At 56.5% G+C, this 56,959-nt stretch carries 53 protein-coding genes and 1 tRNA gene (2 of these 54 running past the window's edge); 31 read left to right on the top strand and 23 right to left on the bottom strand.

The genetic code is table 11. The features are described 5' to 3' along the window. The 3 genes from H6F75_RS08245 to H6F75_RS08235 all read left to right on the top strand — a co-directional run. Window positions 1-414 carry the 3' end of a DUF2207 domain-containing protein gene (locus tag H6F75_RS08245; protein WP_190751014.1) on the top strand. 615 nt of this gene lie to the left of the window's left edge, so only the last 414 of its 1,029 coding nucleotides appear in the window; its start codon lies off the left edge, out of view; it ends in the stop codon at window positions 412-414. A 491-nt stretch (window positions 415-905) separates the two neighbouring features. After that, window positions 906-1,433 (top strand): hypothetical protein, encoded by a 528-nt coding sequence (locus H6F75_RS08240; RefSeq protein WP_190751012.1) that lies wholly within the window; start codon window positions 906-908, stop codon window positions 1,431-1,433. Beyond that, the gene (locus H6F75_RS08235; RefSeq protein ID WP_190751011.1) at window positions 1,430-3,181 is read left to right on the top strand and encodes a vWA domain-containing protein; all 1,752 of its coding nucleotides are present in this window, start codon (window positions 1,430-1,432) and stop codon (window positions 3,179-3,181) included. Before H6F75_RS08240 ends, H6F75_RS08235 begins: the two co-directional genes overlap by 4 nt. 233 nt (window positions 3,182-3,414) lie before the next feature. On the opposite strand, the gene H6F75_RS08230 is transcribed toward H6F75_RS08235, so the two are convergent. Further along, window positions 3,415-4,290 carry an EamA family transporter gene (locus H6F75_RS08230; protein WP_190751009.1) on the bottom strand — a complete coding sequence of 292 codons (876 nt, stop codon included), beginning with the start codon at window positions 4,288-4,290 and terminating at the stop codon, window positions 3,415-3,417. Between the two features lie 95 nt (window positions 4,291-4,385). Between H6F75_RS08230 and H6F75_RS08225 the strand changes: the two genes are divergently transcribed. The 3 genes from H6F75_RS08225 to H6F75_RS08215 all read left to right on the top strand — a co-directional run bounded on the left by H6F75_RS08225 (window position 4,386) and on the right by H6F75_RS08215 (window position 6,961). Then, window positions 4,386-5,042: an ATP-binding cassette domain-containing protein gene (locus tag H6F75_RS08225; RefSeq protein WP_190751007.1), complete on the top strand. Its 657-nt coding sequence runs from the start codon at window positions 4,386-4,388 to the stop codon at window positions 5,040-5,042. A gap of 89 nt (window positions 5,043-5,131) precedes the next feature. After that, window positions 5,132-5,932, top strand: a complete 801-nt coding sequence (gene fetB, locus H6F75_RS08220; RefSeq protein ID WP_190751006.1) for an iron export ABC transporter permease subunit FetB — start codon at window positions 5,132-5,134, stop codon at window positions 5,930-5,932. Between the two features lie 252 nt (window positions 5,933-6,184). Further along, a complete protein-coding gene (locus H6F75_RS08215) occupies window positions 6,185-6,961 on the top strand; it encodes an SDR family oxidoreductase (protein WP_190751004.1) in 777 nt (258 codons plus the stop codon). Window positions 6,962-6,967: 6 nt separating this feature from the next. Here the strand turns inward: H6F75_RS08215 and H6F75_RS08210 are convergent, their stop codons facing one another. Together H6F75_RS08210 and H6F75_RS08205 are read right to left on the bottom strand one after the other, a co-directional pair. After that, window positions 6,968-7,351 carry a DUF2834 domain-containing protein gene (locus H6F75_RS08210; protein ID WP_190751002.1) on the bottom strand — a complete coding sequence of 128 codons (384 nt, stop codon included), beginning with the start codon at window positions 7,349-7,351 and terminating at the stop codon, window positions 6,968-6,970. Between the two features lie 127 nt (window positions 7,352-7,478). Beyond that, window positions 7,479-7,709, bottom strand: coding sequence for a hypothetical protein (locus H6F75_RS08205; RefSeq protein ID WP_073610626.1), 231 nt, complete (start codon window positions 7,707-7,709; stop codon window positions 7,479-7,481). Between the two features lie 173 nt (window positions 7,710-7,882). Between H6F75_RS08205 and recA the strand changes: the two genes are divergently transcribed. After that, window positions 7,883-8,965: a recombinase RecA gene (gene recA, locus H6F75_RS08200; protein ID WP_190751000.1), complete on the top strand. Its 1,083-nt coding sequence runs from the start codon at window positions 7,883-7,885 to the stop codon at window positions 8,963-8,965. Between the two features lie 231 nt (window positions 8,966-9,196). Here the strand turns inward: recA and H6F75_RS08195 are convergent, their stop codons facing one another. Both H6F75_RS08195 and H6F75_RS08190 read right to left on the bottom strand, forming a co-directional pair. Continuing rightward, window positions 9,197-9,832 (bottom strand): hypothetical protein, encoded by a 636-nt coding sequence (locus H6F75_RS08195; protein WP_190750998.1) that lies wholly within the window; start codon window positions 9,830-9,832, stop codon window positions 9,197-9,199. Next, window positions 9,829-10,104 carry a hypothetical protein gene (locus H6F75_RS08190; RefSeq protein WP_190750996.1) on the bottom strand — a complete coding sequence of 92 codons (276 nt, stop codon included), beginning with the start codon at window positions 10,102-10,104 and terminating at the stop codon, window positions 9,829-9,831. Before H6F75_RS08190 ends, H6F75_RS08195 begins: the two co-directional genes overlap by 4 nt. Window positions 10,105-10,394: 290 nt before the next feature. Here H6F75_RS08190 and H6F75_RS08185 point away from each other — a divergent pair, with 290 nt between their 5' ends. Then, window positions 10,395-11,321, top strand: a complete 927-nt coding sequence (locus H6F75_RS08185; protein ID WP_190751092.1) for an ATP-binding cassette domain-containing protein — start codon at window positions 10,395-10,397, stop codon at window positions 11,319-11,321. Next, window positions 11,318-12,091 (top strand): ABC transporter permease, encoded by a 774-nt coding sequence (locus H6F75_RS08180; RefSeq protein WP_190750994.1) that lies wholly within the window; start codon window positions 11,318-11,320, stop codon window positions 12,089-12,091. Before H6F75_RS08185 ends, H6F75_RS08180 begins: the two co-directional genes overlap by 4 nt. A 151-nt stretch (window positions 12,092-12,242) precedes the next feature. Here the strand turns inward: H6F75_RS08180 and H6F75_RS08175 are convergent, their stop codons facing one another. Then, window positions 12,243-12,647 carry a hypothetical protein gene (locus H6F75_RS08175; RefSeq protein ID WP_190750992.1) on the bottom strand — a complete coding sequence of 135 codons (405 nt, stop codon included), beginning with the start codon at window positions 12,645-12,647 and terminating at the stop codon, window positions 12,243-12,245. A gap of 207 nt (window positions 12,648-12,854) precedes the next feature. Further along, window positions 12,855-13,160 carry a hypothetical protein gene (locus H6F75_RS08170; protein ID WP_190750990.1) on the bottom strand — a complete coding sequence of 102 codons (306 nt, stop codon included), beginning with the start codon at window positions 13,158-13,160 and terminating at the stop codon, window positions 12,855-12,857. 111 nt (window positions 13,161-13,271) lie between these two features. Between H6F75_RS08170 and H6F75_RS08165 the strand changes: the two genes are divergently transcribed. Further along, on the top strand, window positions 13,272-13,499 hold the full coding sequence (locus tag H6F75_RS08165; protein WP_190514665.1) for a helix-turn-helix transcriptional regulator: 228 nt from the start codon (window positions 13,272-13,274) through the stop codon (window positions 13,497-13,499). Between the two features lie 122 nt (window positions 13,500-13,621). Then, entirely contained in the window at window positions 13,622-13,888 is a 267-nt protein-coding gene (locus tag H6F75_RS08160) for a hypothetical protein (protein WP_190750988.1), read from the top strand. A gap of 142 nt (window positions 13,889-14,030) precedes the next feature. Here H6F75_RS08160 and H6F75_RS08155 read toward each other — a convergent pair whose 3' ends face one another. Next, window positions 14,031-14,987, bottom strand: coding sequence for a DUF4034 domain-containing protein (locus H6F75_RS08155; protein WP_190750986.1), 957 nt, complete (start codon window positions 14,985-14,987; stop codon window positions 14,031-14,033). A gap of 13 nt (window positions 14,988-15,000) precedes the next feature. Here H6F75_RS08155 and H6F75_RS08150 point away from each other — a divergent pair, with 13 nt between their 5' ends. From H6F75_RS08150 to H6F75_RS08140, 3 genes are all read left to right on the top strand, one after another. Next, a complete protein-coding gene (locus tag H6F75_RS08150; RefSeq protein WP_190750984.1) occupies window positions 15,001-15,153 on the top strand; it encodes a hypothetical protein in 153 nt (50 codons plus the stop codon). A 919-nt stretch (window positions 15,154-16,072) separates the two neighbouring features. Beyond that, a complete protein-coding gene (locus tag H6F75_RS08145) occupies window positions 16,073-17,446 on the top strand; it encodes an ATP-binding protein (RefSeq protein WP_190750982.1) in 1,374 nt (457 codons plus the stop codon). 47 nt (window positions 17,447-17,493) lie between these two features. Further along, window positions 17,494-18,168 (top strand): response regulator transcription factor, encoded by a 675-nt coding sequence (locus H6F75_RS08140; RefSeq protein WP_190750980.1) that lies wholly within the window; start codon window positions 17,494-17,496, stop codon window positions 18,166-18,168. A 31-nt stretch (window positions 18,169-18,199) separates the two neighbouring features. Here H6F75_RS08140 and H6F75_RS08135 read toward each other — a convergent pair whose 3' ends face one another. The 3 genes from H6F75_RS08135 to H6F75_RS08125 all read right to left on the bottom strand — a co-directional run bounded on the left by H6F75_RS08135 (window position 18,200) and on the right by H6F75_RS08125 (window position 20,866). Beyond that, window positions 18,200-19,441 (bottom strand): GAF domain-containing sensor histidine kinase, encoded by a 1,242-nt coding sequence (locus H6F75_RS08135; RefSeq protein WP_242019804.1) that lies wholly within the window; start codon window positions 19,439-19,441, stop codon window positions 18,200-18,202. Window positions 19,442-19,924: 483 nt separating this feature from the next. Beyond that, window positions 19,925-20,488 (bottom strand): chlorite dismutase family protein, encoded by a 564-nt coding sequence (locus H6F75_RS08130; protein WP_190750976.1) that lies wholly within the window; start codon window positions 20,486-20,488, stop codon window positions 19,925-19,927. Between the two features lie 210 nt (window positions 20,489-20,698). Beyond that, window positions 20,699-20,866: a hypothetical protein gene (locus H6F75_RS08125; RefSeq protein WP_190750974.1), complete on the bottom strand. Its 168-nt coding sequence runs from the start codon at window positions 20,864-20,866 to the stop codon at window positions 20,699-20,701. Window positions 20,867-21,213: 347 nt separating this feature from the next. Here H6F75_RS08125 and H6F75_RS08120 point away from each other — a divergent pair, with 347 nt between their 5' ends. The 8 genes from H6F75_RS08120 to H6F75_RS08085 all read left to right on the top strand — a co-directional run bounded on the left by H6F75_RS08120 (window position 21,214) and on the right by H6F75_RS08085 (window position 31,411). After that, window positions 21,214-22,266 (top strand): cyclic nucleotide-binding domain-containing protein, encoded by a 1,053-nt coding sequence (locus H6F75_RS08120; protein WP_190750972.1) that lies wholly within the window; start codon window positions 21,214-21,216, stop codon window positions 22,264-22,266. After that, entirely contained in the window at window positions 22,259-22,813 is a 555-nt protein-coding gene (locus H6F75_RS08115) for a hypothetical protein (RefSeq protein ID WP_190750970.1), read from the top strand. The genes H6F75_RS08120 and H6F75_RS08115 overlap by 8 nt, the downstream gene beginning before the upstream one ends. A 174-nt stretch (window positions 22,814-22,987) precedes the next feature. After that, complete coding sequence (locus tag H6F75_RS08110) at window positions 22,988-25,300, top strand: NHLP family bacteriocin export ABC transporter peptidase/permease/ATPase subunit (protein ID WP_190750968.1); 2,313 nt, start codon at window positions 22,988-22,990, stop codon at window positions 25,298-25,300. Window positions 25,301-25,473: 173 nt separating this feature from the next. Next, a complete protein-coding gene (locus H6F75_RS08105) occupies window positions 25,474-26,010 on the top strand; it encodes a DM13 domain-containing protein (RefSeq protein WP_190750966.1) in 537 nt (178 codons plus the stop codon). Between the two features lie 35 nt (window positions 26,011-26,045). After that, window positions 26,046-28,958 (top strand): NHLP bacteriocin export ABC transporter permease/ATPase subunit, encoded by a 2,913-nt coding sequence (locus H6F75_RS08100; RefSeq protein ID WP_190750964.1) that lies wholly within the window; start codon window positions 26,046-26,048, stop codon window positions 28,956-28,958. A gap of 151 nt (window positions 28,959-29,109) precedes the next feature. After that, window positions 29,110-30,333: a GAF domain-containing sensor histidine kinase gene (locus H6F75_RS08095; RefSeq protein WP_190750962.1), complete on the top strand. Its 1,224-nt coding sequence runs from the start codon at window positions 29,110-29,112 to the stop codon at window positions 30,331-30,333. Between the two features lie 25 nt (window positions 30,334-30,358). Next, window positions 30,359-30,997 (top strand): response regulator transcription factor, encoded by a 639-nt coding sequence (locus H6F75_RS08090; protein WP_242019803.1) that lies wholly within the window; start codon window positions 30,359-30,361, stop codon window positions 30,995-30,997. Between the two features lie 138 nt (window positions 30,998-31,135). Further along, window positions 31,136-31,411 carry a UBP-type zinc finger domain-containing protein gene (locus H6F75_RS08085; RefSeq protein WP_190750958.1) on the top strand — a complete coding sequence of 92 codons (276 nt, stop codon included), beginning with the start codon at window positions 31,136-31,138 and terminating at the stop codon, window positions 31,409-31,411. A gap of 184 nt (window positions 31,412-31,595) precedes the next feature. Here H6F75_RS08085 and H6F75_RS08080 read toward each other — a convergent pair whose 3' ends face one another. Then, the gene (locus H6F75_RS08080; RefSeq protein ID WP_190750956.1) at window positions 31,596-32,792 is read right to left on the bottom strand and encodes a hypothetical protein; all 1,197 of its coding nucleotides are present in this window, start codon (window positions 32,790-32,792) and stop codon (window positions 31,596-31,598) included. Window positions 32,793-33,297: 505 nt separating this feature from the next. Between H6F75_RS08080 and H6F75_RS08075 the strand changes: the two genes are divergently transcribed. The 6 genes from H6F75_RS08075 to H6F75_RS08050 all read left to right on the top strand — a co-directional run bounded on the left by H6F75_RS08075 (window position 33,298) and on the right by H6F75_RS08050 (window position 38,183). Next, window positions 33,298-33,684, top strand: a complete 387-nt coding sequence (locus H6F75_RS08075; protein WP_199303825.1) for a hypothetical protein — start codon at window positions 33,298-33,300, stop codon at window positions 33,682-33,684. A gap of 127 nt (window positions 33,685-33,811) precedes the next feature. Next, window positions 33,812-34,330 (top strand): thioredoxin domain-containing protein, encoded by a 519-nt coding sequence (locus H6F75_RS08070; protein WP_347710623.1) that lies wholly within the window; start codon window positions 33,812-33,814, stop codon window positions 34,328-34,330. 74 nt (window positions 34,331-34,404) lie between these two features. Continuing rightward, complete coding sequence (locus H6F75_RS08065) at window positions 34,405-34,830, top strand: histidine kinase dimerization/phospho-acceptor domain-containing protein (protein WP_190750954.1); 426 nt, start codon at window positions 34,405-34,407, stop codon at window positions 34,828-34,830. 104 nt (window positions 34,831-34,934) lie between these two features. After that, window positions 34,935-35,267 carry a hypothetical protein gene (locus H6F75_RS08060; protein WP_190750952.1) on the top strand — a complete coding sequence of 111 codons (333 nt, stop codon included), beginning with the start codon at window positions 34,935-34,937 and terminating at the stop codon, window positions 35,265-35,267. Between the two features lie 98 nt (window positions 35,268-35,365). Beyond that, window positions 35,366-36,757 (top strand): AAA-like domain-containing protein, encoded by a 1,392-nt coding sequence (locus tag H6F75_RS08055; protein WP_242019801.1) that lies wholly within the window; start codon window positions 35,366-35,368, stop codon window positions 36,755-36,757. Continuing rightward, window positions 36,750-38,183 (top strand): AAA-like domain-containing protein, encoded by a 1,434-nt coding sequence (locus H6F75_RS08050; RefSeq protein WP_190750950.1) that lies wholly within the window; start codon window positions 36,750-36,752, stop codon window positions 38,181-38,183. Before H6F75_RS08055 ends, H6F75_RS08050 begins: the two co-directional genes overlap by 8 nt. Before the next feature lie 124 nt (window positions 38,184-38,307). Here H6F75_RS08050 and H6F75_RS08045 read toward each other — a convergent pair. After that, window positions 38,308-38,381, bottom strand: a tRNA-Arg gene (locus H6F75_RS08045). Between the two features lie 39 nt (window positions 38,382-38,420). Beyond that, entirely contained in the window at window positions 38,421-39,056 is a 636-nt protein-coding gene (trmB, locus tag H6F75_RS08040; RefSeq protein ID WP_190750948.1) for a tRNA (guanosine(46)-N7)-methyltransferase TrmB, read from the bottom strand. Window positions 39,057-39,244: 188 nt separating this feature from the next. Here trmB and H6F75_RS08035 point away from each other — a divergent pair, with 188 nt between their 5' ends. Continuing rightward, a complete protein-coding gene (locus H6F75_RS08035) occupies window positions 39,245-40,357 on the top strand; it encodes a metallophosphoesterase (RefSeq protein WP_190750945.1) in 1,113 nt (370 codons plus the stop codon). A 55-nt stretch (window positions 40,358-40,412) separates the two neighbouring features. Here the strand turns inward: H6F75_RS08035 and H6F75_RS08030 are convergent, their stop codons facing one another. Next, on the bottom strand, window positions 40,413-43,649 hold the full coding sequence (locus H6F75_RS08030; RefSeq protein WP_190750943.1) for a type I secretion C-terminal target domain-containing protein: 3,237 nt from the start codon (window positions 43,647-43,649) through the stop codon (window positions 40,413-40,415). A gap of 487 nt (window positions 43,650-44,136) precedes the next feature. On the opposite strand from H6F75_RS08030, the gene ttcA reads away from it, so the two are divergent. Beyond that, complete coding sequence (gene ttcA, locus H6F75_RS08025; protein ID WP_190750941.1) at window positions 44,137-45,066, top strand: tRNA 2-thiocytidine(32) synthetase TtcA; 930 nt, start codon at window positions 44,137-44,139, stop codon at window positions 45,064-45,066. A 10-nt stretch (window positions 45,067-45,076) separates the two neighbouring features. On the opposite strand, the gene H6F75_RS08020 is transcribed toward ttcA, so the two are convergent. The 3 genes from H6F75_RS08020 to H6F75_RS08010 all read right to left on the bottom strand — a co-directional run bounded on the left by H6F75_RS08020 (window position 45,077) and on the right by H6F75_RS08010 (window position 50,066). Next, window positions 45,077-45,541 carry a DUF29 domain-containing protein gene (locus H6F75_RS08020; protein WP_190750939.1) on the bottom strand — a complete coding sequence of 155 codons (465 nt, stop codon included), beginning with the start codon at window positions 45,539-45,541 and terminating at the stop codon, window positions 45,077-45,079. A 78-nt stretch (window positions 45,542-45,619) separates the two neighbouring features. Further along, window positions 45,620-49,309, bottom strand: coding sequence for a methionine synthase (gene metH, locus H6F75_RS08015; protein ID WP_190750937.1), 3,690 nt, complete (start codon window positions 49,307-49,309; stop codon window positions 45,620-45,622). A gap of 271 nt (window positions 49,310-49,580) precedes the next feature. Then, entirely contained in the window at window positions 49,581-50,066 is a 486-nt protein-coding gene (locus tag H6F75_RS08010) for a Rieske 2Fe-2S domain-containing protein (protein ID WP_199303824.1), read from the bottom strand. Window positions 50,067-50,383: 317 nt separating this feature from the next. On the opposite strand from H6F75_RS08010, the gene uraH reads away from it, so the two are divergent. Beyond that, on the top strand, window positions 50,384-50,743 hold the full coding sequence (gene uraH, locus H6F75_RS08005) for a hydroxyisourate hydrolase (protein ID WP_190750933.1): 360 nt from the start codon (window positions 50,384-50,386) through the stop codon (window positions 50,741-50,743). Here uraH and H6F75_RS08000 read toward each other — a convergent pair. From H6F75_RS08000 to H6F75_RS07980, 5 genes are all read right to left on the bottom strand, one after another. After that, entirely contained in the window at window positions 50,740-51,774 is a 1,035-nt protein-coding gene (locus H6F75_RS08000) for a diguanylate cyclase (protein WP_190750931.1), read from the bottom strand. The two genes, uraH and H6F75_RS08000, sit on opposite strands and share 4 nt — an antisense overlap. Continuing rightward, window positions 51,764-53,221, bottom strand: coding sequence for an ATPase domain-containing protein (locus H6F75_RS07995; RefSeq protein ID WP_190751084.1), 1,458 nt, complete (start codon window positions 53,219-53,221; stop codon window positions 51,764-51,766). Before H6F75_RS07995 ends, H6F75_RS08000 begins: the two co-directional genes overlap by 11 nt. Before the next feature lie 125 nt (window positions 53,222-53,346). Beyond that, a complete protein-coding gene (locus H6F75_RS07990) occupies window positions 53,347-54,720 on the bottom strand; it encodes a ribulose bisphosphate carboxylase small subunit (protein ID WP_190750930.1) in 1,374 nt (457 codons plus the stop codon). A 251-nt stretch (window positions 54,721-54,971) separates the two neighbouring features. After that, window positions 54,972-56,207: an S-layer homology domain-containing protein gene (locus H6F75_RS07985; RefSeq protein ID WP_190750928.1), complete on the bottom strand. Its 1,236-nt coding sequence runs from the start codon at window positions 56,205-56,207 to the stop codon at window positions 54,972-54,974. A gap of 691 nt (window positions 56,208-56,898) precedes the next feature. Then, window positions 56,899-56,959 carry the 3' end of a dienelactone hydrolase family protein gene (locus H6F75_RS07980; RefSeq protein ID WP_190750926.1) on the bottom strand. 698 nt of this gene lie beyond the right edge of the window, so 61 of the gene's 759 nt are visible here — the last part of the coding sequence; the start codon falls outside the window, past its right edge; its stop codon occupies window positions 56,899-56,901.

Below are 56,959 nucleotides of genomic sequence, written 5' to 3'. Positions count from 1 at the left end.
GTACAGGTTGTCTTCCCTTCATCAATTTTGCATCTGCCTCAACCGCAATGGCAGCAGATCGGGTTTGATGAACTTGACGAATTTCAATTTTATTTAGATGCCTTCCCCGTATTAATAGGCTTACTAATTCCAATCTTCCTTGTGAAGATGATTACCGATGGTCATTGTCCACGTTGTAGAAAGTTTACGCTCAAAACTCGATCTGAAGTCTTGTTTCATCCAACATCTCAATTCAATGGCACTAGGCGAGTCATTCAACACTGCAACAATCGTGAGTGTTCTTACCATCGCGAGTTTGAAGAAACTATTTTCTATAGTGATGGCGGCGGTGGTGGCGGTGGCGGCGGTGGCGGTGGCGGTGGCGGCGGTGGCGGTGGTGGTGGTGGTGGTGGCGGCGGTGGTGGTGGTGGTTGATTGAAAGCCGTCTAACAGTTGCGGTGCAGCAGATTGAAGAAAGCCGTTGATGCTGAGTCCAAAATTATCTGCAACCGCTGATCGCAACCGATGTCCGTTCTGCCTTCAACCTAATCACTAATCCAATAACCTGGGCATCAGTGTCCTGGCAAACTTAAGGATACTTTTGTGCCGCTAATTCTTGGCGGTTGTTGGGCATTAATACTCTGCTTTTCCATTGGTTTGGCGATCGCCTAAGAGCCGCCAATTCTTGATGCTCAGCAACTAATGCTTATCGTACCTACCCCAACGCTCTAGCTTCAAGCCGATCGTTTGCAGGCCTCAAAATTCGTTATTTGGGACTTCCCGCTATGGCTATCTATTCCCGACAGTATAGGTATCATCTTCCCCATACGCTGGTTTTATTGGTAGCTCTAGCCCTAGGCAGTTTTGGGATGGTGCTGTGGTTGGGATTGCGCTGGGTTGTGGTTGCTAGCGTTTTGATTACTAGTATGGCGGCGATCGCCACCATGCAGCGACAATTCAATCAGCATAGGCGAACGTTTTCGGCAACGTCTAATACGGCTAATCTCTTGCAAAAAGACGTTTTTATAAGCCACCTAAATCATGTAGAACACCAATATTCAGATATTCCTCACTCGTTCTGGATGTTGGCTCGACAACGAGCAGAAGCTATCCAAGCCGTTGCGGCCCAAATTGCCCAAAAAGAATTAACCTTTATCCCTGATTTGCTAGAAACCCTACACACCGTATTGGATTTAGTCAAACAATTAGCCCAGGCTCTAAGGGCCCTTCGGGAAGTAAAAACCTACCACTATCAACAGCTCGCTCAGCAGCAGTTATATAGCAGCCACAAGCGACTTGAGCAAACCCACACCCAACTGCAAGAACTGCGCGACCAGATAATTTTGGATACCTTGCAGCAGCCATCGTCGACGTCGTCGGCTGAAATTACAACCTGGCTAAAGACCCTGATCGCAGAGAACGAAAACGGCATTTTAGGAGAGAGAGGGCAATGAAACCACAACGCTTCAAATTATGGCTGGGAGTGGGGTTATGCCTGAGTGGGCTATGGGCCTGTAGCTCTCTGCCGCTCACCCCTGGCAAGTCAATCCAGTCCTTTGAATCTGCCGATCGCTACCTGCACCAGAAACTTTTGCCTAAAGTTCAGGTCGAGTCTCAGCTCGTCTCAGATACATCTGCCTACAACACGGTCATTCCGCCCTTGGCCGATGCGGTGCCCGACCCCAACACCTATCCTCTGCACGGGGCGCAGCCAACCGGCAATACCGAGGTAGTCTACATCGAGATCTACAGCTCCGCCGAGAAGGCCAACGGCAATCGCGCCGATGAGCGCTGGCTGGTGGATGTGGCTGAGGCGTTTAATCAGCGGCGGCAAACGCTTTCCTCCGGGCAGGTGATTCAGGTGGGGGTGCGCAACATTCCATCGGGGTTGGGGGTACAAATCATCGCCGCAAAGAAAGGTAAGCCCGCAGGCTATACCCCAGCCCACGAGCTGTGGCTAGAATTGCTCAAGGCCGACGGGGTAGCGGTGACCCCGATCGCACCAGCGTTAGTCGCAAATCAGGCGATTTTTGCCCTCCAACCCCAGGTATACGAAACCCTGTCTGAGAAGGGAGAGGTAACCTTCGACCGCGTAGTTGCGGCCATCTTAGCGGGGGAGTTTGAGGTGGGCTTTTGCAACCCTTACATTGCCTCCCCGGCGCTCAACTTTCTATATACGCTGCTGTGGCGAGCAGCGGGACATGACCAAACCGGTGCCCCGCTGCGGGTAGAGGATTTAAATAATCCAGCGGTGAACTCAGTGTTTGCCGCCTTTCAGCAGCAGATTGCCCTGACAACCCCCACCTACCTCGATTTAAAGCAAATTTGGCGGCAAGACCCCGACGCCTTTCAGGCAATTGTTATGTCGCGCCAGAGCTTTGTGAACTTAAAAAAGGAGCCGGAATTTGCTCACCTGGTGGAAATTCCCTTTGGGGTACCTGAAAGCTCGCCCCTGGTCGCCTTTGACTGGACAAGCCCTGCCGAACGCGAGGCCCTAAAAGCTTTTGCCGCCTTTGCCACCGCTGCCCCCATGCAAGACCAGGCGATTCAGCAGGGTCACATACAGACCAACTATCTCAAGCAGGGCAACTTTCCGCCGCTGCCCTCCGGGGAGGTGCTAAAGGCAGCGCAGGCGTTTTGGAAGCAGCGCAAAGACGGAGGTCGCACTGTTTATATGGAGCTGGTGGTGGATACCAGCGGCTCGATGGAGCAAAACAATCGACTTAAGGCCGTGCAGGAGGCGCTGCGGTTCGCTAGCCAGCAGATTAACCCCGGCAACCAAATTGGTCTAGTGACCTTCAGCGATCGCCCCATCCGCCGCATTCATTTGGCTCCCTTTAATGAGCTAGAGCAAAAGCGGCTGTTTACCGCCATTGATCAGCTCCAGCCCGAAGGCTCCACAGCCCTATACGACGGATTGGCAGTGGCCCTAGCCGAGCTGATGGCAATGCAAAAAACAGACCCCGACGGCCAGTTTTGTCTGCTGTTGTTGACAGACGGCGATCGCACCGATGGCCTCACCTTCAACCAAGTTAAGGAGGTGATTCGGCAGAGCGGCGTGCGCGTGTATCCCATCGCTTATGGCGAGGTCAATCACCGGGAACTGGCGGCGATCGCGGCCATCCGAGAAAGCGCCGTCTATGAAGGTACTCCAGAAAAGGTGCAGGTGCTACTGCAAGACTTGTTTCAGACAAATTTGTGAGGGGATGCAACAATTCACCAGGAGCAGCCCCTATGGCGATCAATACAACGCTCTTAAAATTAAAAAACCTGGGGTTCAGTGTTTGCTTTTTGGCTGCTCGGCCTCCCAATAAGCCGGGGTTTTCCCATCCCAGCATGGGCCATTTTAGGGGAGACAAAGTAGTAGGGTTAGTGGCCCATAGCAGTGTTCCATTCTACTAGCCCAGCTCTTTCTCTACCCTTGGCCTAAAGAAATCAAGCGTTGCCATCAAGCGTTGCCAACACGGCCCCGCCCACAATCAGCGCACAGGCCAACCCCACCACCGTTGTGGCCTCTGCCCGGCCAAAGACAATCAGCAGCAGCGTCGAGAGCAAGGGAGCTGCGTAGGACAGCGCCCCGAGTACGCGAATGTTGCCGCGCTTCACCCCGTAATCCCAGGTAAAAAACGCCAGCCCCACCGGCCCCAGCCCCAGGGCGAGGATCGCCGCCCACTCCCACCCAACCGGCACTACCGTTGTTTCAAACAGAGCGTGACAGATCCAGGCCAGAAGGGCCGTGGCCCCACAAAAGCCCCCCACGGCATTGGTCGGAATTGCCCCAAAGTATCGAGAGAGAATCGAGTAGCCCGACCAGGTGAGGGCGCAGACCAAGGCCGCCAGATACCCGGTGGTGTATTGGGCATCAAAGCTAAACCCCTGACCCTTGGTGACGAGCAGACCCGCGCCGAGAAAGCCTGCGATCGCCCCCGCCCCGTGAAACCACCGCAGCCGCTCACCGGGCAGCAGCGCCGAAAAAAACACAATCAGCAGCGGCCACAGGTAGGCGATCAGGCTCGCCTCCACCGCTGGGGCGTGGCGCAGCGCCATGAAATAAAAGAAGTGGTAGCCAAACAGCCCGACGATACCCAAGGCCCAAACCGGCCAGGGCAGCCGCAGGTGGCGCAGCACATTGCCCCCCGCTCGCAGCCAGGCGGCTAGGCCAATGAAGAATGCGATCGTAAAGGCCATCGCCGTCAGCTGAAAGGGCGGTACCGTGCCGCTCAGATCAGTCAGCAGGGCCAGGGTAGCCCACATGAGCACTGCCGAGAATCCGATGATGGTCGGCTGTCGTTGGTTTTGGGCTGGCTCCATCGTGCTCTCCTTTTCCTAAGCCTTAGCTGTGTATTGTAGAGAGGCCGCTGCCCTAAACAGCCTCAGTGCAGAAGTTGTCGATCACGAGGCCCAAGATGGAGCCAAACCAACCCCTGTTGGCGGTTGAAAATCTAAGTCGCCAACTGTCGGAGCGATGGCTGTGGCACGGAGTAAGTTTCGAGTTGACGGCTGGCAATTGCGTGGGTCTGGTGGCCCCTTCCGGCACGGGCAAAACATTGCTGATGCGCAACCTGGCGCTGCTCGACCCAATTCAACAAGGGGAAGTCAGGTTTGAGGGCAAAACTCCGTCTGAGTGGGGGCTCCCCACCTACCGCAGCCAGGTGATGATAGTGCCCCAGCGCGCGATCGCCCTCGATGGCACCGTACAAGACAACCTTACCCAGGTGTTTGACCTCGACATCTATCGCCAGCGCCGCTTTGACCCAACTATCCTTCAGACCTGGCTGCAAAAGCTTGGACGTAGCCCAGACTTTCTAAACTTGCAGGGCGCTCGGCTCTCCGGCGGCGAAGCGCAAATTATGGCCCTGCTGCGGGCCTTACAGCTCAGTCCTCGGGTGCTCTTGCTGGATGAACCGACAGCATCCCTCGATGCCGCGACCACAGCTCAGGTTGAATCCTTACTGCGCGACTGGCTTCAGTATCCCGGCCGCGCCTGCCTGCTCACCAGCCACGACATCGAGCAAATTCGCCGGGTTACCGATCGCCAGCTCAACCTGGGGGAATTTGTGTAAGCGGCTGTAGGGTGTAAGGTGCAAGGTATAGGGTGCAAGGTGCGGCCCTGAACCCTATACCTTGCACCCTATACCCCGCTCCCCGGCCTATGGAAACCGATTACATTGCCATTAGTTATGGGCAGCTGGCGCTAGCGGCTCTATTGATTGTGGTGAATGTAGGGCTGTCGGCGGTGTTGCGGCTCGGGCTGGGTCAATCACTGCTGATCGCTGCCCTGCGCATGGTGGTGCAGCTGTTGCTGATTGGCTTTGTGCTGGAGTGGCTGTTTACCCAAGATAATGCCCTGATCATTCTGGCGATCGCGCTAGTGATGACGGCGATCGCAGGCGTCTCGGCTGTCAACCGCACCCAGCGCCGCTTTGCGGGCATCTACTGGCACAGCCTGCTGTCGGTGCTGGCAGCTTCCGCGCTGGTGACGGGCTTTGCCATGGTCGGCATCATTCGGGTGCAGCCCTGGTACGACCCGCAGTACCTGATTCCGATGCTGGGCATGGTGCTGGGCAACACCCTCAACGGCATTTCCCTGGGGCTAGACCGCTTTATGGAAGGGCTCACCACCCAGCGCGATCAGGTCGAAACCCTACTGGCCCTGGGAGCTACCCGTTGGGAGGCTGCCCATCCTCAGGTGCGCAACGCCATTCGCGTCGGCATGATCCCCACCATCAACTCGATGATGGTGATGGGCTTGGTCAGCCTGCCGGGCATGATGACCGGCCAAATTTTGGCCGGGGCTAACCCCATCGACGCCGTGCGCTACCAAATTGTGATTATATTTATGATTGCCGCTGGGGCTGCCCTGGGGATCTTTGGCGTGGTGCTGCTGGCCTATCGCCGCCTGCTCAGCCCCGACCACCAGCTACGGCTCGACTATTTAGAAAAAGCTCAGTAGTCAGGCGATCGCCCATCCAGACGATCAACTCTAGAACAAAGCCTATCGCCCCATCAAAACCTGCCTACCAGCAGATTCGCCTTCAGGTTCCAAGCTGAATAGACTGTGGGAGTCTGTTTGGCTTAGATGGAATCATGGTGAACGTGTCTATATAGTTAGGTCAGCCGCAGTCTACTGGAGGCAACGGCAAGACAACCTGCACGGGGTTACAACACCTCTAGAACCATTACCCATCTGGAGAAGAACCGTTCTATGACGACTCCCCTCTCTGTTTTAGTCACTGGCGCTACCGGGCGCACCGGAGCGATCGCTGTGCAAAAACTTCAGCAGCGGCCAGAGCAGCTTGTGGTCAAGGGCTTTGCCCGCTCAGAGGCAAAGGTGCAAGAGCTGTTTGGCACGACGGAGGGGTTTTACCTGGGAGATGTGAGCGATCGCGATCGCCTTCAAACCGCGCTAGCAGGCTGCCATGCCCTGGTAATTCTCACCAGCGCCATTCCCCAAATGAAAGCGCCACCAGAACCGGGGCAGCGGCCAGAGTTCACCTATCCCGAAGGGGGCACCCCCGAGCAGGTCGACTACCACGGCCAGATCAACCAGATCGAAGCCGCAAAAGCCGCTGGAATCAAGCACATCGTTCTAGTCGGCTCCATGGGCGGCACCAATGAGCAACACCCCCTCAACCGCATGGCCAACGGCAACATTTTGATCTGGAAGCGCAAGGCAGAAGCCTACCTCATCGACTCCGGCCTCGACTACACCATTATTCGAGCGGGGGGTCTACAGGATCAACCGGGGGGCCAGCGCGAGCTGATCGTCGGCAAAGATGACCAACTGCTAGCCAATCCGCCTGAGGGCATTCCCACCTCCATTCCCCGCGCTGATGTAGCCGAAGTGGTGGTGCAAGCATTGCTAGCGCCCGCCGCCCGCAACAAAGCCTTTGACGTGATCTCTAAACCAGAGGGCACGCCTGGGGCCGTCGTGACAACGGATTTTGACGCGCTCTTTGCCCAAACCACCCCAGGCCTGTAGCAAGCCTCAAGCCGTGGGGTCAGAAACCGCTGTTGCAGCCAGCTTGCGCTCACGCACAAACATAAATAGCGCAAAGCCAAAGGCAAAGGAGATCGCAAACATCAAAGCGATATAAATGCCCCAGAGCCTGATTTTCAGCCGCCGCCCTTCCGACACAATAAACGTGATCACCAGCAGCAGCGCAATGGTGAGGTCTACGGCGATAAAGCTAGAGGCGGGGTTAGCCCAAACCTGCTCAATAAAGGTGGACAAGTCAAAATTGAGTAGGTTGGTGGCAGTGAACTCACCCTTGGTAGCGATGGTGAACTGCACCAGGTAGTAGTTCGTCCAGACGAAGCCGATTAGGGTCAGCGCGGCGTAGATAACTTGACGAATGAGAGTTCCGGGCATGGGTAAGACTCGTAAACTGGGCCTATCCATTGTCCCAAGCGATGGCTCTAACAGGGCTGCTGGGCGAATTCTACCAACTACTGGAATCAGGCCGTGGGGTCTTAGATATGGACTATGCCGGCGATCGCTATTCCGAAAGGCGGCAGCGGCTAAAGTCGATCTGCGGCCCGGTGGAATATTGCACTAGACTGCGCCCAGCGGCCAGAGCAGCACTGCTGCTGGCATAGGTTTCGCCATCGGTGAGGCTCGATAGCTCAGGCGTTATCACCCAGCAGCAGAAGCCCGTCGAACGCCGATAGGTCACAGCCACAAGCCAGTCTGCCAGGGCAATTAAGGTATTGAGTTGTTCAGGTGCCATAACTAACCTCCTCCATAGATTTGGGAGGTTTAACTACAGGAAGACCGAGTTCAGAAATAACTAGACGAACTAGATAACTACCGATTACGATTTAGGTCAATTGTACTATACTGATTTTCTGAAGACAACTGTTCTGGGGTTCAGGCGTCTTGTCCTAAAGCATTGAGGCGACTATGGCGGCGAAGAAAGGCGGAAGCAAAGAGCAAACCGAAAAGGAAAAAGCCCTCACCATGGTGCTGGGCCAGATTGAGCGCAACTTTGGCAAAGGCTCCATCATGCGCCTAGGCGATGCTGCCCGCATGAAGGTTGAAACGATTCCCACTGGCGCACTAACCCTCGACCTAGCCTTGGGTGGTGGCCTGCCCAAGGGACGCGTCATTGAAATTTATGGCCCTGAGAGCTCGGGTAAAACCACCGTGGCCCTGCACGTGCTGGCCGAAGTGCAAAAAATGGGTGGCGTCGCGGCCTTTGTGGACGCTGAGCATGCCCTTGACCCGATCTATGCCGCCGCCCTTGGGGTCAATGTCGAAGAGCTGCTAGTGTCTCAACCCGATACGGGTGAGATGGGGCTTGAGGTGGTAGATCAGCTGGTGCGATCGTCGGCTATTGATGTTGTAGTGGTTGACTCCGTAGCCGCTCTGGTACCCCGAGCCGAGATTGAAGGCGAAATGGGCGATGCCCACGTAGGCCTTCAGGCCCGACTGATGAGCCAGGCCCTGCGGAAGATTACCGGCAGCATTGGCAAGTCGCAATGCACAGTCATCTTCCTGAACCAGCTGCGGCAGAAGATCGGCATCTCCTACGGCAATCCCGAAGTCACGACCGGAGGCAACGCGCTTAAGTTCTACGCCTCGGTGCGCCTCGATATTCGCCGCATTCAAACCCTGAAGAAGGGCACCGAAGAATACGGCATTCGGGCTAAAGTCAAGGTCGCCAAAAACAAGGTGGCTCCACCCTTCCGGATTGGTGAATTCGATATTCTCTTTGGCCAGGGTATTTCGACCATGGGCTGCCTGGTTGACCTAGCGGAGCAGCACGGCGTGATCGTTCGCAAAGGAGCCTGGTACAGCTACGAAGGCGACAACATCGGCCAGGGGCGCGAGAACACGATTCAGCGCTTGCAAGAGGATGCTGAGTTTGCCGCCAAGGTCGAAGCTCAGGTGAGAGAAAAGCTCGAAATCGGCGGTGCGGTAGCCGATATGGAAGATGTGGAAATCGAGGTCGAAGACGAAACTTACCTGGACGAAGACGAGTAAACCCGGCGTCACCTTCAGGCAGTAACTTCAAAAAGCCCAGCTCCTCAACATTGAGGAGCTGAGCTTTTACCGCACGCTCTAGGCTAGAGCCTTCATTAGCCACCGCATAGGGGTAGTGTCGTGCTGCACGCTGAAACTAAACCGTTCACCGCTGGTATCTACCCACAGCCGATCGAGGGTTTGCAGCACATCGGGCAGAATGTTAGTGGCCAGCGGAGTGCCCCCAGCCTTTTATACCTGCTCCTTCAGGGGAGAATAAGACCCCACTAACCAAAGCCCTGTGATCAGGCCATAGGCGGCCAAGCCTGAGCCATGGACCAAACCCATCAACGTCTGCGGCAGGCTCTGACATAGGGCTGCACACACCGCTGCACTAACACCGCCACTCACCGCGCTACCGAGCAGGCTCACCCCCAGCCAGCCCCATATCTGGCGATTCTCTTGGGCTAAAACACTGCGCCCGGTGCGGCGGCTCAAGATCAGCATTTGGGCGATCGCCATACCCCAAATCATCAGTGGCCCAGTTACTACCAGCAGCCAAAACACCTCCCACAGGCCAAAGGTGCGCCAGAGGGCATCAGCAACTGGGTTATAAATACCCTGCATCAGCGATTGCAGCAAGGTGCTAACGATCCAGCCCAAGGTACTGGCCAGGGGCCACCAGCGAAAGCCGCCCATGGGCCTCAATACAAACCACTGCATCGTCCCCACAATGGCTCCAGTCAAAATTAAGGTGGCTATAAATTGCGGGCCGTTATTTTCTAAAAAGCCGACAAAAAAGCCGCCCACCAAGTTGGCCAGCACCCAGACCGGCAGAAATATAGCCGCCTGAGACCTGGAGGCGATCGCTCGATTAGACGCGTTCATAGCCGTAGCCCTTGAATAATGGTCTCTCGATGAGGCTCAAACGCCTCTACTGCCGCCTCGTCCGAGAAAGATCCGCTGATGACTCCAGTAACAAACACGTGCACCAGGTTGCCGTCGGTAGCCACATAGCCCATCCTCCGGTCAAACAAGGTCCCGCTGGGGTGGGTGATGGTGTAGCCGAGATATGACAGGATTTTTGTGCCCGTCTCTATGATCATCTGGTGCTTAACGTAGTCGGGGATGGTTACCAGAACTGAAACGCGAGGCCCCAAAATCGGCCTTTAGGGGCAAGAGGCGACCGCACTGGCTCAATGAGAAGCGCGATCCGACGGCAGAGATAGTCTCTTGCCTGGCAACGAAATTTGACCAGTCCGTATGGTGAGCACTGCAAGCGATTCATCCCAAGCCCATGCTGAGTCAAATGCACCCAAACCACGCCGACCAATCGGCAAAAAACTTTAAGATAAGTAAAGACTCTACCTGTCGCTGAGAGCTTAATCCTGTCGTGCAACTTGCTCATCGTCCAACCGATGGTTGGGCAGAAAATTCCTCACCGGGCTCCATTGTGCTGGATACCCGCGATCTCTCCAAAGTGTATGGGCGGGGCAAACAGCGGTTTGAAGCGGTGAAGCACGTCTCCTTAACCCTGCACCAGGGAGAGGTGCTGGCCTTTTTAGGACCCAACGGTGCCGGCAAGACCACCACCATCAAGATGATTGCGGGCCTGGTGCGTCCTACCCACGGGCTGGTTACCGTGGTGGGAGAAGACCCCCACCGCCAGCCCCGAGCCCTGCGCCACATTGGGGCAGTGCTGGAGGGCAACCGTAATTTGTATTGGCGTCTGACACCGGAAGAAAATTTGGAATATTTCGGCGTCCTGCGGCAGGTGCCTCGCAAGGTGGCCCATCGCCGAGGGTTGGAACTGCTGTCTCGGTTTGGGCTGGAGGAAAAGCGCCAGACCCCGGTGCAAAAGCTCTCGCGCGGGATGCAGCAAAAGGTGGCGATCGCCGTCGCCCTGATCCACAATCCCAAACTGCTGCTGCTGGATGAACCCACCCTGGGGCTGGACGTGGAGGCCAGCGAAATGGTCAAAGCCCTGGTGCGCCAGATCGCTCAGGAAGGTCGAGCCGTGCTGTTGACGACCCACCAGCTCGATGTGGCCGAAGAACTCTCCGACCGGGTAGCCATCATTCGTCGGGGACGCATCATTGCCGAGCAGTCTACCGAAGCATTACTAAAAGAATTTTCTAGTTCCACCTATCACCTGGAGGTGGAAGGCGAGCTGTCTCCCCAGCAGATCCACACGGTGACTCAGCTAGGGGCGACGGTGCAGGGGACGCAGATTACCTATGCTGGCACTTCAGAGAATCTCTATGCGCTGCTGAGGGCGCTGAGCCCTGTGCCGCTGGTGGCGGTGCAGCGCGATCGCGCCGACCTCACCCAGGTGTTTCTCAAACTGGTCAAAGACCAACCGGATGCTTCTCTATGATCGACCTGCTGTACGCCGAACTCAAGCGCACCTGGATTCAATTCATCCGCTACCCCACGGAGGTGATCTCTGGGATCGTCATCATCCTGGCTGTCTTCTATGGTCTGTTCAGCAGTGCCCAATATATTGCTGGGCCAGGGTTTGCCTTTGGCGATCGCCTTGATTCGGTGGTCCTCGGCTATGCCATGTGGACCCTGATTATTTCCGTCAACAATGACATTGCTATCAATCTGCAGATCGAAGCCGAAACCGGCACCCTGGAGCAGGTCTTTCTCTCCCCCTATGGGGCACCGCGAGTATTTTTGGCCAGAGCTTTTGCCAGTCTGGCCCTGCGGTTGCTCATTTTGGTTGTCGTGTTGCTGCTCCTGATGGGGCTCTCGGGCAGTCGCCTGGCCTTTCCCCCCATCCTGCTGCTGCCGCTGGCTTCGCTGCTAATGGCTGGGTACGGTCTGGCCTTTTTGCTGGGGGCGGTGGCGCTGGTGTTTAAGCGAGTGCAGCAAATCTTGGGAATTTTTCAGTTCCTGCTGCTGTTTTTGCTGGCGGCTCCCCTGGAGGAGTCTACCGGCCTGATGCAGTATCTGCGGTTCCTGTTGCCCATGCTGCCCAGTACTGGCCTATTGCGCGATCTGATGGCCCGAGGCGTGGGGTTGGACTGGGCTACCTACGGTCTGGCTTTGCTAAACGGGATGGTCTATTTTGTCATTGGGCTGTTCGTGTTTCGCTGGGCCGAAGCTACTGCCAAGCAGCGGGGGTCGCTGAGCGGGTATTAAGCCGACTTCTGAGAAATAGTTTCCCAAATGGTGGGCAGTGCCCACCCTACAGCTTCCCCTGAGTGGGTACTAGACCAAATCTGAATCGGACAACCCTAGTTCATTCCCCATGCGCCGTAGGGGCATCGCATGCAATGCCCCTACAAAGCGTTTAAGGGCTAACCGGGCGAATGGGACCGTTATAGAGGATTTGAAAGGTCCGGTCGGGGTTTATCAGCACTTCCGTTTCAAAGGAGAAGGTGGGGTTGCCGTTGATATCTCTGTCTTCGGGGCGAAAGCCTTTGAAGGTAAATCGTAGGGAACCATCCTCGTTGACTACCACGGGGGCATTTGCCGTGGGGCCATGCATGGCGGGCTCGGCCATGTAATTCCCCAACCCCCCATTGACGGTCTCGGCGGCAGCGCGGGCTATGTTTCTGCCTCGCGTTAGGAAGAGTCGGTCTATTTCGCTCTGGGGCTGGGGGCTGGCGGGGGCAGCGGGAGATTGGGCAGGGGTGCTAGTTGGGGAGAGGCTCACCACACTCAGGGTGAGGGCTAAAACTAACCAATATCGCATCGCAGAATCTACTCAAGGATAGGACGACAGCTCATACGGTTTCCCTAAATTACGACTACATCCCTGGAGCAGGGGCTAGGGTAGGCGACCTCTAGAGAATCCGGTAGAACAGCAGGCAAAACTGCCGCAGCACCCCAACTAACTATAGCGATTCTGGGCGGAGAGCAGGACAGGTAGCGCGAACAACCCCTGGCCCACGGAAATGAGTTATTCCCTTGGCATGTATTTCACCAAAGCTTTCATCACCTCGTGGGGTTGAAATTGCAGGGGGCGATCGCTGTTGGGAGCGCTAAGAAAGTCTGTCCACTCAAAGATTTCGGCAAAGCCGAGCTGGTGGAGGGCAACGACGATGGAACTCACAGAGCGCTTGCTGCCGATGACGAGAATTTTGACGGGTTCGCGATCGGGGTGGGGGTAGCTGTGGAGCTTGAGAGTGAGTTCGAGGTGGACTGGCTCAGAGGACTCAGGGGTGAGGATGCGGGCACTGTAGCGAGCGGTGGGGTTGGATGACATAGATGACTCCATTAGTAGCGTCAAATTGGATGCCAAGATTATAGCGTCAGTTCTGACTGCGTCAACCCTTTAGATGCTAGAGAGAACTGCATCCTCTGGAAAGATGGGGGCATGGGAAAAGCAGGAGCCGCTCTCAAGCAGGTGCTTGAGACTTACAACATCAGCCAGTACAGCCTTGCTGCCGTGCTGGATGTTGAACGCAACAATGTCTACCGATGGGCAAATGAGAAGCGCGATCCATCGGCTGAGACAGTAGTTGAGCTTGTTAGAGCACTAAAGTCTATGAACCCTGAAGCGGCTGAAGTTTTCGTCAAGCTTTATCTAGGCGACGAAATTTGACTGCTGAAAAAGACCTTTAGATCTGTAGGGTGGGCATTGCCCACCATTAACTACCGCAACTAGGGCACTGCCCACTATCCACCATGCGGAGACCCTAAACCCGTTCCTTTCTTTGCATCCCCATGCCCGAATATTGGGGGCGGTTGAAGATGTTGTTAACGCGATCGCTGCGAGAGAACAATGCACTGCCCCAAGATGTTTGCTTATCGCGGCAACGGCGACGAGAAAGCGATATGTGGCAGCGGCGTTTTTGGGAGCACCAAATCCGCGATGAGGCAGATTGGGTTGGGCATTTGAATTATTTACATTACAACCCAGTAAAGCGTGGGTTGGTGCGGTGCCCGCACGAGTGGGAGTTTTCGAGTTTTCGGCGGTTTGTGCGGGAGTGAATATATGGGGAGGATTGGGGATGTGGGGATGCGGATTTTGTGATGGAGGGGTTGGATGTGAGGAAGTAAGGGTTGCGTGGTGGGCAGTGCCCACCCTACTTGCTTCAACATAAAAAACTTGTTAAGTGATCTATACAGAAATTTATGGTTCAGAAACCCATTTTTGGCAATCAGAAAAAGTGGGTTGCTCTGGCCAAGCCTCTAATATAGGTTTATCGCCTATCCGGGCAAGCAATGTTCTTGTTGTTTCCTTGTCTTCGGCTAAGCAAGCAAATCTAGCGTAGTTATTTATGTTCCACGCATCTGGATAAAGAGCGATGATGTCCTCAAAACCCGCCTTCATTTTCTCCCAACTTATCTTTGAACCAAACGGGTTCTCTTCAAACTCGGGATGCAAGTTAATGGCTCTCCAATAAATACGAGCATACATCCCTCTTCCTTCGCACTTACTGGTTATAGTGGCTGCATCATCCGCAAAGTCAGCGGCCTCGCTAAAACTGCCACTCCACTTAGGCAACAAATACTCGAAGGCCGTTTGGTAAGTTTCCTGATAGTAGGGTTCTTTGGATACAGCGTCCTTTAGAAGCTTATTGACTTCTGGTTGATTCCAGCCTTGCAATCTAGCTACAGTTAGCATTCGGACATACCACTCGGGATCGCTACTAGCAAACTCCTTACTCTCTTCTAGGCTTACTCTAGCCAATTCAACATTTTCATAAAAAGGCTCCCATGCTTCTGGAGGAACCTCATTAGCATATCCTTCTCCTCTAAAATACCAAGCGCGGTTTATGAGAAATGAGCTATATGCAATATGTGCAGCAGGCGATTTGGGGTATTTTTTGATCCATTGCAACAACTTTGCTTCAAAGCTTGTCCAATCTTTCTCATGATTGTAATCAGCGGGAAAAAGTCCGTCATAGAAAAGCTGGAGTTTCCATCGACCGTTCGGTGTTCGACTTGTTCTTTGTCTGTATAGACTATAATAACTTTCTAATTTTTCAAAGTCACTAGACGATAAAGCAGTTTCTACTTGTGAGTAAATACTTTCCCTGGTCAATAATTCCGATTGTTCAGAACTCTGAGCCTGAACACAAGGCATAGTCGAGGCAGGTATGTCTGAGGAAATAGAAGTTTTGGTGGTAGATAGCGTGATGGTTAATGGGAGGATATGGCATCCCGAAAGAAGAAATAATAATGTCAAAGAAGTAGCTTTTCTTATTTTAAGCATAGCGCAAGAGACTATTTATCAAGGAAATCCTAGTTAGATAAATAGCGTAACATGATGCGAATTATCACGACATAGATAGCTGCCTTCAAAGTACAGAGAAAAAAATTAAATGAGGAAAGCATAAAGGTAGGGCTGGAGGGAGATTGACAAGGTCAGGGGTGGGGAGGTGAGCTAGAAATTGCGACACACCTAGCATCGGCCTCCTCATGAACGAGATTTTCGTTCAATCTGCTCAAGCGGGAAGCTAAACAAGCAAACGTAGGGTGGGCAGTGCCCACCATCCACCCTAGGCCATTGACGAAGCGGTCATCCCGGAACCAGAGAACGGTTGACTAGGTGCCCCATCCACCATATTCACCCCATTCCACCCCACCACCCGCACTTTGCAAAACGCGCAGCGCTGGTCATACAGCTTCACTACATTTCACCAAAACGCCGCATTTGCGAACAAAAATTCTATTCAAAAGTCGGAGTAAAAACAGGGCTGGTGGCATTCGAACCCACGACCTGCCGCTGAGAAGGCGGTTGTTCAACACAGTTATAGCAAGGATGTTAGCGATTTCGGGAACTCGTTACCCCAGCTTTACCCCAATTGTTTGAAAGGCTGCTGTGAGGACTGTGGCTGGCTCCAGCGATTAACGGCGACATGGGCTGGCCAGGACACATGACTCACCTTTTGAGAAATGAGTCTTAATATTCTCAGCGCGAGTATGCGTTTGCCCTCGCACCAAAGCTGGCTTGATTGACAATTTTTTAGCCTTTAATCAGCAATTTCTCAGCCGAGGTTGTTAAGTTCAGGGGGTGGCTCTCCAACGGTAGGGGCTTCCTTGATTAGATCGTTTTGGCTTTGTCTTTGAATGGCGCACACCCGGCCCCGTCTCATTAATTCTTTCCAGCGATGGCCTTTCAGGCCATGGGCAGATCTTAATTCTCTGCAAACCAGGCTGACCGCCGGGATGGTGTTGGCCTCGCTAGTCGCCATTGCCGCCATGACCACATGGATGAGCTGGCGCACAGAGCAGATTTTGCTCGCCAGCTACCGGCAGCAAGTGGTGATGGTGGCTGATCGCTTTGCCGAAGATGTGCGCTACTACAACGCCATAATGCCCGCTGATGAGGCGCTGCATCGGGTGATAGACCATCGCACCACGGGCGACCTGGGAATGTGGGTAACGACAGCCCAGGGCGACCTGCTGGCCCAGTCGGAAACCTTAAACATGGGGTCGTGGCAGACCTCTGGGGTTGCTGCCGATCTATTGCGCATTGAGCTGGACGAAGGAGTTGAAATCAGGCCCATTCAGGCCTGGCTGTTTGTGATCTGTGTCGAGCCCCTGCGCATCGCTGGGCTGCCTAATGCCATTCTGCACATTGCCAACGACATCACAGCTGAGTACCAGGGGTTGCAGCAGCTGATTCAAATGCTGTGGCTAACGGGTCTGGGGATGGTGACCCTGCTGGCAGCGGCTTGCGCTGTTTATATTCGCCGCACCCTGAGGCCGATTCGCAGACTCAACCACCTGGCCAGCCAGGTTACCGCTGAAACCCTCAACGATCACCAGCTCAACCTGCGAGCTGCCCCGACCGAGGTGCAAGAACTGGCCCGCAGCTACAATCTGATGCTGGCCCGGCTGGCACAGGCATGGGCGCAGCAAAAGCGCTTTGCCAACGACATCTCCCACGAGCTGCGTACGCCCCTGTCGCTCGTGCAGGGCTATTTGGAAAGCACCCTGCGCCGGGGCAGCAACCTGACACCGCCCCAGCGGCAAGGGCTAGAGGTTGCAGCGGTCGAAACCAATCGGACGGTGCATTTGCTCACCGAACTCCTGGATTTGGCCCGTATTGATAATGGCCAGCTGGCGCTCAAACTCGAACCGGTGGATCTAAAGGAGGTGGTGAAGGAGGCGATCGCCATGGCGGAGGGCGACCATCTCCCCACTGCGGATGCGGCCTCTCGGATTGTGCTCGATGCCCAATCGCCCGCGCCGATGGTAAAGGCCGATCGCCCCAAGCTGCGCAGCGTACTAGTTGAGCTGATTGACAACGCCCTGCGCTACTCGCCTCCCCCCCAGCCCGTTCAGGTAAAGCTGCTAACCCGCCAGGGTTGGGCCATGGTGCAGGTGCACGACCAGGGGCCGGGCATTCCGGTAGAGTGCCAGGATGCAGTGTTTGACCCCTTTTATCGGGTAGATGAGAGCCGCTCTCGCAGCACCGGCGGCAGCGGGCTGGGGCTGACCCTGGTGAGATCGATGGTGGAGGCGATGGCGGGGCAGGTGAGTCTGCGATCGCAGCCCGGTCAGGGCTGCGTATTCACCATCAGCCTGCCCATTTAACTCCCGATGTAGAGCCGATACACAGCACCGCTATTAGGAGAACCGCCATGGGCGCTCGGATTTTGATGGTTGAAGACGAAGTCAAGCTGGCCCAGTTTGTGCAGCTTGAGCTGACCTACGAAGGCTACGAGGTCAGCGTGGCCCACGACGGTCTCTCTGGGCTGATGGCCGCCCGCGACCAGAGGCCCGACCTGATCATTCTCGACTGGATGATGCCGGGGCTGAGTGGGGTAGAAGTGTGTCGCCGCCTGCGCCAGACCGGATCGACCACGCCGGTGATTTTGCTGACGGCCAAGGACGAGATCAGCGATCGGGTCGAAGGGCTAGACTCAGGAGCCAACGACTACGTGGTCAAGCCCTTCAGCATTGAAGAACTGATGGCTCGGGTGCGCGCTCACCTGCGCCACCTCCACCCCCAGGAGGCCGAGCAATTGGTCTATGCCGACCTGGTGCTAGACCGCAAAAGCCATCAGGTGAGCCGCAACCAGCGCGCCATTGAGCTAACGGCGAAGGAATTTGACCTGCTCGACTACCTAATGACCAATGCGCGCCAGGTGCTGACCCGCGATCGCATCCTAGAAGAAGTTTGGGGCTACGACTTCACGGGCGACTCGAACATCATCGAGGTGTACATCCGCTACCTGCGTCTGAAGCTCGAAGCCGAAGGAGAACAGCGCCTGATCCAAACGGTGCGCGGGGTGGGCTACGTGCTACGGGAGTAGGGCGCTAGCCTCATTTCAAGACCTGAGACGCCTAGGACACCACTGGTAGTTGTACGGTAGCTATCGTTCCGGCTGCGAGAGTTGACTCAAGGGTAAACGTGCCGCCATGGGCCGTAACAATGCGCCGAACTATGGCCAAACCCAACCCTGTACCACCCACTTTGGTAGAGCAGAAGGGCTGATTTAGCTGCCGCAAAAGGTCAGCAGAAATAGGCTCCCCACCGTTGTGAACCTGAATGCCAACCTGCTCAGGAGAAACCTTTAGAACGCGACAGGTGACGGTCTCTCCGGGGGCGATCGTTTCAAAAGCATTGCGCACCAGGTTAATCATCACCTGCTTAAGTTTGTCTTTATCGCCTAAAACCGTCAGCGGTTCTGGAGCCGGTTCTAACACCAGTTGCCGATTTACACCATCGGGAAGGTCTTGTAGCCGCTCTTGTAGCGCCTCGATAAAGCTGTTAATCTCCAGCCGAGCGGTGTTAAAAACCTGTGGCTTACTGTGCAGCAAAATCTCTTTTGCTAAATTGTGTAATCGGTCGGTTTCTTCCAGCGCTAGCTCGACTCGACGCTGATCGCGATCGCCCGTCAAACTCGACTTAATCGCTTGCAGCGCCATCAAAATGGTTGTCACCGGGTTGCGAATTTCGTGGACGATCATGGTCGCGAATTCACCAATTGCCGCCAATCGCTCTTTCTCAATTAAGCGGGACTGAGCTAAGTGCAATTCTTCCGTCCGCTGGGCAACTGCGGCCTCTAAGTTCTCATTTAGATGTTGCACTTGCTGAAAGAGTCGATAGTTTTCAATTGCCGATATAGCTCTCTCGGCAAATAGCTCTGCAGTACGCACTTCAGGGGCAGAAAAGCGCCGAGGAGCGGTCATAAATGAGCAAACGGTGCCCAATATTTCTCCAGTAGAGGTGATCATGGGCACCCCAAGGTATGAAATATAACCTTCGGGAGGCTCGCCTAGTTCTGGATGCTCATAGGCATTTTCTACAACTAGCGTAGAACCCGACTTAACCACAGTTTCAGTGAGGGTTCCGTGCAGCGAATAAATATTGTTACCGCCCAGGATGGGCAAACTGCTGGCGACCAAGCGCTCTTCGTCATTGTGGCAGATCGTCACCACAGACCAGTCTAGATCGAGCAAAGCGCTAACCCCCGCTGCGATTTGCTGAAGATAAGCTGACAACTCCCCTGAGCTATAGTTCAAATCCGATAAAACCCGCAGTACCTGCTGAGCCTTTTGCCAACCATCGGTAGAGTCTTTCAACTCGGAAGAATCTCCAATTATTCCCTTACTAGAAATATCTTGATCCGACATAACTAGCCCACATTAGGAATATGAATGGTTATCATCGCCAGGTAAAAATTGTCGAGAAATCTGAACGTAAACTAAATCAAAATCCAAAAGCGGAGTTTCGCTTCTGAGAACACTACAGATCTAGCGAACGAACCCAACACCATAGGCTGGTGGCAATTGTGATGATAGCTATTTTAGCGGCTCTGGCTAGGGCCGATGGCTTCCCGCCTTACATCGATACCAGCACCGCTACCACGAGGTCGCCAGTGATGCTCTTTAATCGTCTCGCTGAGCTTACCTTAGATCATCCAGAATGCTACGTCTTGCGTTGGATACAAGCTGACGGATGGTTGCCAGCCATTGCAATTCTCTACGGCAGAGGAGAGCCGCAATGGCTACCTCATTAAACGACATCACAAGTAACAGTCAAGACTTTATCTAATATAAACAACCTTACAAACCCTCTTCTGGCGCTCTATAGAGCCACACCTCGACCTCGCGTTCTACATAGTCCCACTCTTTGCTGGCCCGCATACGCCGTAGCAGATCTGCAAACGCCTGGGTATGCTCTGGGGCAAACTCAAACCAGGTGAGAAAGTCAAAGGGCTCGCCTAAATCACGGCAGTGGTGCAACTGTCGTGCCACCTCGGGCAAATACTCCATCCCTACGGCGGTATGGTGCGATTGCTCTTCAAAAATAGCACGCCGCTCATCCTGGGCCAGTTCCCACCACTGAGCATTTTTTTTGATCGGAATCAACACCGCCACCACCGCCTCTGAGCGATTTAAACCGGGCTGCAACGCTCGCAGCATGGTAATTTCATCGCGGTTAGCGTAGCGCACATTACTGACAAAGCTTTGCAGTACCCATGCACTGTCTGTTGGTATCTCTGTCAGGGCATTATTGACGATATCTAATCGTTCCACAGTATCTAGTCCAAGCCCAATCACAGGCCGCACCTCTGTCACTCGCCAGGCCCCTTGGATACCGCCAACAAATGAATATCTATTGTTCATACAAATAGCCCTGTGCTTGCCTTTCTGCCAATTGCAGCTTGGAACCTATAGTTTTCCTAGAGGCAAAAACTTTGTTTTTGAAACGCGAGTTTGGTTCATTTTACTTAAAATAGCAGTAAAAAGCCTTTGCTAGCCAAAGCAAAGGCTTTTTTGAGTCGAGTATCTACAGAAACTAACTCGTGGGAAGTGAGTTTCATGTAGATGTCTGCTCTAGTCTTTCTCTAGATTTTCGCGGCGAATTTCGTCTAGGCGGGATGCGTCTTTATCTAGATTTTCCTCACGGAGCCGATCGAAATCAACGCCGCCCGATACTTCTTTGAGTTGCTCATCAGACAAAGAATCATCTTCTGTAGCAGCTTTTACAGTATCTTCAATCATTTGGAAGCCCTCTTAATCGGGTTACATCTCTACCTTAAGAGCGGCCTCACTGTTTGTCTGCTTGAAAAAATCAGGCATTGACTGCAGCATTCCTTAGGCTCTGCTGAAAAGCTTTGTAGATCAGGTATTGCGCTGAAGTGCTTAACTCTCTGACCAGTCGGATCGTACATTTTTCTATTTTTCAATTCTGTTCGCAAAAAGCTTAGACGATTTCAGCCAAAATGTATCCTTGAGATCAAAAAGGCTAAAGTCTATGCGGGTCTGTTGGATAAAATCTTTTATTTTTGCAAATGAACGCTTTATTTATGAAGGGCTTTTAGGATAAGGATGCTGCGCTTATAGGCTTAATGACAGACACACTGCTGCGCGTCTTAAGTAATGCTGATTTAGATTGGATGATTGCCTGCGGCGATCGCCAAACTCTAGCGGCAGGCCAAAACCTACTGCATTCTTCTATCGCTGGCGATCGCATTGCTTTAATCATTGACGGCACCGTGGGCGAAAGTTTTGCCATCCCAGGTGCGACTGTAGACGAAGCCGTACTGATCGACGAACTGAGCCAGGGCAATATGGTGGGTGTTAACCCCCTGCTCGATGTCCCTAGCAGAACGGCGGTAAAGGCGCTCAAGCCTACGCTGATTCTGTCGCTGCCCATTGCCCAGGTCACGGCAAAGCTCGCGGAAGATATTGCCTTTGCCGCTCATTTTTACCATGCGATCGCCCTTTTGCTCTCCGATCGCCTGCGCCGTACTCTTGAACACCCCGATCGCATCCGGTTCTGGGGCAAGCAATCGGACAACGACGTATTGACCGTATTTAGTGAACTGCGCGACAGCGACATCGACTGGCTCACCGCCTTCGGTCAAGTTGAGACTGTGCCGGCGGGCCGGGTGCTTTTGCGGGCGGCCCGCCCGGTAGAGGCGCTATATATTTTGCTGGATGGGCAGATGGCGGTGTCGGCCCCTTCAACCAGCGTCAACCCATTGGCTCTGTGCTTTTTGGGCTTGACGAATAGTGCTGGCGATCAGCCTGCCTTTGCTACCTTTTCCCAAGGCAGCATGCCGGGGATGATGGCTTTTTTAGACTATCAACCCTTGCCGGTGACAGTGCGATCGCTCACAGAATGCCTGGTCTTTGCTGTGCCGCGCCAAACCCTGGCCACCAAGCTTCAGGTCGATGACAGTTTTGCCTCCCGCTTTTACCGGGTGATCGCTATACAGCTCATGGCGCAGCTGCAGACTGTGAGCATGTGCCTGGTCGAGCCCACTGTACCCGGTATGACACCCGGTCCGGCAATAGATGATGCCGAACTGGATATGGCCGACCTACAACAGGTGTCTGAAGGGGCTAAAAAGTTTGGCTGGATGCTGGCTCAACTGGGGGTAAACCATCGTGGCTGAGCGAGAGAACCTGTTTCGGCAAGAATCTCTAGAGCGGCTGTCGTCCCCTGAACGGCTGGATGAACTGATGAAGTTGGTGACGCTCAAGACCTGGCTCCCCCTCGGCACCCTCGGCGTACTGCTGGCTCTGGGTTTGCTCTGGAGCATCGTTGGGCGGGTGCCCGTCACCACCCACGGCAGAGGGCTGCTGGTGCAATCCGACGATTCACCGCAGCTGGTGGCCCTACTGATTTTCGACAACCAGTATCGAGGACAGCTACAGGCAGGCATGCCCGTAGTGCTCATGCCCGAAACCTTGGTGGTCTATAACGAGCCGGGCATCGCTGCCAAGGTAGCCGAAGTGGTTGAGCCCAGCGCTCTCACTGTGAGTCAGGCGCGCCGGGGTGAAGACCCTTACGCTGGCGGACTTGAGGTGTTGGCTCACCTAGCCCCTATGGTGCAGGCGATGCCGCCCAACACCATCGTGCCGGGGGTGGCGGTAGAAGGGCGTATTACCCTGGCTCAGAAGCCGCCGATTGTCTTTGTGCTGCCGTTTTTAGATCGGTAGGTAGGGGGTATTGAGGAAAACACTAATGTTTTTAGCCGATGCAACGCTGTCCAGATTCTGGTCCTGGTTGCTGGCTGAGACTCGATTCTCGGGTTTCTTCCCGTCAAAGACTCTCTTTATCCCCTCCCTTGAAAGGCAGAAGAGGGGAATTTGTCATAACCTATTAGCCTCGTCATGGTCTTTTTTATTCCTCCCATAAAACCCCGACCCAAACGGGTCAAAACTCCCACCGTGCTGCAAATGGAGGCGGTGGAATGCGGTGCGGCAGCCCTGGGCAAAGTGCTAGGCTACCACGGCAAAATTGTGCCCCTGGCCAAACTGCGCCAGGTCTGCGGCGTGTCGCGCGATGGGGTGACCGCTGCCAGCTTGCTCAAGGCCGCCCGCAGCTACGGCATGGAGGCTAAGGGCTTTAAGAAAAGCCTGGAGCGATCGCTGGAGCTGGATCCGCCCTTTATTGTGTTTTGGCACTTCAACCACTTTTTGGTGGTCGAAGGTCAAGACTCTCGCTGGATCTACCTCAACGACCCCGCCACTGGCCCCCGTCGGGTCACCGCCGCTGAGTTTGACGAGGGCTACACGGGAATTGCCCTGACCTTTGTCCCTGGGCCAGAATTTGAAAAAGGGGGGCGCAGACCAAGCATGGTGCGATCGCTCTGGCAGCGGCTCCACCGCTCCTGGGGCATTCTGCTGCTGGCATTGATTGCTGGACTGTTTCTTGTATTGCCCGCCCTGGTGCTGCCCGCCCTCAGCCGCATTTTTGTGGATTCTGTTTTGCTAGAAGGACGGTTTGAGTGGCTGCCCTATTTATTAATTGGGCTGCTGCTGACGGCGGTGGTGCAGGGTTGGTTGACGGCATTGCAGCTCCAATATCTGCGATCGCTGCAAATCAAGCTTGCCGTCGGTAGCACCAGCCGCTTTGTGTGGCACGTGCTGCGGCTGCCCGTGGGCTTCTACGCCCAGCGGTTTGCCGGCGAAATCGCCAGCCGCATTCGCCTCAACGATGAGGTGGCTACCGTGCTCTCGGGTCGCCTAATCAGTACCCTGATCAGCCTCGTCTTGGTGCTGTTTTACGCCCTGGCGATGGCTCAGTATGATTTGCTGCTGACGGCGATCGCCGTCGGCTTTGCCGCCATCAACGTCGCCACCTTGCAGTGGATTGCCAGGGAGCGGGTGAATGCTAACTTGCGGCTGTCTCAGGAAACAGGCAAGGCGGCGGGTGTAGCGATCGCCGGTCTGCAAACTATGGAAACCCTCAAAGCCTCTGGCCTAGAGTCTGACTTCTTCGCCCGCTGGGCCGGCTACTACGCCAAATCTATCAACGCTCAGCAAGACCTAGGCCTCACCAACCAAATCCTCGGCATTTTGCCCAGCCTGCTCTCCGCGCTGGCCAGCCTGGCCCTGCTGGTAGTCGGCGGCTGGCGCGTTATTAACGGCGACCTCACCATTGGCATGTTGGTTGCCTTTCAGCTTCTCATGGTCAGTTTCCAGCGCCCCGTCAACGCCCTCGTGCGCTTCGCCAGTACCCTGCAAACCCTTCAGGGAAATTTGACCAGGCTCGATGACGTGCTGGGAAACTCTGTGGATCAGCAGCTTCTAAGTGATGAGGAAATGAGGGGATGGGGAAATGAGGAAGACAGAAGGCAGAAAAACTCTGATTCTCTAACTCCCTCATCCTCCCCATCTCCCTCATCCTCCCCATCTCCCTCATCCTCCCCATCTCCCTCATCCTCCCCATCTCCCTCATCTCCCCTCCCCCACCGCCTCACCGGCTCCATTACCCTCCACGAACTCGCTTTCGGCTACCATCCCCTGGAGCCACCGCTGATTGAAGGACTCAGCCTGTCAATTCAGCCAGGGCAGCGAGTAGCGCTAGTGGGGGGCAGTGGCTCTGGAAAATCGACGGTGGCAAAAGTTATAGCAGGGCTATACGAGCCAAGATCAGGAAAAATCTGTTTTGACGGTGTCTGCCGCTCTCAAATTCCCCGCGCCGTGCTAACTAACTCGATCGCCGTGGTCGAGCAAGACATTCTGATTTTTGAGGGCACCATCCGCAACAACCTCACCCTGTGGGACACCACCATTCCCGAAGTCGATCTGCGTCGTGCGGCTGAGGATGCTGCGATCGCAGACGCCATTCTGGCTCTGCCCTACGGCTTCAGCGCGTCGCTGCTAGAAGGAGCCGCCAATCTCAGCGGCGGCCAGCGTCAACGCCTCGAAATCGCTCGGGCCCTGGTGAGCAACCCCTCAATTTTGATTTTGGATGAAGCTACCAGCGCCCTCGACACCGAAACCGAACAAATTATTGACCAAAACCTGCGGCGACGAGGCTGCACCTGCGTCATCGTCGCCCACCGCCTCAGCACCATCCGCGACTGCGACGAAATTTTGGTGTTTGACCAGGGCCGGGTGGTGCAGCGCGGCACCCACGAGTCGCTGTGGGAATCGGGGGGGCTGTACCGAAAGCTGATTCAGAGCGAGGCAGGGTGAATGTAGATCCACCCCTACTCCTTCTGGTCGGGGATCTGCTGGCCTAACTCGTGCGCTAAAAAATTCCCAGGGCTACGGTTACCCAATTCAGCATTATCTCCAACCGTTCTCAGGGTTGTCTCAGACAGGCTTTTTATAGTGCCTTCAAGCTCGCAACTTTATCTGAGGACATTATGCAATTAAAGCGATTTCTACTGCTAAGCCTTTCCATTTCCCTAATGGTGGCCTGTGCGCCCGGTCAATCTGAGGCAGTTAAGGATAACTCAACGACGATGACTGTATCCGAAGACGTTGCAGCTGAGGCAAGTGCTGCCAGTGACTCTGAAGAGTCTATCAACAATCCAGAATCAAAGGCAGATGTCATTAGGTCGGGTAATTTTGTTTCTGGGGAGCATGACACAGCTGGAGTGGCCAGAATTATTAACAGTGGTGGTCAGTTTGTTTTAGAGCTAGACGAAACATTTCAAACCTCCTCAATGGGGCCTGATTTAGTCGTAGTCCTTCATCGGTCAGAGGATGTAATTGGCTCAACGGAGCCACCGGCTTTTCCGCTGCAAGAGGGAGAATATGTTGTCTTGGCGGAGCTTGAATCCTTTAGCGGTGCCCAAAGTTATGCCATTTCAGCCGATGTCAACTTAGATGACTACCAATCGGTTGCTATTTGGTGTCGTCGTTTTAATGCCACCTTTGGGGCTGCGCCGCTTCAATAACTATTTCCAATTTCCTATGCTCCCTCCACTTTCCCATGCTCCTCCCCATCCTCGCCACCCCCCGCACCATCACTGCCAACCAGCCGCTGCTGCTGACTGACCCCACCCAGCTTTGGCAGGTGAAATCGGGCCACGTTGCTCTCTTCGCTGTGCCTTTCGCCAATGGCCAACCCAGCGGCAAGCGGCGCTTTCTTTTCAGCGTCCCTGCTGGGGAAGCCCTCTTTGCCGCTGACATATGCCCAATTACTCATTTGGGTTTGATGGCGATCGCCCTCGAACCCGCCGAAATTGCTCCCCTGCCCCTGAGCGAAATCGACGCCACTGACTGCCCTACGCCGCAACTCAAAGCCCTGCTCGATCTCTGGATTCACCACTGGGGCACAATCGATGGCTTTCCTAAACCCGCCCAAACTGGACAGGTGCCGGAAATTCACTACATCTCGCTGACGCGAGGCCAGGTCTGCCGCCCCGACGCTGAGGTGCTGTGGATTCGTATGCAGCAGGGCACCGCCACCTGGATGGGCAACCCCGCCTTTCCGCTGACGCCTGAACTGGGCTGCTTTCCCCTCGGCCGGGGCACCTATATGCAGGCGCAAGATCACATCGAGTTTTTCGCCCGCCCCACTGCCGAAGTCACCAGCCGCAAGGTGCTGATTCGGGGCGTAGCCCAGTTTCACCGCTACGGCTTTGGCACCATTGAGCAGATCGATGCCCGTCAGCAGCGCCTTGGCTTGAAGCGCTTTCAGCAGCGCCAGCAGCTCAATCAGAGCGTGACTGAAAATGTCGTCCACAGCCTGGCGGGCGTGTTCGAAAGCGATGAGATCGACTCTACAGAATCCCCTTTGCTAACGGTGGCCGGAGCTGTAGGCAAAGCTCTGGGTGTGACCATTCAACCCCCTGCGGCATCAGAGAATGGGGCGCGAATGAAGCAGCCGTTGGATGCGATCGCCCGCGCCTCTCAACTACGTCTGCGTCGGGTGCTGCTGCGCGGTGAATGGTGGCGACAGGACTGCGGCCCGCTGGTGGCCTATACAAAGGAGGGGCGATCGCCGGTTGCCCTACTTCCCATGGCTGGCCCCCGCTACGCAATTTATGCGCCGGTTGGACTCGCCCCTTCCCTCAACTCCCCCACCTCCCCATCTTCCCCATCACCCCATCACCTCCCCCTCACCCCCACCCTCGCTGCCTACCTCGACCCCGTTGCCTTCGTCTTCTACCGGCCCCTGCCCACCGACAATCTCAACGCCCTCTCCCTGCTGCGGTTTGCCTTTCGCGGTCAGGGGCGCGACTGGCTAATGATTGGCCTCACGGGCCTTGCCGCTACGCTGATCGGCATGGTGGTGCCCCAGGCCACGGCAGTGCTGGTAGATACGGTGGTGCCCTACGGCGATCGCGCGCTGCTTTGGCAAATTGGGCTAGGCCTGCTGGCAGCGGCCTTTGGGGCGGCGAGCTTTCAACTGGCGCAGGCGATCGCCACCCTGCGGGTCGAAACTGGGGCCGATGCCCACCTGCAAGCCGCCGTGTGGGATCGGCTGCTAAAGCTCAAAACCGGCTTCTTTCGCCAATACCCTACGGGTGACCTGGCTTCGCGGGTGTCGAGTATCTCAACGATTCGCCGCAAGCTTAGCGGCTCGGCCCTGCAAGGGCTGTTTGCCGGAACTTTCTCACTGCTGAACCTGGGTTTGCTGATCTACTACAGCCCATTGCTGGCTGGGGTAGCAATAGTTGTTGGCTTAGTGGTGATGGCGGTGACTGTAGCCTCTGGACTGGTGCTGGTGCGTCGGTACCGTCCCCTATTGGAAATTCAGGGCCAGCTCTACGGTCTGGTGGTGCAGCTGATCAACGGTATTGCTAAGCTGCGCATGGCTGGGGCCGAGGAGCGGGCCTTTGCCATCTGGGGCCAGCGCTATAGCCAGCAGTTTCGCCTCACCCTCAGCACCCAGCAGCTCGAAGATGCGGTGGCGGTGTTCAACACAGTGCTGCCGATTGTCACCACCATGGCGCTGTTTTGGCTGGCTAGCCAAATGCTGAGCAGTGCCGATGAGAAGCTTTCCACAGGAACGTTCCTGGCCTTTTCGGTGGCCTTTGGCACCTTCGTTGCTGGGGCCACCAGCCTCAGCGATACCCTAGTGGATCTGCTGGATGTGGTGCCCCTATGGCAACGGGCTAGCCCTATCTTGCAGGCTGAGCCAGAGGTAAATCTGACCAAGGCCGATCCGGGTCCGCTCTCGGGCCTGCTCTCGGTAGACCGGGTCACGTTTCGCTATGACGACGAAGGGCCAGTGATTCTCGACAACGTCAGTTTTGAGGCTAAACCGGGGGAATTTATTGCCCTGGTGGGACCATCGGGCTCAGGCAAATCAACCGCCATGCGGCTGCTGCTGGGGTTCGATACACCCCAGGCGGGCAGCGTCTACTATGACGGGCAGGCGATGTCTGGGCTGGATGTGGTGGCGGTGCGCCGCCAGTGTGGGGTGGTGCTGCAAACCAGCCGCCTCAGCGCCGGGTCGATCTTTGAGAATCTGTCTGGAGGTGCGCTGATTACGCTAGATGATGCCTGGGATGCTGCGGAGAAAGCGGGCCTGGCTGCCGACCTGCGCGCCATGCCCATGCAGATGCATACAGTGGTGAGCGAGGGGGGCAGCAACCTGTCGGGAGGCCAGCGCCAGCGGCTGCTGATTGCCCGCGCTTTGGCGGTAAAGCCCAAAATCATGCTGATGGATGAAGCTACCAGCGCTCTGGATAACCGCACTCAGGCGCTCGTCATCGAAAGCCTGAATCGCCTGAAGGTAACGCGGGTGGTGGTTGCTCACCGCCTGAGCACCGTTCGCCATGCCGATCGCATCTATGTGCTAGAGGCGGGTCGCCTACTGCAGCAGGGCAGCTTTGAGGAGCTGGCGGGGCAGCCGGGCCTGTTTAGCCAGTTGATTAAGCGGCAGATGACGTGAGCAGTTACCTGCCAATCCCTTCTAGGGAGGGGAGAGGTGGATCAGCCCAACCCAAAGACCGCTGAAAACATGCGATGCATCACTCACCACAGTCGGTAAAGCCGCTTAAACTCCTATGCTAAGCGCCAGCCTTTTGAGAGCCTTTAGAATCTTGCACAACCCCTTTGACTTTGGTGCCCCCGAGTCTCACCCCCCAGAGCCTACCCTGGACTTGGCCCAAGCCAACCAGGTGTTGCAGGCTTCGCTCAGCAAGCTAGCCGACGAGCCTGACTTAGAGAAGTTTTTGGGCCACCTGCTGACGGTGTGCAGCGATCGCTTTATGGCGGCAGAAGCGGGCATTTGGCGCTACGAAAACGGCCTGTTTCGTCTATTTGTCTCCTACGAAGACGGCGAGATCAAACATGAAGAAGCCATTAGCCACCCTGGTGCCAGCTTGGGAGTGGCGCGCAAAATTCAGAACCAGCACGTGCTGGCCCGGCTGCGCAAGCGCGAGATTATCAGCGACTACCCCGAAGACTTTGCCACCCAGCCCGTGTACGAACACTTTCGCGACTACTTTCGGCAGCGGGGCATCCAGGCGGCGCTGAAGATCCCGCTATTTTTGGAGGATGACCTGCGGGGCATTTTAGTTATGCGCTTCCGGCACCGCCGAGTGTTTAAGCCCGAAGAAGCCGAGCTAGCCTTCGCGTTGGCCAACCAGGCGGTGCTAGCCCTAGAACTTACTCGCCTGGCGGAGGTGGCTCGGACTGCCGCCATCATGGAAGAGCGCAACCGTCTGGCCCGCGACATCCACGATACCCTGGCCCAGACGTTTACCAGCATTCTCATGCGGCTTCAGGCGGCGGCGCTAACCCTCGATGAGGGCGGCAAGGGTGCCGGGGCTAGGGCCAATATCGATCGCGCCTGCGATCTGGCCCGCGAGGGGCTAGCCAACACCCGTCGCTCAGTGCAGGCGCTGCGCCCTCCCGCGCTGATGGGGCGATCGCTATCTATGGCCCTAGCCGACTGCCTGCAACAGATGACCGAGGGCACCTCGCTGACCAGCGAGTTTCGCCTGGAGGGGCAGCCTATGCCCCTGGCCGACGACACCGAGCTAGAGCTGTTTCGCATTGCTCAGGAGGCCATCACTAACAGCTGCAAACACGCCCAGGCCCGCACCATTTTGGTGCAGCTCACCTACCAGCCCGATCGCCTGCACCTGATGGTAGAGGATAACGGGGTAGGTTTCACCCTGACTGAATCTACCGCTTTGAAAGGATTTGGCCTGGTTAGCATGCAGCAGCGGGCCGAGCGCCTTGGCGGAAACTTGACCATTTGCAGTGACCACAACCAGGGCACCCAAATTGGTGTGGTGCTGCCCATTAGCCAGAGCTAAACCAATGGTGATGCAGCCTAAACCCATGTCCACAATTCAGCCACCGACGGTGATTCGCGTGATGATCGCCGACGACCACCCGGCCCTGCGTGAAGGGCTATCGGCCCTGCTGGAGCGCCAGGCCGACTTGCAGGTGGTGGCCATGGCCGCCGATGGTCAGCAGGCTGTGGCCTTAGTAGGCACTCACCAGCCCGACGTAATTTTGATGGATCTGCGCATGCCTCATTTAGAGGGTGCAGATGCCGTGGCCGCTATCTGCACCCAGTGGCCCGAGGCGCGCATCATCATTCTTACCACCTACGACGGCGATGAGGATATCTACCGCGCTCTGCGGGCTGGGGCTAAGGGCTACCTACTCAAGGATGCTCCCTGTGAAGAGCTATTTACTGCCATCCGTCAGGTGCACTGCGGGCAGAAGTACATCATGTCTCAAGTGGCTCAAAAACTCACCGATCGCTTCCAAAGCTCTGAACTCACCGATCGCGAGCTAGAGGTGCTGCAACTGCTGGTGCAGGGCAACACCAACCGCGATATTAGCGAAGCCCTCTGCGTGGCCGAGGGCACGGTGAAGTTCCACGTGCGCAATATTTTAGATAAGTTGGGGGCGGGCGATCGCACCCAGGCTGTCACCATTGCCCTCAAACGTGGCCTAGCTCGGCTGTAGGTCACCTCGGTCGTTGATAGGAGACAAAATAGGGTAGAACTCTAGGGATAGCGCTGGATCTGCTGAAAATTAGCTGTCCCAAAGGCGCTACCCCAGCACACCCAGGAGCGTTCCCAGCACCATCCCAGGAGGAGTCTGATGACCTGCCAACATCTCAGTGATCTGAGTGCCGAAACCATCATTTCTAAAGCCGCCTACCCAACATTCCGCTGCGAGGAATGCGTCAAGATCAATAGCCGCTGGGTGCATCTGCGCATTTGCCAAGGCTGTGGCAAGATGCTGTGCTGCGATTCGTCTCAACATCAACACGCCCGTCGCCACTACGAGGCAACCGGTCACACCGTAATTAGCTCCGCCGAACTGGGGGAACAGTGGCTATGGTGTTTTGAGCACGAGCAGGCCAAGGAATATTGATTTCGTTGATGTGCCGGGTGGGCTGGGGTTTGCTCCACTTGCACTTTGGCAAAGCCAAGGCGGTAGAAAAAACATCCCCTTGGACGCCTGTGCCCAACTCCCTCCAGTTTTAACTGGGGAGGATCGGGCACAGATGGTCAATCACAGGGCTAGATCAGCGGTCAGAACTGACCCGCACCATCGCCTAATTCGACAGCACTGGATGGGCAATCACCGGGCAGTTGATCGTCGCTTGAGTGGGGCGCAAGCCAAACAGCCAGGGGTTACCAGGTCCCTCAGGGTTGATCACCGCATCGGTGACCATGCCGCTGGCGATCAAACCTTGCAGGTCTTCAAGAGAGGTGATGCGGCGCACTTTATTTTCTGCGATCGCCTGCTCCGTCCACATGCTCACGTGGGCATCCCACAGGGGGCTGTAGTTGTTGTCTGCCGAGGGGTTGTCGTTTTCTGGGCCGTAGGGAAACACGTTGATCGGGTCAATGCCATTGTTGGCTAGCGACGCCACAAACCCTTGGTGCTGACCGGTGCTCGTATCGCTGATGCCGTTGAGCACGGGCGAAAAGCCCAGCAGCGCCGACTCATCGGCGGGCAGCGATTTGCCAAAGGCCGGAATATCCGCCAGCTTAGGAGCAAACACCCCTTTTTCGAGCACTGAAGGCACGTCCGCTGACACGTCGGTCACCAGGTGATAGAAGTACTGCCGCCCGCCCTGGAAGCCATCCAAAATCGACATTGTGACGGTTCTTTTTTCCAAATCAATGGCCTCCAGGCGATCGTGGCTACCCGAGGCATTGTGCACGATTTGAGCATTGAGCACTACGCCGCTGGGCATCACGGCCATTGAAGAATACTGGGCATCTGCGATCGCGCCAGGAGTTGCCACCGCTGGGGGAAACGGATTGGGAGAACCGGGTTCAACCCGATATTCTGGCGAGAAGTCGATGTTGCCCTGGAACTGCATGATGCCTTGCGCTAGGGTCACGGGTTGAGCACCCGCTGTGCCAATGACGTTTTTCATTTTGGGAGAATAATTGATGCCCAAGGTCTTGGCGACATCAAAATCGGAGGCCTCCGTCAAAATGTAATAGACCGACTCACCCTGGGGAGAAAGTCCCCGATACAAGGGCAAGGTTACCGTGGCGCTGCCCAGGGTAAAATCCACTGCCAACACACTTTTTACATACACATTGTCGCTGGGCTTAAAGGCGACGGCGGTGCGTTCAGAATAGGCGGGTCGCCCCGATTCTTGAGCGGCGGCGGTGAGAATAGCGTTGGCCTCAGCCAGTCCATTAGGCCCAGTGGCAAGGCTAGTGGATGCGATCGATAAGACCGCGGCCAGTAGAAAACCCACCAAAAAAATGGCTCTTTTACGTAGATTCATGAGGGGTGAAGTTTCCTCTTTTTCTTACTAGGGGACTCGCCCCTACTCTAGAGACCCTGTCACCGCTTATTGCTACACCCTAGACGAGTTCTCTCTCCCAACTATTGTTAAGGCTTTGACCTGTCCTAATGGGTAGGTTGCTGGCTGTAGAAGAGTATTTTTGTGCCGCTTTGGGGAACTGTACACTCCTCTATATAGCTGTAGTCCCATGGGCTAGGGCAGCAAGAAACCCCAAAAGCGTGCAAACGTTTGCATGTTTATTCGAGCACGTAAGGCTATCTAAACCAAACCACCCATTAGGGCGGATCATGCTTGTCCAAAGCTGCGCTCAGAGCACCAATGCGAGCCTGCACTTACCTTTGGGCTAGGATTCATCCTGACCTTTTGGGTAGGTTTTTGGCTAATCCTAGGGACGGCTGCAATCTTAGTCTTACGAGGCGCGACAGCCGTAGCTTCACCTCCTACAGTTGCAGATAACTTCTCACTGTAGAAAAGAGGAAACCCCATGAAGCTTAACCTGTTTTTAACCCAAAACGCGGTTTTCCCTTGGGGTAAATCAGTGGCCATGGCCACCCTTCTCACCACTGGCCTGCTCTCTATTGCCACCGTCCCCGTTCGCGCTCAAGAAACCAATGCCACCGGTCTAAGCGGCGCTCAGCAGGTTGCCTTTGTGCAAGAGCATCGGGGCCAGTTCGGCGGCGGCGATCAATTGCGCCGCTTCTTTTTTGGCGATCTAGAACCGATCTCGGTGCAGCCCGGCGGCGCGGGCATGGTGGTGAACCTCTACAACAAAGCCACCGACACCACCTTTGCCTACTGCGCCACCTTTGACGTCGTCGTTGCTGTCGGTACCGGGCGCGTCACGGCGTTTCCTGACGGTGACGTGCGCTAACGCAAAATCATTCTAAAGGGGCGGGTTTAAATCGGGCAAGCGGTGCCGCCCTACGGGGTTTTCGAGACTTTATAAACGGCTTGCGTCAGCGGCATCCAACCTCATCCCTTCTCACTCAGGTGCGCCTGTGTCTATTCTGACCGCCCCGATCAGCTCCCGCGACCATCTCTGGGGACCACCCACCGCCCGCTTGACCCTGGTTCAGTATGGCGGCTACCAGTGCCCCAACTGTGGTTCCGCCTATCCGCTGCTGATGAACTTGCTAGAGCGCCTAGGCGATCAGATGTGCTTTGTGTTTCGTCATTTTCCCCGCAGCGATGTTTATCCCCATGCTCAGCACGCCGCTGAAGCCGCCGAAGCCGCCGCTAGCCAGGGAAACTTTTGGCTTATGCACCACCATTTATACACCCACCAGCAGGCCCTGGGCAGCGGCTACCTGGTCGAGTACGCCGTCGATTTAGAGCTAGATGTGAGGCAGTTCTTGCGGGAGGTCACGGGCGATCGCTTTGTCAGTCGTATCCAAGCCGATATTGTCAGTGGTCGCGCTAGCGGCGTAGTCGATACCCCCACCTTTTTCATCAACGGCTACCGCTACCACGGCGACCGCACTCAAACCGCAATCTGGGATGTCCTCTCCACCATCTGAATACCCCACCGTCAAGAGTCAGGGCAGACAGACATGTCTCCTGCCACCCCATTACCCCCTACCCATCCACCCCAATGCCCAACCGCCCCCACCTCACTTCCACCTTCCCCACACCCAGGCGGCCCTCCAGTGATCCCTCCCTGGCACCACCGCCCCTAGCCCCATCCCTCAAACCAGACCTGCGGCTGCCCCCCGCCCCTCCGCCGATTGCCCACAGCCAGCAATACCTGCTCTACCTGGCAGAGATTGGCGAACATACCGCTGGCCTAGTGCACGACATGCGTAGCCCCCTTACCGTCATCATTAACGGTTTGCGACTTTGTCAGCGGATGCCACTGCCCCAGGTTGCTCACCAGCGGCTAACTCTGGCCCTAGAAGAAGCCGAACGGCTGAACCGCATTGTCAATGATGTGATTGCCTTTGCCCGCAGCGCTCATCCATCGGGGTCTCACTGGCAGGACTACCAATTGCCCCACCCCCACCCAGTACAGGGGCGATAGCGCTCCCGTGTCTCCCTATCTGGAGTGTTCAAAATGACTGCCGAGAGCCTTGTTTTATGTAGTCAACCTGCCACTTCACCCGGCTAGCTATGAGCAACCCCATCTTGCACTCTCGATCAACTCCGCTCGACTCAACCCGACTACCCAAGGGCAATGACCAAAGCTGTGCCCTAGTGAGTAACCCGCCATTAATTGCTAACCATCGCGTGATTTTGACCGCGGTATCGGCCATTACACCGCTGCTGGTCTTGATGAATTGTCTTGACCAAATCCAAGGGGCTTTTGTTGCTGTGCCGATGCGGCCTATCCTTGCCCTGGCCCAACCGGTCCACTCTGGTCCCGATTACCTGGGTATTCATGCCAAGGTGTTGTGGGCCTACGCGCCGCCAGGGCATTTAGCCCAGCCCCTGCGTTGTCAACCGATGGTTGCTCCGTAACTCTCAGCATGTTGTTGATCAGAGCTTGCCAACCCATCTGCTGTGGGCCCGACCTGTGGGTTTAACAAACGACAAAATCGCCTCCAGGCCGGTTCGCTATGATAGCGTCAGTGTTTTTTCCCACTGCTATGCGCGCCGACGAAGCTCTAGCCTTGCTAGATCGACTGCTGCCGGGTCGCACCTTCAGCAACCTGCAAGAAACCGTTTTTAGCCAGGTATGGGAGGGCAAAACCTATGCAGAAATTGCCGACAACTGCGGCTACGACCACAGCTACATTCGCGATGTGGGGTTTCGACTGTGGCAGGCGCTGTCTGAGTCGCTCAACCAAAAGGTCTCTAAAAGCAATATTCGGGCGGTGCTAGAGCGCCATGCTCGCAGCCAAAGCAACCCTGCACCGACCCTGGCTACCCTCCCTGAAGTCAGCAAGCTGCTACCAGAGTGGGAGCTGCCCAATGGGCCTGTGCCGTTACAGTCAAGGTTTTACGTTGAGCGCCCGCCCCTGGAGATCCAAGCTCGGGCAGAATTGCTCAAACCGGGCAGCCTGATTCGCCTCAAGGCTCCCCGCCAGATGGGCAAAACCTCTCTACTACGGCGACTGGTGGCCCACGGCCAAGCCAACCACATGCGTTGCGTTACCCTGAGCCTGCACCGGGCCGATCGCCAGATTTTTGCTGATCTAGACCTGTTTTTGCGTTGGTTTTGCGCCAACATTAGCTATCAGTTGGGTCTAGAGCCAGACCTGGAGCGCCGCTGGCATAGCGATATTGGCAGCAAGGTGAGCTGTACCGCCTACCTCGAAGACTACGTTTTGCCCCAAGCCGATACACCGCTGCTCATTGCCCTAGATGAGGTCAATGAGTTGTTTGCGTATCCGAAAATTTCGGCGGAGTTTTTGCCGCTGCTGCGATCGTGGTACGAAGATGCTCGCGAAATCGAGGTCTGGGGCCGCGTGCACTGGATTCTCTCCCACGCCACGGAGGTGTATGTGCCGCTGCAACTGCACCAGTCGCCCTTTAATGTCGGGCTAGCCCTGCGGCTGCCCCCCTTTACCCTAGCCCAGGTGCAAGACTTGGCCTGCCGCCACCAGTTACCCTGGGCCGCTGGTAGTGACGGTGCTCAGAAGCTATTGTCGCTATTGCAGGTGGTGAGCTATCGGCCTGGGCTGGTGCGGCTGGCTCTCTACGCCATGGCCCAGGGCAACCTTAGCCTAGAGCAGCTGATTGAAGAAGCTTCCACCCAGTCAGGCATTTACAGCGATCACCTGCGGGAATTGCTGGCCGCTCTGTACCCTCACCCTAACTTGCAGGTGGCCTTTCGCCACGTCATCGAATCGGCTGCGCCTGTGGCCCTGGAGCCGATCGCCGCCTACCGACTTGAAAGTCTAGGCCTGGTTACCCTGAGTAAGAACTTGGCCACTTCCAGTTGCGAACTCTACCGCCAGTATTTTTTGGCGTTTTTGCCCCCGTCCTTGAGTTCGACCTATGGTTGAGTATCGGGTGGGGGGCAGCCTTGCCGTTGATGACCCGACTTATATAGAGCGAGAGGCCGATCGCACTCTCTACCGAGCGCTGGTCAATGGCGAGCTGTGCTACGTACTAACCTCGCGACAGATGGGCAAGTCAAGCCTGCGACTGCGCACCCGTCAGCGGCTAGAGGCCGAAGGTATGGGTCGCTGTGCCGCGATCGACCTCACCCGCATTGGCAGTCAGCAGATTACCCCTGAGCAGTGGTATATGGGTCTAGCCTTTGACCTGCAGCGCAAGTTTCGCCTACCCAATGGGGTTGATTTGCCGACTTGGTGGCAAGGGCTAGGGCCGCTGCCACCCGTGCAAAAACTGAGCTACTGGATTGAAACCGTTTTACTCAGCACTCAGCCCGACCAGCCTCTGTTCATTTTTTTAGATGAAATCGACGGCGTGAAGGGGCTGAACTTTCCAGTAGGGGATTTTTTTGGGCTGGTGCGCTTTTGCTACAACCAGCGGGCTGAAAACCTCGCCTATCGCCGCCTCAACTGGGCCATGTTTGGGGTGGCCACTCCCCATGACCTGGTAGCGGCGGCGGATCAAACACCGTTTAACATTGGCAGGGCAATTTCTCTAACAGGCTTTACACAGGATGAAACCGCTCCCCTAGCGGCGGGTCTGACAGGTCTAACGGAGCGGCCCGATCAGGTGCTGGCGGCAGTGCTGCACTGGACTGGGGGACAGCCCTTTTTAACCCAAAAACTCTGCGATCTAATTCAGACAGTCCATCAAAACAATCCCATCGTGGCGGGTTTCGAAGGGGCACGGGTGGAGGCCTTAGTACGATCGCACCTCCTGCACCAGTGGGAAGCCCAGGATGACCCCGAACACCTACGCACCATTCGCGATCGCCTACTGGGTGATGAGCTGCGATCGGGCCGACTGCTCAGCCTACACCAGCGCATGCTCACCGCGGGCCAGATACCCACCGACGGCAGCCCAGATCAGGCCGAGTTAAAGCTGTCGGGCGTTGCGATCGCCCGCAATGGTCACCTTCAAATCGCCAACCCCATTTACGCCAAAGTCTTCAACCTGGCCTGGGTCAACCAGTGCCTCGCTCAGCAGCGGCCCTACGCGGTCATGCTGCAAGCCTGGGTCGCCTCTAATTGTCAAGATGACTCGCGTCTGCTCATGGGTCAGGCCTTGCGAGATGCCCTGCAATGGGCCGCCCACAAAAGTCTCAGCGATCTCGACTACCGCTACCTTTCCGCCAGCCAAGAGTGGGATGCCAAAATGGTGCGCCTGGAGCTAGAGGCTAAAAACCAGGCTAACCGCATGCTGGCCGAAGCCCAACGCAAGGCCAATCAGACTATTTGGTTTAGCTACCTCAGCCTCGGGTCTTGCCTGGCCATCTCCCTGGTAGCGCTGCTGATCAACCTACTCAGACCCTAAGGTGATTTTGGTATGGGATACCCAACTTGGCGGGACTGAAAATGCTCAAAGAATTTGATGACTGCCAATTAAGAACTTCCGAATCAGCCTATCTATTGGACGATTTGGGAGATGGTGTAAAGTACAGGGTTGGCGGGATTCGAACCCACGACCTGCCGCTTAGGAGGCGGCCGCTCTATCCTGCTGAGCTACAACCCCAGGTCTTTGGCCATTCTACACTCTGGCTTGGAGGTGGGGCTAAGCCCGAGTAAAGATCGCGCGGTGAACAGGCAAACCCTGCTCCAGGGTGACCCGCTCGCGATCGGTTTGGGCCGGGAAGGGGCTCTCGGGCAACCAGTCTTGGCCCTGGCGGAGAAAGTGGGGGTTCTCGGCGATGCGATCGCACATATCCACCGCCACCTCTTCCACATCCGACTGCACCACCAGCCGCCCGCCAGACGGCAAAAATTCTGCTATGGTGCTCACCAGCTCAGGTTGCAGCACCCGCCGCTTTTGGTGACGCTTCTTAAACCACGGGTCAGGGAACTGAATAGACACCTGCTGCAAAGGGTTCTGAGCGCCCCAGCTTTCTAGCAGACCCCGCAGGGAAATGTTGACGTTGCAGTACATAAAATGCAGATTGGTCAGCTCCGCCTCTTGCTGGCGCTTTTGGGCCGATTCGACCACGGGCTTGCGAATTTCAAGGCCCAGAAAATTCCACTCGGGCTGAAGCTGGGCCATTTGCAGCAAAAACACGCCCTTGCCGCAGCCAATGTCGATATGCAGCGGTTGCTGAGTGTTAGCAAACACGGTCTCCCAAACAGGGACTTCGACCGGAGCCTGATATTTTCCGCTCAGAGGGTTAACGTGCTGACGCACCCGAACAACAGCCACGGCACTGACCTCATAAACCACAGCCTTCTATCATGCCATTTGAGGTGGGGAGTGAATGAGTAGGTGAGTTGCTTGCTCAATCCAATTTCCTTAATCCCCTACCCCTCACTCCCAATCCTCACCTACCGAATCTAGCGGCAAAGGGCTAGGCTGGTAAGGAATTCTGATCAGTAAGTTTGTTGAGCCCCATGGGACAGCATTTTCGCTTCGCGATCGTCAGCGACCCTCACATCGCCCGACCCGAGACAATTTACAATGGCCCTCACCGCTTTCATCTAGTCGAGGTCAGCATTCCGGGCATTGAGCAAATCTTTGACCACCTCGAAACGCTGGATTTAGATTTCTTGCTGCTGCCAGGCGACCTCACCCAGCACGGCGAATGGGTGAACCACCAGTGGCTGATCGATCGCCTCAAACAGCTGCCCTTTCCAGCCTATGTAGTGCCGGGCAACCACGATGTAATTGCCCGCGATGCCAGCGATCGCGCCATTGGCCTAGCCGACTTCCCCCGGCTATACCAAGACTTTGGCTACAGCGACGGCAAAACCCTGCATTACCAGCACGAAATTCTCCCCGGCGTGCGGCTGGTGACGCTCAACTCCAATGCCTTTGAGCCGAACGGCGAGCAGATTCGAGTGGGCTATGTGGATCAGGCGCAGCTCGACTGGCTAGAGGCGACCCTGGCGGAATACGCTGACGACTTAATCCTGGTCATGCTGCACCACAACGTGTTGGAGCACCTGCCGGGGCAGTCCAACAGTCCGCTGGGTCAGCGCTACATGGTGAGCAATGCCGAGGAGATTATCTGGCGGCTAGAGGCGGCGGGGGTGCGGCTGATGTTCACGGGCCACCTGCATGTGCAGGATATAGCTCGCCGAGGCGATCTGTGCGAGGTGTTGACCGGGTCACTGGTCAGCTACCCCCATCCCTACCGCATTGTAGAAATTGAGCACGGCGATGGGGAGTTGCGTATGGATGTGCGATCGCGCCGCCTCACCGCCGTTGAGCCCTGGGACGATTTGCAAGCCATGTCGCATCAGTGGATGTGCGATCGCGCCGGGTGGTTTATGACCAAATTCCTCGTCAGCCCACCGGTAGGGCTAGAGCAGGCCCAGGCCGAGGCGATCGCCCCCAAGCTACGGCACTTTTGGGCCGCGGTGGCCGACGGCGACACCCAGCTCGACTTTTCGCACCTGCCGCCCGACGTGCAGGAGCGGCTGGCCCACTTTAACTCAGTCGATAGCGACGGCAACCCCCAGGCGATCGACAACACCGCCACCCTGGTGTGGCCTGCCAAATAGAAAAAACCCCTGGTTTCTGATAGAAACCAGGGGTTTGTAGCCAGTAGAAGCTGCCTTAAAACACAAAGTTCTCGGCGTTGTTCAGCGCCGCCATATCGACCCCCTCAAAGGTGATGAAGTTGGTGAACTGGTTGCGGCCACCGCCCACGCGGTCCAGCTCAAGGGAAAGCTGAGTGCGATCGCTGTTGCCCAAGTTGCGAACCTGCACCAGACCATCAGCCAGGGGGTTAGTGCCGGTGTAGCCGATGCTTTTCAGCAGGTCGGTGAATACCAACTTGTCGGCACCCACCTCAAAGTCAATGATGGTAGCACCCGTCTGCTCGGTGCTGGTGTAGACAACCTGGTCGCGTCCGCTACCGGTAGTAATTAGGTCGGGACCACCGCTGGCCAGAATGGTGTCGTTGCGATCGCTACCCACCAGCACATCTCGTTGGGGCGTACCCGTGATCACATTGGAAGCCCCAATGGTAAACCGGGCCAGCACTGGGTCATGGTCGCTGGCTTGGAGGGATTCAGCAAACTCAGTGTTGACGTGGACAGCGTCATACTCCGCTGTGGCCGCTAGGCTGCCGCTCACCAAAATGTGGTCAATCGCCTGAGAGCTACCCTGGAAGATATACGAGTAGCGCTCGTTCTCCGGCAGGGTGTTGGTCAAGTTGGTGAGCCCGGCACTCTCCAGCCCTGTCACGGGTGAGACAAACTCAAACTCGTTGAGGTCGCCCAGCACCACCACGTTGGCGGTGGGGTCGCTGCCCAGCACGCTGCTGACGTAATTTTGCACCGCCAGCGATTGGGCCTGGCGCTCGTCTACGGAGCCGTTGACGCTGGGGTCTTCTTGGCGAGCCTCAAAGGGTTGGGCCGTGCCAAAAATGGGGGCGCTGCCGCCCTTCGACGAGAAGTGATTGTTCACCAGGGTCACGATTTCGCCGTTGAACTCAAAGTCGGCCACTAGGGGCAGACGAGCACCGGCAAAGGTTTCACCGGGGGCTTGACCGCCAATGGTTGAGACCGACCCCTCTACCAGATCAACCCGGCTGGGGTCGTAGAGGTAGGCAGTGCGAATGTTGGCCCCCAGCTGGCCGCCGCTGGCGTTGTTGATAATGAACGGGTTGTCGATGAAGGCGTAGGTGGGGCCGCCGGCAGTGGCGATCGCAGCCACCAGGGTTTGCAGGGTCACATCCGCCGCCGTTATCCCGTCGTTGGCACTGCCCGAGTTATCCTGCACCTCTTGCAGGGCAATAATGCCAGGGGCATTGAGATTGTCGACAATCTGCTGAGCGATCGCCGCAAACTGCCCATTGGCAACATCAGCATCGCCATCGCTATCGTTGGGGTCGAGGTTGAGCACGTTGTAGCTAGCCACCGTGAGCTGGTCGCTATTGCCGCTGAGGCTGCTGACCTCGCGCTGTAGGCCCGCCGACCGAATGTTGCCCGTGAAATCTTCGGTGGCCACAATCTGGAAGTTGCCAAAGTCGTAGTTGACTACGCCAGTGACATTCCCTAGGCTATCGCCAACGTTGACCTCGGGGAAGGCGAAGTTAAACACGCCGCTGTCGAACTGAACCTGCACCCGCTCCGGGTTAAAGTCGTCGGGGCTGAGGTTGAGCGTGCCGCGATCGCTCAAGCCCGTGGCGCCTGCGCCACTGTCGACCACCCCAAAGATTTCACCAAAGCCATTGGTGCCATTCACCACTAGCAGATCCTGGGCGGTGACTCGCATGCCCTCTAGCGACTCGAAGAAATCGATGCCGTCGGTGACGGGGTCAAAGCTGCCAAAGGCGTCGTCATCGATGTTTTCGGTGGGGGGCACGCGACCGCCCTGGCCGAGGAGCACCGCCGCAGGCAGGGCATTGCCGGTGCTTAGGGTGGTGATGGTGAGGCTGCCGCCGATCTGAGTCGTTGACAGGTTGCGGGTCGAGGCACCACCAGGGGTAAACTCCGACACTGTGCCAGCAACTTGTAGCCCATCGCCCACTGTCACGGTGGGGGCGCTGCCGGTAAACACAAAAATGGCGTCGGACGTGGCAATGTTGCCGTCGCCCGCCGCGTCTTGCAGGTAAAAGCCGTTGGTATCGAGCGCGGTGACAATACCCGTGGTTGCAACCTGCTGCCCAACCAGGGTAGAACTGTGCCCTGCTCCCTGAATGCTGTAGATAGCGGTGAGTTCTACGGGCGGGGGTGGAGCTTCGACCACGGCGTTAGCGCCCCCAGGAGTGTTGAGCGCTTCGCCTTCCACAGGAGTGCCCGCAAAGCTAGGAATGCCCGCCAGGTCAAAGTCGTTGCGCACCCAGTCGGCGGCGGTGTCGGTGTCGGTGCCGTTGGGAAGGCGCGAGGCTCCGCCCACCCGCTGCGAACTGCCGTCGTAGCCAGGGGCGAGCACTACTGGGGTATAGGTGCGATCGCTCGCCCCACCGTCGGTTACTGCCACACCATCTACCACACTGGCCCAAGGGGTGACATCCAGCACGCCGTCGCCGTTGGTGTCGATCACCTGGTTGACGCTGCTGGTGAAATCTTTCACTAGCAGTAGGGTTTGGGTACCGTTTTGGTAAACGTTGTTCAAAAAGCCAGTGGTCCAGTAGCCGCTGGCGTCGGTGCTGCCCAGAGCCTGGGCGCTGGTAATACGGCCCAGGGTGCTACCGCTGTCACCCTCAATCTGCAGCAGGGTATAGCGCGAATAGTCGGTGTTGGCTGCCCCCAAAATCTCGACAAATTCGTTAGTGTCGGTGCCCACATGGTCAAACACAAACTCATTGATCAGCGGCTCTATCGGATTGCTTACCCCACTAAAGGTTTGGTCAGCATTGGCTGCGCCACTAGTGTTAGTGGCGGTGCGTGCCCAGGTGAAGTCTTCGTAGGTGGTGCCGGTGCCGGTGAGCTGTAGCGAGGCTCCAACCCCTTCTGTGTCGGGCTGAGAAACGCCAATATCGGTGCTGAGGAGGCCTGCCGCCGGGCCGTCAACGGCGGTAAAAGAGCCCTCGTAGCTGAGGAACTGCACCACCTGGTTCAGGTTATTGACCAGGGCGAAGCCGTCGGGGGCACCATTTTGTAGACCGTTGCTGGGGTAATTGACTACCACGGTGCCAAAGCCGTTACCCTGATCGGGAATTAAACCGCTGAGCGTCTCGTTGGCGGTGGGTGTAGTGTAGACCAAACCGTTAGCGCCGTTGTAGCGCACAATTCGCCAGCCAGTTAAATTAGTACCGGCTGGGCCAGCGACTTCAATAAATTCGCCCACATCAGTGCTGGCGTTATCGTAATGAAACTCGTTGATAAAGACCGCAGTTTCCATCAGAAAAATTACTCCAAAATCTTGCATTTCAGCCGCATAAAATCAGCCCCACAATTTATGGAGCCTAAACATCATGCAACTTTTGATTGCCTCAAAAACTCGGCTGGCGTCCGGCTACAGAGGGTTTCGGCAGATAAATGAAGGACAACCTAACTATGCTTCAGCCATTGGGTGAATGACTATACCTAAACATTTATCCGCACCCCATAGCTCACAGCCAACAACATAATTAAACGCGTTGGAATGTCAGTGTTTTTACATAAATAAGCCTATCAGAGGCCTAGCAACAGGTCGGTAAAGGACTGCTTAACGACGCCTTAAGTAATTAGGTCTTTGCATAAGCTTCATACGCTTCTCTCTATGATTTGCGCTAGCCAAAGATTGCTGCTTTGCGGGAACAGTGGTCTTTGCCGTTTGTTAGGAACAAGGCGCTTTAAAATGAGGTGCTAGCGTTTTAGCGCAGATCACGCCCCAGGAGAGTCAGCCCATGGCTGGAGTCAAGCAGCCCACCTCAAATAGTTTCAAAAAGCTCCAGGGATTTTTGCGATCGCGCGTTGGTCAGGCGATCGCCGACTACGGCATGATTGGCGAGGGCGATCGCGTCATGGTCTGCGTCTCGGGCGGCAAAGACTCCCACACGCTGCTCGATATTCTGCGTCACCTTCAGCGCAGCGCCCCGATTCACTTCGACATTCTGGCGGTGAATCTCGATCAAAAGCAGCCCGGCTTTCCTGCCGACGTGCTGCCGGAGTATTTTGAGGCGATCGGCGTGCCCTACCGCATTGTCGAGCAAGACACCTACAGCACCGTCAAGCGCGTGATCCCGGAAGGCAAAACCATGTGCAGCCTGTGCTCGCGCCTGCGCCGGGGCATTCTATACCGGGTCGCCGCTGAAGAAGGAGCCACCAAAATCGCCCTCGGCCACCACCGCGACGACATGATCGAGACCCTGTTTCTCAACATGTTCCACGGCGGCAGACTCAAGGCCATGCCCCCCAAACTGCTCACCGACGATCGCCGCCACATCGTCATTCGACCCTTGGCCTACTGCCCCGAGACCGACATCGCCCGCTACGCCCGCTACCGCGAATTCCCCATCATTCCCTGCACGCTGTGTGGATCCCAAGCCAACTTGCAACGGGCGCAGATCAAAGCGATGCTGCAAACCTGGGAAAAGCAGTGGCCCGGTCGCACCGAAACCCTGTTTCGCAGCCTGCAAAACATTGCCCCCTCACAGCTGGCCGACCCCGCCCTATTTGACTTCGCTGGGCTAGAGTCAGCGCAGATTGTTTCGACCGACGATGAAGACGGGGATGCGATCGGCACCGATTTAGAGGCCGAGTTTGACCCAGCCATGGCGCTCTTCGCCGATGGGCTGCCGCCGCTCCCCCTGGGCGCTGGGTTGGGAGAACGCTAAGGCCGCTAGCCTACTGGGGCAAATACTTGCGATCGAGCGCCTGCTCCTGAGTGAACGGACTTTCGATGGGAAAATTCTCCAGGCCAACCCCGGTTTCTGTGGCGGTTAAGTCGCGGGCCTCCTGGTAGCAGTCGGCCCAGATCTGCTCAAGGTAGGGCCTTAGACTAGGGCTGACGTTCAGTGCTTCCTGTAACCGGCGACGGTGCTCTTTGAGGGTAAACCGCCAGCTGTTAGAACGCTGCCCAGGCTGGTAGGTGTACTTGAGCAAATGCATCAGCACCACAATCAGGTTGTTGGTCAAGGCCTGTTTTTCGCTACGCCCCATGTCGTTTAGTTCTTCGAGTAAGTTGGCAATATCTATTTCCGCAAGTCGACCTGCTTTAAGCAGCTGAGCCGTAGTGTCAAGCCATAGAGCGTAGTCTTGCTTATAGAGATTGGCTAGCGAACCAGCCAGGGCAGCAGTTTGAGGCGACATGACGACAGCTGTAAATAAACCTGCACTGCCATTGTAAGAGAACAATGCAGAGGTCAGCAGGATAGCGCGCGGTGATCTCTAGGCGCTAAAGTATTTGGCCGCCGGGTGATAGGCCACGATCGCCGTCGTCGACTGTTCAGGATGCAGCTGCTCGCTTTCGTCAATGGTCAGGCCAATCTGCTCAGCCTTGAGCAGCTCTAGCTGCACCGGCTGGTCGTCCATGTTAGGACAGGCCGGGTAGCCAAAGCTGTAGCGCGACCCCTGGTAGCGCTGCTGAAGCACTTCCCGCAGTGTAGCCGGCTCCAAAGCGCCAAACCCCAGCTCGCGGCGAATGCGAGCGTGGCACCACTCCGCTAGAGCCTCGGCTATCTGCACCGACAGCCCGTAATAGTAGAGATAATCGGTGTACCGGTCGTCCTTGAAGAGGCTCTGGGCAAACTCTGTAGCCACTTCGCCCACCGTTACTGCCTGCATGGGGAATACATCGAACTCACCCGGTTTCGCTAGCTCCTTCGGCAAGAAGAAGTCGGCAATGCACAGCCGCCGCAGGGACTTTTGGCGGGGGAAGGTGAACGTTGCTACAGGCTCCGGGTGGATGGGTGGGTGGATGGGTGACTCCATCACCTTGGGGTCGTAGATGTGTAGAGAATTCCCTTCGGCCAGGCAGGGGAAGTAGCCGTAGACGATGGCCGGATGCAGCAGGTTTTCCGCCAGAATCCGCGCTTTCCAGGTATCGAGAATAGGGTAAACCGTCTCTTGCAGGAAGGCGTCATACTCTTCGCGCGATTGCTCCTGGGATTTGCGAAATTGCCACTGGCCCACGAACAGCGCCTGGCGATCCAGATAGCCAAACACCTCTTCCAGGGAGATGTCGGCTGGCGTGAGCACCCGAGTACCCCAGAAGGGCGGGGTGGGGCGGGGAATAGCGGGGTCGACGGCGTCGGATCGGGTGGTGTCGGGGGATGGGTTTAGGGTTTCAGGTTTAAGGTTTAAGGTTTCAGGGTCTGCGGCAGACTCTTCCCCTTGCACCGTAGACCCTACACCTTGTCTCCCCTCAGTCATCTCATCCAAAAACCCCTGCAAATCATCCCAGTTCCCCGTCGCCTTCGCGGGCATCAGCTTATCCATAAAGTGCAGGTCAGAGAAGGCGTCTTTGCCGTAGACAACCTTGCCCTTGTAGGTGTTCTGGCAATCTTCGTGGACGAATTTGGGCGTCAGTGCCGCGCCGCCGAGAATGACGGGGACGGTGATACCCTCCTGGTTGAAGGTCTCCAAGTTGTCTTTCATAAAAGCGGTCGATTTGACTAGCAGGCCGCTCATGGCGATGCAGTCGGCGTGGTGCTCGCGGTAGGCCTGAATGATCGCGTCCACGGGCTGCTTGATGCCCAAGTTGACCACCTTGTAGCCGTTGTTCGACAGGATGATATCGACTAAGTTTTTGCCGATGTCGTGCACGTCGCCCTTGACCGTGGCGATGATGAAGGTGCCCTTGCCCGAGCCGTCGCTGTCGGCTTTCTCCATGTAGGGTTCGAGGTAAGCGACGGCGGCTTTCATGGTCTGGGCCGATTGCAGCACAAAGGGCAGCTGCATTTGCCCCGAGCCAAACAGCTCGCCCACTACCTTCATGCCGTCGAGCAAAAAGGTGTTGATGATCTCCAGCGGCGGGTAGGTTTCCAGCGCTTTGGCCAGGGCGTCGTCGAGGCCAATGCGCTCGCCGTCGATGATGTGCCGCTTGAGCTGCTCGTCGATGGGCAGGTCTTTGGCGATCGCCTCCTTTTTCTTCAGGCTCTTGCCCTCAAACAGGGTGGTGAGCTTAGTTAGCGGGTCATAGGAGACGATGTCGCCGTCAAACTCGCGGCGATCATAGATCAAGTCGCGGCAGACTTTTTGGTGGTCAGGGTCAATCTTCGCCAAAGGAAGAATCTTGGCGGCGCTGACGATCGCTCCATCCAGCCCCACCTGCATAGCTTCATGCAGAAACACCGAGTTGAGGGTGACGCGGGCCACGGGGCTGAGGCCAAAGGAAACGTTCGATACCCCCAGCATGATGTGGCTGCCGGGCAGGTTCTCACGAATCAGCCGAATTGATTCGAGGGTTTCGCGCCCGTTTACCCGATCTTCTTCAATGCCCGTCGAGATCGGCAGGGCCAGGGTGTCGAAGAAAATTTCGTGGGCGGGGATGCCGTACTCCAGCGCGTCGCGGTAGGCGCGCTGGGCAATTTGAAACTTCTTCTCGGCACTGCGGGCCATGCCGTCTTCGTCGATGGTGCCGACGACAATCCCGGCGCCATACTTCTTCGCCAGCTCCAGCACTTTAAAGAAGCGCTCATCACCATCTTCGTAGTTGGTGGAGTTGAGAATGCACTTGCCTCCGGCCACCTTCAGGCCCGCCTCCATCTTTTGCCACTCGGTGGAGTCGAGCATCAGCGGCAGGGTGACGTTGGTGACCAACCGCGACACCAGCTCGTGCATGTCGCGCTCGCCGTCGCGGCCCACATAGTCCACGTTCACATCGAGGACGTGGGCGCCCTCTTTCACCTGTTCCCTAGCCAGGGCCACAAGTCCATCCCAATCCTCTGCGTTCAGCATCTCGCGGCACTTTTTCGAGCCGCTGGCGTTGAGCCGTTCGCCCACGATCAGGAAAGAGTTGTCCTGGTCGTAGGGCTGGGGACTGTAGATCGAGGCAGCGGCGGGGGTGTAGTTGAGGGCGGGGCGAGGGGATGGGTGGATGGGTGGGAGGGTGGATGAGTGGGAGGGTGTGGCGGCAGGATTCACGCCGTTACCCATCGACCCATCGACCCATCCACCCCTAACGGGTCTCGGTTTTGGCCGTAGATCTCGCGCCAATTCTGCCAGCTGCGCAATGTGCTCAGGCCGCGTGCCGCAGCAGCCGCCGATCACCTGCACGCCGAGGTCTTCGATGAAGTGCATCAGCGACATGCGCAGCTCCATCGGGGTGAGGCGGTAGACGGCATTGCCGCCGACATTCTCGGGTAGGCCCGCGTTGGGGATGCAGGAGATTACAAAGGGCGACTGTTCGGCTAGGTGGCGCACGTGGTCTTTCATCAGGTCGGGGCCGGTGGCGCAGTTGAGGCCCAGAATGTCGATCGGATAGGGTTCGAGGATCGCCAGGGCCGCCGCCATTTCGGTGCCGACGAGCATCGTGCCCTGCTGCTCCATAGTGACGGAGACCATTAGGGGCAGGCGCTTGCCCGTAGCGGTGAAGGCTTCTTCGATACCATTCAGAGCGGCTTTAATTTGCAGCACGTCCTGGCAGGTTTCTACCAGCATCAGATCCACACCGCCGTCGATTAGTCCCTTTGCCTGATCGACGTAGGAATCTTTGAGGGTGTCGAAGTCGATGTGGCCGAGGGTGGGTAGCTTTGTGCCTGGCCCCATGGACCCGGCGACGAAGCGGGGTTTGTCAGGGGTGGAGTATTCGTCAGCGACGCGGCGGGCCAGGATGGCAGCGGTTTTATTGAGTTCGTAAGCGCGATCGGCCAGGTCATACTCGGCTAGCACGATCGCAGTGCCGCCAAAGGTGTCGGTTTCAATCACGTCGGCCCCGGCTTCGAGGAACCCTCGGTGGACGGTCTCCACGGCTTTGGGGTTGGTGAACACCAGGTATTCATTGCAGCCTTCGTACTCGGGGCCGCCGAAGTCTTCCGCCGTCAGGTTTTGCACCTGGAGGTTGGTACCCATCGCGCCATCGAAGACCATGACGGGGCGATCGGAGCTGTGGAGGCGATCGAGAAAGGCGCTAGACATGGGGCATTAGAACGGGATTGCGACAGAGATCACCTATTATCAACCATTGCCCCCCAAGACGCATCCAAAAATAGCTTCCTAGGCCTACAGGTCAAAAGGCCAGACCCGTTTTGGATAAGTTTTTGGGTGACTTCTGGAGAACTTTTTTCCTAATGGTGGGCAGTGCCCACCCTACGCTGGCTACAGTCGCCGGACAAAGCGGGGATCTCCTTTTCTAAAACTCTCCTAAGTTGATAGGCGTCTTCGATCGCGAATTAGCTACGCGGATTCCCTAGCGCGGATCGACAGAGGGGGCCCGATCAACCAGGCGAATCTGGTTTTGCCGCTCGACCACCGTGACTAGGGGCAGCGGTTTGCGGGCTGGCCCTCGCAGCACTCGTCCCTCAGCATCAAATTTAGAGCCGTGGCAGGGGCAGGCAAAGCGGTTTTGGTCGGCCTGCCAGATTACAGCGCAGCCTCGGTGAGGGCAGATGGGGCGCAGGCCATAGGGGGCAATGGCTGGTCCTTCGTTAATTACCAAGTAGGTCACATTGGGCAATCCTTGCACCGGCTGGGGAATTCCCGGCGTAGTGGTGGGTAAGAAGGAATCGACGGCGATCGCACCCCCCTCTGCATCCAGCGCCTGCACCCCCGGCAGATAGTCGAGGCAGCGAGAATTTTGCGGAAACGTTGAGCACAGGTCTTCAAGGTCCTGGCCCGCCGCTGGCTGGGGCCGTGAGAAAACCATGGCGATCGCCCCTAGACTGCCCCCGGCCATGTACCTGAGCAGACTCCGCCGACTAGGGTATCTAGGCTGGGACTGGGAATTTGAGGAATGGGCCATATTGTCTAAATCGTCTGTTAAATAGCTGTAAAAATCCTGAGAGCCGATCTATATCACTAAGGTCAGGCTAACGAACAATCCTGCTCTCAGCCAAGGACGGGCAAGCTTGGGCGCGGCCAGAAGAGACGGCTAGCAAAGTCAGAGTGATGTTGTCTGAGCACAGCCTGTCGAATAATTCGGGTTGCACCCCCATCCAAGGGTTTCTTACTATATGCTTTGTCTGTAGTTATCTGGCATGATTCATCACCACAATGGGCAGACTCTCCACCCACGTTCTTGACACAGCCCTGGGTAAGCCCGCCGCCTCGCTGCGGCTCACAGTCTGGGCCATTAACAATGAAGCCGACATCAAAACGGCGCTAAAAACCGTTGAGACCAACAGCGATGGCCGCACCGATGAGCCGCTGCTGGAGGGTGACGAGCTGCACAAAGGCACCTACGAAATCACCTTTGATGTGGCGGCCTACTTCGCCACAACGGGTGCGGCGCTTTCGGAACCCCCGTTTTTAGACCAAATACCCGTTCGGTTTACGATCGCTGACCCCTCCAGCAATTTTCACGTGCCGCTGCTGGTGTCGCCCTGGTCCTACAGCACCTACCGGGGCAGCTAGGTCGCCTGTCGCGGAGACGCCGCGGTGAGGGTAGAGGCCACAACGATGCGATCGCGGCCTTCGGCTTTGGCCTGGTAGAGGGCCGCATCGGCAGCCCGCAGCAGATCTTCAGTCTGTAATTGCTGATCGGGCACGGCCGCCGCCACGCCAAAACTCAGACTAACGTAGGGACTGACCGGCGATTTGGGGTGGGCAATGGCGCGGGCTTGCAGGGTGCTGCGCAGGCGGTTCAACAGGTGTAGCGCTCCCTCCAGATCGGTTTTTGGCAAAATTAGGGCAAACTCTTCGCCGCCGTAGCGAGCCGCCAGATCAGCCGGTCGCCGAATTACGGTGTCGAGCACGCCAGCGAGCGCCCGCAGACACTGATCCCCTGAGATATGGCCGTAGGTGTCGTTGTAGAGCTTAAAGTAATCGACATCGCAGAGCACAACCGCCAGCGGGGTTTGCTCGCGGCGGCAGAGCTTCCACTCGTAGGCCAGCTTGTCGTCAAAGGCACGCCGGTTGGGGATGCCGGTCAGACTATCCTGAACCGCTAGCTGCTGAAGGATCTGGTTGTCGGCCGCCAGCTGCTGCTCAAGCAATCGCTCCTGGGCCAGCAGGGCACTGAGCTTAAGCGCCTGCTGGCGGGCGCGCAGCAGCGACTCCACCCGCAGCAGCAGCTCGGTCTGGTCGACGGGCATGGTAATTACATCGTCTACCTGCTGACGCTGGGGTGCCGTCATCAAAGGCAGATGAGGGCGCTTGATCAGCAGCAGAAAGGGCAAAAACACCGGACTGGCCGCCGCTCGCTGCTGGGCGATGTGCTCCCCACAGCGCCCCAAAAACGCGGTATCAAAAATGCACAGGTCAAACGCTTGGCCCCACTTCAGCGCTGTCGCTGACAAATCTTGCAGGCTATAAAACCGACTCAATAGAGCTGACAAAAGCTGGCGATTTGGCTGATGGTCTACCCCCAGCAGCACGCGATATTGCCATTGATGATCGGAATCGGGGAGAGAACCAGCGAAGGGCGGTGAAGCATCATGGCTCATTTTCGTGGGACTTAATGAATTCAGGAACTCCGCTCAAGATGCCCCGCAGCTGAGTCAGCGGCCGACCGACCTTAATGCCGTAGCGAGAAATTTCAAACTCCCGTAAAGTCTTCTCGAAATCGCTGAGGCGTTTCTTTAAAACACCGATCGCTCGCCGCATCTGGCCCCGCATTTCTAGATAGCGCAGAAAAATAATGTTGTCGGCCAGGTAGGACACGCCCAGCTCCGTCGCTTTAAAGTCGCCGGTAATCGACTCAACTTCGTTGGTGAGGATAGTGGTCACCCCGCGCCCTTTGAGGTACTGGCAGAGGCCGTGAATATTGCGAATTAGGTCGTCTTCTTTGAAAGACAGCTTATAGCCCAGCACGCTGTCGATCATGATCAGCTGGGTGCCCGCCTTTTCCACTTCGAGGCGCACCTGGTGGGCAAACTCGTCAGGGGAGTACAGCAGCGGGTCAACTTTAAAGATTGCCAGGGTGCCCCGATTGACCATTGCCCGTACCGGAATGTTGATGCCCTCACAGCGGTTGAGCAGGGTATCGACCGCCTCCTCAAACAAATAGACGACTGAGCGATCGCCCCGTCCCGCCGCCTCTTTGATAAATTGCAGCCCCAGGGTGGTTTTGCCCACGCCGCTGGGGCCAGAGATGATCGTCACCGTGCCGGTTTCAATGCCGCCGCTGAGCAGCTCGTCAATTTCAGGAATGCCGGCTGGACAGAGGCGCGGCGCAGCTGTGGCTACTGGGTCTTCAACGGCCACCAGATGGGGAAAGACCACCAGGCCGCGATCGCAGATCCGCATCGAGTGCAGCCCCTTGCGAAATGTGCCGCCCCGCAGTTTAGACACCTGCACATGGCGGCCCTCCTCCTGCATTTGCAGGGTGAGAATGCCGTCGCTGATGAACTGCAAATCCTCGTCGGGAGCCTCCTGGCTGCCCTCAGAGGTAAACAGCACCGTGGCTCCCTGGTGGAGCAAAAAGCGCAAAAACCCCACCACCTGCTGGCGAAACTGGTAGGCATCGGTAGCTAGGTAGCGCAGCTGAGTCATTGAATCGATGAACACCCGCTGGGGCTTGAGGGCGCTGACCTGTTCGACAATCCGCTCCGTCAGTGGACCCTGCTCAACCTGGGCGGCCGCAAAAATGTCGTAGCCCTGGTTTTGCACAAAAAAGTCAGCATTGGGGCTCAAATCTAAAACATGCACCGCATCGACCGGAAAGCCCGACGCCGCACCGTTGCGGCGCAGCTGTTCCATCGATTCGCCCAGGCTGATGAAGAGGCGTGGGGTGCCATCGTCTAGGTTAGTGGTGAGAAAATGCCACCCCAGGGTGGTTTTGCCGCAGCCCGGCCCGCCTCGGGCCAAATAGGCCTGCCCCGCTGGAAATCCCCCTTCTAAAACTTCGTCTAGCCCTTCAATTCCCGAGGAAAGTCGTTCATATTTTGACATCTTGGCCAAATCGCTCTCAAAATCAATGCCAATGCGCAGCAATCCTCCGCTAGACAATCAGAGAGTCGCCCAGCTTTTTATCCTGCCACCAAATCGCCTCTTAGCGTCGCCGTTTAGAAAAACCGTTAGCGTTTAGGTCGCTGAATAATCTGCTCCACGACTCGCTGTTTGGTTTTGGGGTCAATGCCAATCAGTCGGACATAGTCTTGGGCATAGTCGCCCAAGCAGCGCTCTAGGGCGACGCTGGCGCTGGCGGCATCCTGGCTGGGCAGGGTGGGGCCACTCTGCCAGGCGTTAGTCTGAAACCGCCGCTGATCGACATGCTCCAGGGCCAGGCGATAGCCCTGGGAAAGGATGTTGTTGACCTGGTCACGCACATCGGGGGGGAGGGTGGATGGGTGGGAGGGTGGAGGGGTGGGAGAGTGGGAGGGTGGAGGGGTGGGAGAGTAGGTGGATTGGGACGAATCGGGCATTGGGCACTGAGGATTGCCGTTGCCGTTGCCAGATGCTGACGCCTCGGCAACAGCGTCCCTGGTAACACCTCTGGCCTCGGCGGGGTTGTCGTTGGGGTTGTAGGCGCGATAAAAGCTGCCATCGGGGGCTGAGGAGGCACCACCCGACTGTAGAACACGGTTATATTCGTTGGCGAGGCGCATGTCGTCGACCCGGCGCTGTTCGCGCACCAGGCGATCGCCCACCTCGATCAGGTGAGAGATGCTAAAGTCGGGCTTGCGGAAGCTGGGCGGCGTGGTGGTGTTGACTACGCTGCGGGAGACATTTTCAAGCCCCACTGAATAGATAAAGTCGCGGATTTGCTCGTTGTAGATCTGGGCGCGCACGGCCCCAAAGAAGTCGATCGCCTGGGTGGGAAAGGTATCTACCAGCAGGGTGATGTCTTGGGAGGAGAGGCCGTCGGGCTCAAAGATGCCGCCGACAATGCCGATGCGATCGCTGCGATCGGGCTGCCAATAGAACTTGTCCATGCGGCCGTCGCGAATCAGCGGCGCATAGAGGGTTGAGAGGTCGTTGCCGGTCATAATAATCGGCACCCGCTGAATTTCGTTCTCGTCGTAGCTGCCGGGCAGCTGAACATTGGTGGGGTTGTCGGCAATGTTCATCAGGGTGTTGTTCACCAGCTGAGTGTTGACGGTGTACTGGGTGAGGGCGTCGAAGCGGCCGGCCCCAGCATCAATGTCGTTGATCATCAGCACTGCCATTTTGCCCCGCACCCGCACCAGTTCGGCGGCTTCGCGGTAGCGCAAGCGAATCAGCCGAGCCGGGTCGCCTGCATCAGGGCTCTCTAGCTCGCCACCAGAGATATGCACCACTTCAATGCCCATGCGCTCATACACCAGCTCGCACTGAAAGGTTTTGCCTTCTCCCTTGCGGCCATGCACCCCCAGCAGCAGGGGAATTTTGACCTGCGGCAGCTTGAGGTAGTTTTTGGTGATGTGTACCGCCAGCTTTTCGAGAAAGCGGGGGGAGAGATAGTAGGTCATGGGGGGTTGAACGCGGTGAGGTAGCAGGGATAGATATCTGACAGAGGTGCAAAGCGATCGCTCTACACCTCGCGGCAAATTCAGAAGTATCCGTGTTTACATTATCCCGTAGCTTGGTGCAGCGAATGGTTCAAAAGACTGAAGGCTGCAATAAGCGATCGCTATAAGTTAGCTGCCTAAGGCAAACCCCTCAGTTCTCAAATGGGAACTGAGGGGTTTATTAACCGCCCTAGGTGACTAGACAGAGCCTCTTATCGGCCCGACAGCACCAGGGGTTGGTTGAGGGTCAGGGTGAGATCCTGGTCGGGGTTGATAGCAATCACCTCAACCCGGTCGCGGCCAAAGAGCCGGGCCAGGGTGGCTCCGGTAGCGGTGCCGGCTAGAACTTCTAGGGTGCCAACGCTCTGGTCGCCAGTGGTGCGAGAGATCGCCGCCGCTGCACCTGAGCCCAACACCGCTCCAGCGAGGGTCTCGCCAAAGCTAGCCCCCCGACGAATGGTTTCCGTCGTGGTCACGGTCTGCGAGGTGGCGTTGATTGCCAGTCGTTGACCGCCGGTGAGCACCAGTTCCTGGGCCACAAACTGCGAGCCGTTGCCGCTGGGGCGCAGTTCTCCCACCACCTGACTGCCCGCCGGCACCAAGACGCGCCCGGTGCTGTCGGTGATGGCCTGGGCCACCGTCAGGGTCAAAGCAGAGGTTTCATCAGGGAGCACGACAATTTTGTCGCTCTCTGCATAGTTTGTGGTCAGAACTGTGCCTGCGGGTAGGCTAGCTTGAGCCGCCACCTGCTGCCCCACGATGTAGGGAGAGTTGACCGTAGCCACCTGATTTTGGCTGGCCAGAGCCTGGTAGATGAAAGCCGCCACATCGGCCCGAGTTGCCGTTTGGTTAGGCCTTAAAACCTGCACATTGGGGTAGTTCACCACCAACCGCCGCTCTGTGGCCGCAGCCAGACTGGCCACCGCATACTCAGGAATTGAAGAGGCATCTTGATAGACGCTAACGCTATTCTGGCTGCTGGCGGTGTAGTTCAATCCATTGGCTAGAGAAACCAGCACCTGAGCCCGAGGGATGTTCTGGTCAGGCTGGAAGATGTTGCCAGGGTAGCCCGACAAGAAGCCCATCATATCGGCCTCACGAATTGCCTCCGCAGCCCAGTAGTTGGCTGGCACATCGACAAAGGTAGTCGCGGTCCGCACGGAGGACTGGCTAAACGCCTGCCGAACCATGGCAGCATACTGGGCGCGGGTCACCGGCTCATCGGGACGGAAGGTACCGTCTGGAAAACCGGCGATAACGCCCCTGCCCGCCAAACTAGTAATAAACTGACGCGCCCAGTGGTTGGCGGACACATCGCTAAACTGAGTTTGGGTTTGGGTTTGGGCAACTACTGGAGCGGCTGTGATCACTGGAGTAAAGGCACCTACGGTTAACCCTAGGGCCAACATCAGAGCGGTTCCAGACTTCATACGAAAAGAATTAGACATTTTTGAAAAACCCCAAAGACACACAACGGACGGACACGAACTTAGCAAGTTCGCCTTGGCAAATTCATCTCAGCAGATTTGACTCAAGATGCTTTTATGCATCTTTCTTCGTGGCAAACAGAGCATTCGCCTGTCATACTCACTCTGTCTATCTGGCTTTAAGAACTGCTTTTTGCCCTTTAAGAAATAGAGAAGTCAGCCAAAGTAAGTTTCTACATAGCAATAGGATGACTGCATAGCCTTGGCGACTCTTGTTTTAAAGGCGAACAGATAACTGTGTCTCGCTTTCCTTAATCTAAGGCTACCTTTGACAATGTGACGAATAGACTTTCCGCTATTTCAACTGTCACATAAGAAAGCTTTTTTCACTGCTGAACAATTGCCTGGCTTCAGGTGAGCGATCGCTATTTGACCCATAGCTCTGCCAAAAAGTTCCAGCTATTTAATTGAAAATGATTTAGGTCTAAAACTTCTATTCGGAGAGACCTCCACCAAAGGCTGTTTGCAAAAGGGTCTGTCACAACCTGCGTCGCCTACTGCTCCCCACTGAGCTTTAAAGGAGGGTGCAGAGGCTCAATGTCCTCATTCAAGTAAGATCTCAACCTTTTCCTACCCAAGACGGACGTTAAGACGCCCCGTGAGCGAGGACGAAGCCTAGGACTAGCTAGGGACCAAGCAGCTGCCTACTGATCTAGCTAGCTTCGTATGCTGTGGGTAGCGCGGTCTTAAACAACTGGAGCACTTGCTCCCAG

The sequence above is a fragment of the Nodosilinea sp. FACHB-131 genome (genome assembly GCF_014695395.1).
Lineage (GTDB): Bacteria > Cyanobacteriota > Cyanobacteriia > Phormidesmidales > Phormidesmidaceae > Nodosilinea.
Note: the sequence above shows the minus strand (reverse complement) of the source record. Positions and strands in the feature narration are given on the sequence as shown.

Coding starts and splice junctions, on each gene's coding strand:
- H6F75_RS08240 (WP_190751012.1), top strand. CDS start 906: ATGGCGGCGATCGCCACCATGCAGCGACAATTCAATCAGCATAGGCGA.
- H6F75_RS08235 (WP_190751011.1), top strand. CDS start 1,430: ATGAAACCACAACGCTTCAAATTATGGCTGGGAGTGGGGTTATGCCTG.
- H6F75_RS08230 (WP_190751009.1), bottom strand. CDS start 4,290: ATGGAGCCAGCCCAAAACCAACGACAGCCGACCATCATCGGATTCTCG.
- H6F75_RS08225 (WP_190751007.1), top strand. CDS start 4,386: ATGGAGCCAAACCAACCCCTGTTGGCGGTTGAAAATCTAAGTCGCCAA.
- fetB (WP_190751006.1), top strand. CDS start 5,132: ATGGAAACCGATTACATTGCCATTAGTTATGGGCAGCTGGCGCTAGCG.
- H6F75_RS08215 (WP_190751004.1), top strand. CDS start 6,185: ATGACGACTCCCCTCTCTGTTTTAGTCACTGGCGCTACCGGGCGCACC.
- H6F75_RS08210 (WP_190751002.1), bottom strand. CDS start 7,351: ATGCCCGGAACTCTCATTCGTCAAGTTATCTACGCCGCGCTGACCCTA.
- H6F75_RS08205 (WP_073610626.1), bottom strand. CDS start 7,709: ATGGCACCTGAACAACTCAATACCTTAATTGCCCTGGCAGACTGGCTT.
- recA (WP_190751000.1), top strand. CDS start 7,883: ATGGCGGCGAAGAAAGGCGGAAGCAAAGAGCAAACCGAAAAGGAAAAA.
- H6F75_RS08195 (WP_190750998.1), bottom strand. CDS start 9,832: ATGAACGCGTCTAATCGAGCGATCGCCTCCAGGTCTCAGGCGGCTATA.
- H6F75_RS08180 (WP_190750994.1), top strand. CDS start 11,318: ATGATCGACCTGCTGTACGCCGAACTCAAGCGCACCTGGATTCAATTC.
- H6F75_RS08175 (WP_190750992.1), bottom strand. CDS start 12,647: ATGCGATATTGGTTAGTTTTAGCCCTCACCCTGAGTGTGGTGAGCCTC.
- H6F75_RS08170 (WP_190750990.1), bottom strand. CDS start 13,160: ATGTCATCCAACCCCACCGCTCGCTACAGTGCCCGCATCCTCACCCCT.
- H6F75_RS08165 (WP_190514665.1), top strand. CDS start 13,272: ATGGGAAAAGCAGGAGCCGCTCTCAAGCAGGTGCTTGAGACTTACAAC.
- H6F75_RS08160 (WP_190750988.1), top strand. CDS start 13,622: ATGCCCGAATATTGGGGGCGGTTGAAGATGTTGTTAACGCGATCGCTG.
- H6F75_RS08155 (WP_190750986.1), bottom strand. CDS start 14,987: ATGCCTTGTGTTCAGGCTCAGAGTTCTGAACAATCGGAATTATTGACC.
- H6F75_RS08150 (WP_190750984.1), top strand. CDS start 15,001: ATGTCTGAGGAAATAGAAGTTTTGGTGGTAGATAGCGTGATGGTTAAT.
- H6F75_RS08145 (WP_190750982.1), top strand. CDS start 16,073: ATGGTGTTGGCCTCGCTAGTCGCCATTGCCGCCATGACCACATGGATG.
- H6F75_RS08140 (WP_190750980.1), top strand. CDS start 17,494: ATGGGCGCTCGGATTTTGATGGTTGAAGACGAAGTCAAGCTGGCCCAG.
- H6F75_RS08130 (WP_190750976.1), bottom strand. CDS start 20,488: ATGAACAATAGATATTCATTTGTTGGCGGTATCCAAGGGGCCTGGCGA.
- H6F75_RS08125 (WP_190750974.1), bottom strand. CDS start 20,866: ATGATTGAAGATACTGTAAAAGCTGCTACAGAAGATGATTCTTTGTCT.
- H6F75_RS08120 (WP_190750972.1), top strand. CDS start 21,214: ATGACAGACACACTGCTGCGCGTCTTAAGTAATGCTGATTTAGATTGG.
- H6F75_RS08110 (WP_190750968.1), top strand. CDS start 22,988: ATGGTCTTTTTTATTCCTCCCATAAAACCCCGACCCAAACGGGTCAAA.
- H6F75_RS08105 (WP_190750966.1), top strand. CDS start 25,474: ATGCAATTAAAGCGATTTCTACTGCTAAGCCTTTCCATTTCCCTAATG.
- H6F75_RS08100 (WP_190750964.1), top strand. CDS start 26,046: ATGCTCCTCCCCATCCTCGCCACCCCCCGCACCATCACTGCCAACCAG.
- H6F75_RS08090 (WP_242019803.1), top strand. CDS start 30,359: ATGTCCACAATTCAGCCACCGACGGTGATTCGCGTGATGATCGCCGAC.
- H6F75_RS08085 (WP_190750958.1), top strand. CDS start 31,136: ATGACCTGCCAACATCTCAGTGATCTGAGTGCCGAAACCATCATTTCT.
- H6F75_RS08080 (WP_190750956.1), bottom strand. CDS start 32,792: ATGAATCTACGTAAAAGAGCCATTTTTTTGGTGGGTTTTCTACTGGCC.
- H6F75_RS08075 (WP_199303825.1), top strand. CDS start 33,298: ATGAAGCTTAACCTGTTTTTAACCCAAAACGCGGTTTTCCCTTGGGGT.
- H6F75_RS08065 (WP_190750954.1), top strand. CDS start 34,405: ATGCCCAACCGCCCCCACCTCACTTCCACCTTCCCCACACCCAGGCGG.
- H6F75_RS08055 (WP_242019801.1), top strand. CDS start 35,366: ATGATAGCGTCAGTGTTTTTTCCCACTGCTATGCGCGCCGACGAAGCT.
- H6F75_RS08050 (WP_190750950.1), top strand. CDS start 36,750: ATGGTTGAGTATCGGGTGGGGGGCAGCCTTGCCGTTGATGACCCGACT.
- H6F75_RS08035 (WP_190750945.1), top strand. CDS start 39,245: ATGGGACAGCATTTTCGCTTCGCGATCGTCAGCGACCCTCACATCGCC.
- H6F75_RS08030 (WP_190750943.1), bottom strand. CDS start 43,649: ATGGAAACTGCGGTCTTTATCAACGAGTTTCATTACGATAACGCCAGC.
- ttcA (WP_190750941.1), top strand. CDS start 44,137: ATGGCTGGAGTCAAGCAGCCCACCTCAAATAGTTTCAAAAAGCTCCAG.
- H6F75_RS08020 (WP_190750939.1), bottom strand. CDS start 45,541: ATGTCGCCTCAAACTGCTGCCCTGGCTGGTTCGCTAGCCAATCTCTAT.
- metH (WP_190750937.1), bottom strand. CDS start 49,309: ATGTCTAGCGCCTTTCTCGATCGCCTCCACAGCTCCGATCGCCCCGTC.
- H6F75_RS08010 (WP_199303824.1), bottom strand. CDS start 50,066: ATGGCCGGGGGCAGTCTAGGGGCGATCGCCATGGTTTTCTCACGGCCC.
- uraH (WP_190750933.1), top strand. CDS start 50,384: ATGGGCAGACTCTCCACCCACGTTCTTGACACAGCCCTGGGTAAGCCC.
- H6F75_RS08000 (WP_190750931.1), bottom strand. CDS start 51,774: ATGAGCCATGATGCTTCACCGCCCTTCGCTGGTTCTCTCCCCGATTCC.
- H6F75_RS07995 (WP_190751084.1), bottom strand. CDS start 53,221: ATGTCAAAATATGAACGACTTTCCTCGGGAATTGAAGGGCTAGACGAA.
- H6F75_RS07990 (WP_190750930.1), bottom strand. CDS start 54,720: ATGACCTACTATCTCTCCCCCCGCTTTCTCGAAAAGCTGGCGGTACAC.
- H6F75_RS07985 (WP_190750928.1), bottom strand. CDS start 56,207: ATGTCTAATTCTTTTCGTATGAAGTCTGGAACCGCTCTGATGTTGGCC.